A 57,671-nucleotide genomic window follows, 5' to 3' on the forward strand; every position below is an offset into this window, starting at 1 on the left:
ATCCTTTCGAAGAGTTCTTCAATAACTGTCAGCCAGTTTTGTTGTGCGAGTGTAAGCAGGCGTGTGAGTTCAGGGTACTGCTCATTGCCGGAGAATAGGTTTTGTTCACTTTCCCATATAATATAAGCGTCCAGTTTTTCCCTGGATGTGCCAGGTGTACAGTCACCAGGTGCTGTATTCCTGGGTCTCCAGAAGGGATAGACTGACAGGAAGAAACTGGAATAGCGTTGTATAAGCAGGTTGTTTGTCAACCTGGCAATTATCTTTCCATACCAATCGATCAGGTGTTGGAATACACCAGGCTGAATGGTAAAATCTTTTGATGCAAGCAGCTCTTTTAACAATGTAGCTGCCTGTTGGCAGAGCGGTTCAGTTAGTTCGGGGATAACGGGTTCACTATTGATACGGGATGCCAGGCTGATATCGTATATCGCCTTTTGCTCAAGAACAGCACTCATGATGGTGTATTTCGAATAAAGTAAATAAACCGGGTATTGCTACCCGGTTTGTAATAGTGTTATGCACAAGTCAGTGATGCCAGTGAGCCTGCACAAATAGGGGTTGTAGCAGTACAGGTGGTACACCATGTAGTACCGTTACTGCTTGCTGCTGCTGATTTCAATGAAGCATCTGATAAATCATTGCCACGGAAAGGAGGAATGCTGATGTTGTAAGTACTAGGGGTATCCTGTACTACATTGATCTTTACATCAGCTGGTACTTCAATGCCGTGTGCTTTTAAAACGCCGGATGGGTCAGCAATAAATTTCTTTCTGAAGTCTTCATCGATACCGCATTCGATGCGAATTGTGTCAAGTGCGGATAGTGGAGCGGTCTTGCTCCATTTGCTTGCTTTAAGTGCTGCTGTGCTCATGTTGAGGGCTTTTTGAAGTTGTGAATACTAATGCAAAACAAAACACCTTTTAATTCATTATTGTTTAAAAATAGTTACGGCACATTCGACAGAAGGTACTGCCATTCTAGCTTTCAGGCAGTATGTAGTGAAGGGGTATATGAAGAAAATAAAAGTTGTCTGCAGATGAAGTTTAATGTGGTAGCGGGTTCTGTTCATTTGCAGGTGCAATGATCTTGCTACATGTGCATGTAGTGGCCCACATCTCAATGTGTGACATTCTTTCATATAATTATTTTACGGGTTGTTGTTAATATCGTTAGGAAGCACATCCCTAGTTGATGTTTGATAATTGCTTTCATTAAAAAGTAGCTGAAGAATTATAAGAATGGAGTCTTGGCGGTTGACTCCCTATGATTGTAGAACATGAACTATTTATTTATTTTTGCGCCACAATGATACATCGAAAATTACGCCGGCATGTGCGCAGGGCCGGGCTGATCATTTACCACGAAACACTGATCGACCTTAAAGAACATATCTGGACATTCATAGGTGCATTTTTAGGGATAGGGGCTATTGGCCTGCTCAACAGTAAGATATTGCCTGCTTCAGACAACCTTTTTTTAATCGGCTCCTTCGGGGCTTCTGCGGTGTTGGTGTACGGCATCATCAACAGTCCGCTTGCACAGCCCCGTAACCTGATCGGCGGCCACGTTATCAGTGCCTTTGTGGGGGTTACTATTTATAAACTGGTACCCGGAGAAGTATGGCTTACTGCTGCACTTTCTGTTTCTCTTGCTATTGTGATGATGCAGATCACTAAAACGTTGCATCCTCCCGGGGGCGCTACTGCATTGATTGCGAATATAGGTACAGCCAAGGTGAAGGCATTGGGGTATATGTATGTATTAAGTCCGGTGCTGAGTGGGGTATTGATCCTCCTGCTTGTTGCTATTGTTTGCAACAATGCCACTTCACACAGGAGTTATCCGAAGAATAAGCATTGGTATAAGTTCTGGGAGCGAAACTATAAAGTACGGTATAAAAGGGTACCTCATTAAGAGGGGATCTCTTTTAAGGGACTACATCATCACTGTAGTCATACTAATCATTGACCCATCGATATATTGTACATCGATTATTTAACCGATATTTTTTACAGGGAAGGACATTTTAATAAATGAGTTGGAGTGCTATCTTTGCTACAAAGTATAGCAATATTTAATATGAATCGATTACTCATTGCATTGTTTTTCATTTGTTTAAATGGATATGGCCAGAAAAAATACGGGGATCCGGACTTTCCATTGAATATTGGCGACAGCATCCAGGTAAATTCTGCTGACACCAATGTCGCAAAAGTGTATCTGGAAGATCACAAATGGATGGTGCAGATCATGAAAGCAGGTGAAGTGGATATCACAACAGATAGTACAGTAGAGAAACTGGTGATAGATAAAGCACCGCTTGTGATCACGGCAAATAATGCAGCGAAATGTGCAGGGGCGCCCGATCCAGTGTTTACAGTGAGTTATAAAGGTTGGGTGTATGATGAATCACCGGATGTCTTCATCACTCGGCCTACAGTAAGTGTGGATATAAGCAATACCCTGATACCTTCAGGCGCCAATGCAGAGAATTATGCGATTACTTATGTAAATGGGGCCCTGACGGTATATCCGTTACCTGTAACGGCTATCAGTGCAGATAGGGGGACTGTGATCTGTGGCACGAAGGAGATGCCATTGAGCGCGACGGGGAAGTATACTTTTACCTGGATGCGGAATGATTCTATTGCCGGCACAGGGAGTGCATTAAAGGTATCTGCACCGGGAGATTATAAAGTAATGGCCATGGATGCGAATGGTTGTTCGACTACCTCGAATGTGATCTCTATGACGCAGGTATTACCACCAGTTGTTGATTTCTCCTACGGGAGTGGGTGTACAGGTACATCCGTTTATTTTACCAATAAGACAAAGGCCACCGGGCCGATAGATTATAGCTGGCATAGCGGAGATGGACAGAGCAGTGAGAATTTCAATGCAGGGTTCACCTATTCCAGGGTTGGTACCTATACCGTTGTATTAACGGCTACGCCACCCAGCTGCCCGTCTATGGGAGGTACCAGTATACATGATATAACGATTATAGCACCAATGGCAGCGAAGTCATTGCCGGCAGTGAAAGCAGAACCGGGAAAGCCATTACAGCTGAACGCAAGAAAGGTAGAGGGGGCAACGTATGAGTGGCTGCCTGACAATGGCCTGACAGATAATAAAGTGAGTGATCCGAAAGTAACACTGAAGGCACCGGAGACCTACCTGATTAAAATTACGCAGAAGAATGGTTGTAGTACGACAGATACTTTGAAGGTGAGTGTGTCCAATCCAAAGGCTTTTATGGTGCAGGAGGAGTTCTCTCCAAATGGAGACAAACAAAACGACCTGCTGCAGGTGTATGCGAAAACCATCAAGACGATTACTTCTTTTGATATATTAGACAGTATGGGCAACCTGGTGTACCAGAAGTCCAAAAGAGGAGAGGTAGCCTGGGACGGTACAAATCTCAAAGGAAAGAAAGTGCCCGAAGGTATCTATATCTGGATGGCAGTGGGGAATGATTATTATGGAAAGGTGGTGAGAGAACAGGGTACCGTAAAGTTAACCAGATAAACAGAATTTGATAATATTACCTTAATATACCTGCTCTCCTTCTTTTTATACTTTTGCTTTTTCTAAAACTCCTTTCCATAACTATGTGCCAACGTTATACCGTAGCAGACATTAAGGAGGGTAATGAAAAAGCCTTTGCGTCTGTTTACGAAGAGTATAAGGATAAGCTGTATTTCCTGCTGCTGGGCAGGACCCAATCAGCATACCTGGCACAGGAAGTTGTACAGAAGACCTTTGTGAAGGTCTGGACTCACCGTGATACCCTGAATCCTGTTATTAATATAGATGTACAAATTTTTCGTATCGCCCGGTCACTCATGATCGATGAATTGCGTAAACTGGCTGCTGAGAAGAAACGCATGGGCTTTGTAGCTGCTGATGAAGCAGAAGATAGTGTGAATAACCAATACCAGGTGCGGGAAACCCGTATCAAAATTGAACAGATCCTCAGCACCATACCGGAACAGGGACGGCTCGTATTCCGCCTCAGCAGGGAGGAAGGAATGACTTATAATGAAATAGCACAACAGCTGTCCATTTCCCCCAAAACGGTTGAATATCATATCTCCCGCATATTGAGTGTCCTGCGCAAAGCACTTGTCCTCCTGCTCCTTATGTTAACAAATTATTAAGCGCCAGGGTATTCCCAATTTACAAACGAATAGTAGTTAGAAACAGTTCAAATGAAGATCACCAGCGAACAGGTTGCACGTTTTATTACCAACAATTGTAGTCCGGAAGAAGCGGAAATGCTCGCTGCGTGGTTTACTGAACATCCGGAAGATCTGATCAGTACACCCGAGTGGGAAGAATTCGCTACACAGCAACGCATGGCTGAAGAAACAGATGCGGCTATGTGGCAATATATCTCACAACACACACAACGAAGGCCGAAGATCTATTACTTCCGCAGGATAGCTGCTGCAGCTGCTATCGCCGGGATAATAGGCGGAAGTATATTACTGTGGAAACCACAGCATACCACACATTTCCAGGCTAACCTAAAAGACACAACTACCGTTAGGTATACTGTGATCAGTAATGACAGGAAGCATGATCAGACTTATCAATTAGAAGATGGTACTACAGTCGTACTCTCTTCTGGTAGTAAACTGACACATGTTTTGCACTTTGATCGTCAGCAACGTTATATCCACCTGGAAGGGAAAGCCTTCTTTGATGTAGCGAAAGACAAAGACAGACCATTTACTGTGGAAGCCGGAGGATTGACCACGACTGCATTAGGGACTTCCTTCCGTATTACCACGCTCAAAGGCGAAGTGCATGTACAGCTGATCACTGGGAAAGTAGTGGTGAAAAAGGCCAGCACCACTTTTCAACCTGTATACCTGCATCCGGGACAACAACTCGTATTTAATACGCAGCAGGAGAAAGCGATCGTATCTGATAACAAGCTTCCTCATCTGAAAACTGCACCTGCAACAATTGCTGCGAATGAGACTAAAGGACAAGTGTTTCATCAGGAACCACTGAAAAATGTGTTCCTTACTCTACAAAGTTATTATCACACCAGTATCACCTTCGACGAGCAACAGTTGAAGAACATGAAATTCTCCGGGACATATGCCGATACTGACAGTGTAGAAGATTTGCTCTCTGTCATTACACTGGTGAATGGATTAAAATTAGAAAAAACAGCTACAGGGTACAACATCACCCGATAACAGGATCATACATAAATACAGAATAACATGACATTTAGAGGAAAAAGACCGTTTCCGCGACATGCGGTGCTGCTCTTATTTGCCGTATTGCTGCATTTAAAAGTTTTTGCCCAAACGGGCGATATCAAAGGGTTGATCAGGACGGAAAAGGGAGAACCCCTGCCCGGTGCTACTGTCATCCTGACCAGGAATGCTTCTTCATTTTCCAAGGTAACACGTACAGACTCTATTGGTCTGTTCCGTTTTTCAAAAGTACCTGCTGACACAGGATACGTGATCAAAGCCAGTTATATTGGTTATACTACCCATGTGAGTGAGCGCTATAGTGTGAAGGCAAATGACCAGTTGTCCGTAGCATTCAAAATGCAGGAGAACAATGGTCAGCTCAGCGACGTTGTGGTAATCGGGTATGGTAGCAGAAGCCGTAGTGAAATGGTGGGTGCTGTGACCACTGTGAAGAAAGAAGATTTCAACGTAGGTGTGTATAGCGACCCCGTGCAGCTGCTGCAGGGTAAGGTAGCCGGTTTGAATATTTCCAGGAGCGGTAATCCCAATGAAAATGCCGCTGTGATCCTGCGTGGGCCGTCTTCTTTCAGGTCTGGTACCGATGCCTATGAACCTTTTTATGTGATTGATGGGGTACCGGGTGCTTCTATTTATAGTGTGGCCCCCGGCGATATTGAAAGCATGGAGGTATTGAAAGATGCGGTATCTACTTCTATCTATGGTTCCCGTGCTGCAAATGGTGTGATCATCATTACCACCCGCAAGGTGCGCTCCGGACAATCACATCTTTCCTATAGTACCTATGGCGCGGTTGAAAGAATTTCTAACACCATTAAAATGGCGGATGCTAACCAGCTGCGTTCTTACCTGGCTGCGAATAATGTAACCATTGATGCCATCAATAACGATGGTGTCAGTAATACCAACTGGCAGAAGGAAGTAACCCGTACGGGGTTTTCCCACAATCACAATTTAGCTTACAGTGGCAGCAACCAGAACTCCTCCTATGGAGTGAGTGTGAACTACCTGAATAATGAAGGTATCATTAAAGGGTCTTCCATGAACCGATTTGTGATCCGTACCAATTTACAGCACCGTGCTTTTAACGATCGCCTGAAACTGGACATGAATGTGACCAACAGTATTACTAATGGTAAACAGATCCCCAGCCAGGTGCTGAGCAACATGCTCACTTATATGCCTACGGTGCCTGTGAAGAATGCTGATGGTAGCTATTATGAAGACAGAAGCCGCACGACAGGTACCGGTGGTTATTACAACCCGGTGGCATTGATCAATGATAATACTATCCAGAGCAAAGCCAATATCCTGTTGGTAAATGGTATTGCGACCGTGAATATCCTGAAAGGGCTGGACTTTACTACCTCTGTGTCGTATCAGCGTCAGCGCAATGATACGGATCTGTATTACAACAGTGCTTCTATGCTGGCACAGGATTATACAGGTTATGCACAGCGTACGAATGTATCCAATACCAAGAAAGTACTGGAATCATTTGCGACCTATGAAAGAAGATTCAATAAACACAATATTAAATTACTGGGTGGTTACAGCTGGCAGGAAGACCGTAATGGCGATGGGTACCAGGTGAGCGGTTATAACTTCGTATCTGACGACCTGAAGTGGAATAACCTGGGTCAGGGTAATGGTACAACCGTGAACTATGGGAATAACTATGTATCTACCTTAAGACTGATCTCTTTCTATGGCAGGGCTTTTTATGATTATGATGGCCGTTTCCTGTTCCAGGGATCACTGCGTCGTGATGGTTCTTCTGCATTTGGTCGTAACAATCGTTGGGGATATTTCCCGTCTGTATCTGTAGGCTGGAACCTCCAGAATGAGCGCTTCATGAAGAACGTGAACTTTGTCAACGTTCTGAAAGTACGTGCCGGTTATGGTGTGGTAGGTAACTCTACAGGTTTCAATGCCTATACTTCCCGCCTGATCTATGGCAGTGGTTCTTCTTACTTCTATTATAACGGGGCGTGGATCAATTCCCTGACACCTATTCAGAATGATAACCCTGATCTGAGGTGGGAGCGTACAGCGACTACGAACGTGGGGGTGGATTTCGTTTTGTTCAATAACAAACTGAGTGGTAGTGTGGATGTGTACGACAAGCGTACGACAGACCTGATCGGTGATTACACCGTATCTACTACACAGTATCCTTATAGCACGATGACGGCAAATGTAGGTGCTATGAGCAATAAAGGTATAGAACTGGCATTGAGCACGACACCTGTAAAAACAGGTAAATTCAGCTGGACATCGTCTGTCACCCTTGCACACAATGTGAATAAGATCACTTCTATTTCCAACGACCTGTTCAGTGCACCGCAGTTCTACACAGCTGCATTCAGTGCCCGTGGACAATCGGGTATCAGTGGTTACCAGATCATCAAAGAAGGCATGCCATTAGGTTCTTTTTATACCCTGAAGTATGCGGGTAAAAATGCAGATGGTAAATCGACTTTTGTCGCTGCCGATGGCACGATCTCTACGGATAGCACCGCATTTACCAATTTCCGGGTAACTGGTTCTGCACAGCCTAAACTGATCTATGGCTGGAATAATACCTTCCGTTATGGCCAGTTTGACCTCAACATCTTTGTACGCGGGGTATATGGCAACCAGATCCTGAATGCTACCCGCGCAGATATGAACGCGCCTATTTATGCCAATACCACCAATGTGCCTGTAAGCACTTTATCTGAATCTATTAAGGACGACAAGGATCACTTCATCTCCAGCCGGTATGTAGAAAGTGGTTCTTACCTGCGACTGGACAATGCAACACTGGGATATTCATTTGCTAACAAAAAGAATTATCAGCTGCGTGTGTATGCTTCTGGCAATAACCTGTTCATTATTACAAAGTATAAAGGAATAGATCCTGAGATCAATGTATCAGGGCAGACACCGGGTATTGACAACCGCAGTTATTATCCAAAGACACGCACATTCCTGTTGGGATTGAATGTTACATTTTAAAAATTGAGAGAAGAATGAAAGCATTATTATATATCGCTATTTCCGCTACAGTTATGATGGCGGCAGCAGGATGTACCAAGCTGGATGTGCCTGTTGAATCACAGCTGACCACCATTCCCAATACACAGGAAGGTTATGTGGCGGCAACGGGTTCTGTATACCAGAAGATGTCCAGCCAGAGTTTTGCAGTAGATTTCTGGAGAGTGATCGAGCTGTCTACTGATGAGGCCATGATTCCAAACAGGAATGGTAGTTATTATGACAATGGTTCGTATATTAAGTTGCACAAGCATACCTGGACCACGTCAGATCTTGATGCACCCTGGAATTGGGGATACAGTGGTATCTCTGAGTGTAACAGGGTGCTGAACCTGTTGTCAAAATCTGACTCCAGCGCACTGCGCACACAGTTTACAGCAGAGATCCGTACGATGCGTGCGTTGTTCTATTTCTATATGATGGACCTGTATGGCAATGTGCCTATCACCACTTATGGCAGCACTGCGAGCCCTACCCAGTCTACCCGTGCAGTTGTATTTAAATATATAGAAAGTGAACTGCTGGCGGCTGTACCGGGGTTAGGTGCGCCTGCTACAGTGACACTGCAATACTATGGGCGTCCTACATTGTGGATGGCGTATGCACTGTTACAGAAGTTGTACCTGAATGCGGAGTACTACACAGGCACTGCCAGGTATACGGATGCGATCACTTATGGAAATAAGCTGATGAGTGAGTCAGGATTGTCGCTGGAAAAGAACTATATGAGTTTGTTTAGTCCGACTAATACAGCGAACAATGAAACCATCTTTGTAGCGGTATTTGATGCGAATAAGGCAACCGGTAACTACTTTAGCCGTTATACCCTGCATGGCACCCTGCGTGCCAAATACGGGCTTAATTTTAGTCCTAGTAACGCGATGTGTACATCTCCTGAGTTCTTTGATCTGTTTAGTTTAACAGGCGATGCGAGGGATACGACCTGGTTATCTGGCCTGCAGTATGACTTTGCAGGGAATAAGATCATGAATGGCAGTTACCAGCTGAACCTGACCCGTGCCATTACATTGACAGATGCGGCAACGATGAATGTGGGCCCGGAGGTGAATGGTGTTTCCTGTGGTGCAAGATCGATTAAGTTCTATCCAGATCCGAATGCGGTGAACCGTTATCAGAACAATGATATCCCTGTATTGAGGTTGGCGGATGTATACCTGATGCAGGCAGAGGCATTGTTGCGGAGTGGAGGTAGTACCGCTACAGCTGTGGCATTATTTAATAAGGTGCGGGCAAGGGTCAATGCGCCAACGGTGACTACGCTTACATTGCAGGACATATTGGATGAAAGGGGGCGTGAGCTGGCATGGGAAGGATGGAGAAGGAATGACCTGATCCGTTTTGGTAAGTGGGAAGGTGCCTGGGGCTTTAAGACAGGAGGAGAATCCACTTCAAGAAGGTTGTTCCCGATCCCGGCGACAGAATTGGTGTTAAATGCCAATCTGGTACAGAACGACGGATATTAATTGAATAGCGGATGTATTGTTATTAAACCTACGTCCCGGGAATTTTATAAAACGATACCTGTTTCCATCGGGTACTCAAATAAAAGGCGCCTGTATCTTTCATTGCTGGATACAGGCGCCTTAAACAGGATACATGAAAAGAAGGACTTTTTTTAAACAGACAGCTTTCAGTGTATTAAGCACTTCCGTATTATCTTCTCTCAGCGCTTACGCAGACGTTTCTCCATCGGCAGACAATTATCCATTACAGTTCCTGGCTATTGGCGACTGGGGCCGGAATGGGGCCGATCATCAGTTACACGTAGCCCGCCAGATGGGCAAGTGGGCTACCGAACATCCCAATCAATTTATTATCTCCACAGGAGACAACTTTTATCCTGCCGGGGTAATCAGTGAGCACGATCCCTTGTTTCACTATTCCTTTGAAAACATTTATACAGATTTCTCTCTTCAATGGGACTGGTATCCGATCCTGGGTAATCATGATTACAAGTCAGATCCTGATGCCCAGGTGCGATACAGTACTATTAGCCGTCGCTGGAAGATGCCGGCCCGGTATTATTCAAAAGAATTCTCATTAGGCAAAGATGGGAAGGTATTGATACTATTTATAGATACTAACCCGATGTTGCCGGAGTTTTATGACAACCCGGAATATGGGCCTCATGTAAAAGGTCAGCACCCTGAGCAACAGCTTGAGTGGATTGACCAGACCCTTGCAGCAGCAGGCAAAGATGTTCGCTGGAAGATGGTGGTTGGTCATCATCCCATGTACACTGCGGGGCCACGTACAACGAATTATGACACGCTGGGCATCAGGAAAACATTGGAGGCAGTGCTGGAAAAGCACCAGGTAAATATTTATCTCTCTGGTCATGACCACTCGCTTCAGCACCTGAAGAGTAGTGGGGTGACACATCATTTTATTTCCGGTGCCGGCTCAGAGGTAACGCCGGTAAAGGAAGGGCTGCCTTATAGCCGCTTCCAGGCCGCTGATTATGGTTTTATGTATTTTTCAGTTGCAAAGGATAAACTGCAGGTACAGGTGATCAATCATGAAGGGAAGGTGATTTATGATACCGTGATAGTCCCCATTTCATGAACCTGTGATTTTAATGGGCAGGGGAATACAAAAAATATTGTTAAATAAGCGTTGTAGCTGGTTTCGCTAAAATGTCATGCAATCTTATTTGGAACGAATTTCGTTACTATAATTATAATACTATAATAATGAAAAACGCATTATACCTGAGTGTGCTCCTTTGTACGCTTTTCAGCTGTACCAGCCGCGCTCAGCAAAGTAAAAACAAATCAGATATGCATAACCCATACTACTCACGCACAGACACTACTCATCTGAACGTCAGCAATGCGGAATGGAAGAAGATCCTGCCGCCTGACCTTTATGCGGTAGCCAGAGAACAGGCAACAGAAAGGGCTTTTACCGGTAAATACTGGGATGCTGATACAAAGGGTACGTACTATTGTGCGGTATGCGGAAATAAGCTGTTCCGTTCCGACGCTAAGTTTGCCAGTAGCTGTGGCTGGCCCAGCTTCTTCGAAGCAGATCGTCCGAATAGCGTCATCTATAAAGAGGATAATTCATACGGTATGCAGCGTGTAGAAGTGGAATGTGCCCGTTGTAATTCACATTTAGGCCACATTTTCGACGATGGTCCTAAGCCAACCGGGAAGCGCTATTGTATGAATTCAGTTTCCCTGGACTTTGAGCCGGATAGTCACTGACAAATGGTCAGTTAAAATAGTCATCGCTCCTGCTTTGCGGCAGGAGCGATTTTTTTGCCCTGAGGGAAGTACTCTTGTATGAATTTAAGCCTCCCTGTTATTATTGTTATCACATATGATGGAGGACCCTTGTTATCACAAGTAATAATGATGGTTAGATTGCAGTTAATATAGGTGCAATATTTCTTTTGGCGTTTTTTAAAGTTAACCGTAGAAATTGTTCCTTGCCATTCATCCTTGTAGCTGCCAGCATGCAGTATGGTAGCCTGTTTCGTGGGGTGTTTGAAATATTGATGAATTGTTTTATATAAATGATGTGCTCTAACAAGGTGATTTTCTTAATAAAAAGAAAAACTGATGGGGTATCATTTTTATTTGAGAAAATGTAAATTGTCGACGAGTTCGTAAAGCCATCCCGATGACGTCCAGAGAAGAATTACAACCAGCCATAGACCTTCAACTCCGGATAGTACTGGAGAAATACAATTGTGTACGTGGAAGTATCCGGTTTCAGGCGCCGGCATTATTATCTATAAACGGGGTCCGAACTGATGGAAAGCCTGTTTTGATATGGCCGACAGATAAGAAGCTTGATTCATTAGTATCCAGATATGTATCTCAGGAGCCACAACTGGGGGATCTGATTGTGCAGGCAGACCTGGCTATGGACCAGTTTGTGTATAAGCAGGTGAGCAAGAGCCGTCTTCAGCTGGAAGCGCAACAGGTACAAAGGCAGCGGGAGCAGGAGGCTCGGAAACAGCAAGAGAAATGGAGAAGCTTACTGGAAAGTAAGACGGAACCATATGGTCAGCAATTGGCGGAGCAGGTGGCAATACGACTGCAGGAAAGGAGTTTTGGCTTTGGGCACCGGGATTATTGCGGAATGGGATTAGAGTACCGGAATGGCGCTTATTATTACGGCGGATTGTGGGACGGGATGATGGATGATAAGGTGGAGATTTTCGTTTCCAAAGAGGAATTTGTGGGTTGGCTGGCAGTGCAGTCAGATGCTTCAATGGCACGTTTGGATGAGATAGACGCATTTTATTGGGGGAACCAGACGGTAACGAGGCAACGATTACAGGAATTTATTCTTTAATTATACATCAAAAGAGCCTGTATCAATAAAAGATACAGGCTCTTTTGGTATTGAAGATTGTTTTCATTTCCACCAGGAAATGAGCGTTTTCCTGGGTGTTTTACTTGATTAAGGTAGGATCATCCAGGACAGGCTCTTTCACGTTATTTAATATGACAAGCGGTTTAGATGCTGCTTTATTAATTTTCACCTTCTCTAATTTTAATCCGTTTACATCGTCAAAAATGCAGGCTGTCCGGAATTCTTCTCCGGTATAGTTCAGTTTTACGTTTTTGAAGGTGATGTCACTTGCATGTCTTACATAGAAACCCCATGCCGGCAGTTCCCTGAACATAGAGAATTCAGGATAGTCGCTGATGGCTTCGGGAATACGGTGCAGGGAATCTACATTCATGTTTGCAACCGCCATTCTGGACTTCTCTGCGTAGGTAATGTCTATGTTTTCCAGGACTACCTCCTGAACAGGGTGACCTGGAATGCCATAGATACCAGCCGGGAAGGTATTGTGTTCAAACAGTTCACGGGGGCCTTCCATATTATAGCCTGCATCTGGCTTGGTGGCAGGTATTTCTGCTTTTACATTTGAGATGTGTACTTTGCTGAGGGTGCCGGGTTCGCGGCGCGCCTGGCGTTTTCCTAAGCGAAGGAAGATGGCATTGCCGGTATTTTTGGCGGTGATATTGCTGATATCAATGTTCTCCACAATACCGCCATCTACAGTTTCGATGGCGATAGCAGAGCGGAAGGTGTTGTATACATAGATATTTTTAACCGTAATGTTTTTGAAGCCGCCCCACGAAGCGGTGCCCATTTTGAATCCACTGGCGCTGGAACGTACTTTACAATTGGCGATGTAGATATTCTCACAAAGGCCGGCGGTATCGTGTGATTTGAGGCAGATGCCGTCATCAGCTACGTCAAAACTGCTATTCGTGAGTTTTACATTTTTACAATCTACCAGGTCAATACCGTCATTATTCAGGAAGGTATTACTGATTACTTTAATGCTATCGAATACCATGTCAGTGCAGCTGATGTAATCCTGGATCCAGCAGAGGCCATTCATGATGGTGACATTCTTTACGCTTACATTTTTGCAATTCCTGAAGGCAATCAGTATCGGCCGGTTGCTTTCTTCCGGGCGCATCTGGCCCCATTCATTATAATGCTGCCATTCTTTATCTTTTAAGGTTCCCTTTTTCAACATATCAAAGATGTCTTTCAGCAGGAGCTCTCCCTGGCCATCGATCGTTCCTTTTCCGGAGATGCCGATATTTTGCTGGTTGTCGGCCACGATGAGGGCAGAAGCTTTGCCCGGACCGTAGTCTTTGCGGCTGGTGGTAGCGAGGAGGAAGGCATTGGGTGCCAGGTGTAAAGTAACTCCTGATTTAAGTGTGATCACCCCTGTAACGAATTTTCCGGCGGGGATGACTACTGTGCCACCGCCAGCGGCAGCAGCTTTGTCTATGGCTTCCTGGATGGCGCCGGTGTTGTTGGTATGGCCATCACCTTTGGCGCCAAAGGTGGTAATAGGAAAGTTTTTTTGCTGCGCAGATAGTTGAAAGAAGTCTAAGCATAACAGTAGAATCAATGCCCTCATATCTTGTTGGTTTTATATGGTCAACAAGATAATACACTGGTTGCGAAAAAAACAGCTTTTGTCAAGGAGGGATGATGATTTTTTCGTGTGGGGCTGACTTTCTTCACCGGTTGTGGAAGCCATTTTTTATGGCCGGTGTATTAGTCTGGTCTGCAGGACGGGGAATGTGAGGCGTGAATGTAACGATACCGGGCTAAATGGCCAGTTGGAGTGGCTTCACAGCACTGCCGGCAAAAGACGTGAGTTGTAGCCGTACGGTGAAGCTGTCAGTTCTTTCCTGTATGTCTAAGCTGTATTCATTGGGATACAACAGGTCCAGCCTTCTTTTTACATTCTGTAGTCCTATCCCGCTATATTGGCCTGATTCCTTATCCGCCGTGCTATTGCTAACGGTAAATACCAGTTTGTCTTCTTCCAGCTCCAGGTAAATATTAATCCAGTGGTCTTCATTACCTGACACATGCTTGAATGCGTTTTCAATAAATGTCATGAGTATGAATGGCGCGATGGAAAGGTGTGATACAGGTTTGTCTGTGAAACTGACCTGGATATGTGTGCGCTTATTCTGTCTTAATTTCTCCAGTTCAATAAAGTTTGCCAGGAAGTTGATTTCCTTGTCGAGCGGAATGTGGTTGTCATTGCATTCGTACAGCTGATGTCTTAGTAATTCGGAGAATTTCGCCAGTGATGCACTTGCTACATCCGGGTTTTTATGGATCAGGAAGAAGATGGAGTTGATACTATTAAATAGAAAATGTGGATTAAACTGGTTGCGGAGGAATTGTAATTCTGTTTCGAGTTTTTCTTTTTCGAGTAACTGCTGTCGTTCCCTGGTTTTCATCCAGTGCCTGGCCAGTTTGATACTCATGGCCAGTGTTGTACTCGCAATGGTACTGGGCAAGGCTTTTCCTACAAATCCAAAGAAGCAGAGATCGCTGGGCGTAGGTATGAGGTAGTAGCCACCTACGATACATAATGTAGTTGCGATCAGGGTCAGGGAAAGGTAGCCGATATAGGCCTGGTATCTTCCTTTCTGGAGAAAGGTCGGGATCAGGTAGTACAGATTGAAATACACCGCCACTGCCTGGAATACGACATAAAAGGCGAACTCTACTGCGTAAGGGGTGAACAGGATGGTATTGGCCGCCCGGAGCGGATCGCCATAAGACACTACCCACCAGGCATAATGATACATTACCCAGAATGGCAGATGGTAGAGTCTGAAGCGAAATAACCAATGCTTTTCCATATTCCTAATTTACGAAATTACTGTGTGGTGGCAGGAGAATTATACGAAATGACGGGGATAAATGATCAAATGCATCTTACTATATATAAGTGGAACCTGGGCGTTTCATCAATTATTTACTACGGGTGGTCATACGCTTTTTTTGCAGGAAGGGATTTTAGATTCTTTTGCTGAAAACATGCATTATGAAACGCCTTTTTCTGATGTGCTATATCATTGCAATTTGCTCCTCTGCCATGGCGCAGGTAAGTGGCCGGCTACAGGATGTGCAGGGGGCGCCGGTTCCGTTTGCAAACGTTATTTTATTGAAAGCTGCTGACAGCAGTATTTTTAAAGGAGCTGTATCCGACGAACAGGGAGGGTTTGTGATCACTGGTGTGCCGGCAGCACAATATATACTCAGGGTAAATGCCATCGGGTACAAGGTGTTAAACGTCTCCATTGCAGGACCTGTCAACTTAGGTATACAGGTCCTGCCAACTAACCAGCAGCAATTGGGTGAGGTCGTGATACGTGGCAGCAAACCACTGTATCAGCAACAGGAACAGGGCATGGTGGTGAATGTGGAAAGCAGTATTCTTTCCAGGGGCAGTGTTGCGCTGGATGTATTGGAGCGTGCTCCTGGCATTATGATAGATCATCGGAATAACAGCATTGCTATGAATGGGAAAAGTAGTGTCATGGTCATGCTGAATGGAAAGCTGTTACGGATGCCTGTTACGCAAATTGTGGCTTTGCTGAGAGGGATGCGTGCGGACGATATAGAGAAGATTGAATTGCTGACTACACCTGGTGCGAAGTATGATGCAGAGGGGGATGGAGGGATCATCAATATCGTTTTAAAACAAAACAGCCAGGTAGGGTTTAATGGCAATGCGAGTGTAACGGGCGGGTATGGTTGGGGGGAGAAGGCAGGCGCTAGTGTACAGATGGGATATAATAACTGGTATGGCTCTTATAGTTATAATCATAACCGGAGCAATGCGAACTGGCATGCGTTGGGTACTGCGGAAGAACCCTTGCTGGGAGGATTGACCTATTCGGATGTAACGGGCGTTATGCAGCCTGTGGAGAATAGCCATACTGCCAGGGTTGGCTTTGATTCAAAACACATAGGTGGCAGTTTACTGTATGGATATAGTCATACGCACCTGCATAATATTAATAGCGGTATGTTCAATGTATTGCCAGATTCTGTGCTGTACAACCATGTAGATGTAAATGAATATATGAAATGGAAAAATACTATTGCAGATTTTTATGTAGAAGGCAAACACCTGAACCTGGGCCTGGATTACCTGCGGTATACGATGGATCGGCCCAGTAAAGCCGTCAATTCATTTGTAAATTTAAAGGGACAGGAGATTGGGAATAACGATACCTTGTTTGCACCTATACAGGAAGGCTATGCACATACATTGATACAGGTAGGTGTTGCCAGGCTGGATTATATACGACAGTTGAATCATCAGTTGAAACTGGAAGCAGGAGTGAAAGGGAGTTATAATCGTACAGAGAGTGCATCGGGTATTAAGAGCCTGGTAGATGGCAAGTATGTAACCGGGGCGAATGCAACGAATGAGGGTGTGATGAAAGAGGTTATTGCAGCGGCGTATGCTTCTTTGAAATGGCAGTTAGATTCTACTACAGCGTTCACAGTAGGCAGCAGGTATGAATATGCCGATACGCGGCTGATCACTGAACGGAAGATGGGAAAGTTGTTCCCGGTAATTTCCTTTAATAAACAATTGCCGGGTGGGCATGAGTTGTTCTTCTCTTATAACAAGCGCATTACCCGGCCTGCTTATACAGATCTGGCTTCCTATAAATCTTATACAGGGCCTAACTCTTATGAGTCAGGTAATCCATCCCTGTTACCTACTATTACGAATATTTTCAAGGTAGGATATAATTATAAAGGTTATTCGTTTTCGTTGTTGGCAAGCAGGGATGATCATCCCATTGTGCGCTGGCAGATGACAGAAACACCGGATAAGACAGTTTTGATATTGTCTTCGCAGAATATGCTGTGGCAGAACAACCTGGTTTTCCAGGCGAATATTCCTGTGAAAGTGAATGAGTGGTGGAATATGAATTACTCGTTGTTGGCGGCGTATCGTCGGTTTAAGCTGGATTATACCCGTACACCAGGAGAAAGGGGATATTTCACCTGGAACGTAAATTTCAGTGAACAGTTTACTTTTGGCAAAGCCTGGACGGGTGAGTTATCCGGCTTTTACTGGGGGCCTTCTTATGATGGTTCCAAGAAGGTGGGGACTTTTGGAGAAGTGAATATAGGTGTGAAAAAAGAGTTAGGCAAAGGTACTTTGCAGTTTGCTGTAGAGGATGTATTTGCCAGCATGCATATTCCTTTTTCCTTTGGCGAGGTAGCAGAAGAGGCGCATGATTTGAAGAATAAAGTGGTGTATAGTGCGGAGTCTTCGTATTTCCCTGTGATGAAGCTTACGTATTCCAGGGCATTTGGCGGTGCGCGGCAAAACCATAAGGAGGGTGGTGCGAAGGAGGAGCGCGACCGGGCCAATTAGAATAAATTATTATTTTTGTCATATTATGACAACCTATACGACATACCGCATTTTCGAGTCTCGTGAAGAGGCGGCTGCTATGCAGGCCTTGTTATCAAGGAACCGTATTCCTAACTCCATGGAAGAAGGCAAACCACTCTTTGACACGCCTATTGTGGGGGCATTGAATACACAACAGTACTTCGTGAAGATTCCACAGGAAAAGTTCCTGATCGCTAATGAAGTGCTGGAATCAGCGGTAGATCTCAATGAACTGGAGGTAGAAGACGACTATTATCTGTTGTCTTTTACGGATGAGGAGCTGTTGGACCTGGTGAAGAAGAAAGATGAGTGGGGAGAGTTTGACTATGCGCTGGCCAGGAAGTTGTTAGCCGAAAGAGGTATTCCTTTGACTACATCCGATTTGCAGTTGATGCAGGTAGAAAGGGAGCAGGATTTAAAAACACCGGAAAAAGCAGGGGGGGCATATATCTGGGGTGGATATATTGCAGCGGTAGTGAATACAATTCTGGGTGTGGCCGTTGGGCTCATCCTGATGACGGCTTATAGAAAAATGCCGGATGGAACGACAGTAGCGAAGTTTGATGAAAGTACACGCCGACATGGGAAATGGATTTTTGTGTTGAGTATTGCTGTTGCATTGGGACACTGTGCATTTCTGTTTTACAAGGATATTCCTTTCAGTCCGGCAAAGGTTATTTTCTGGGCCTTTGGGCGCAGGTTTTTCTAGTGCCTTACGACTATCACAGGTATCGCTGATTCGCATCATCAGTCGGTGATAAACAATGTTTTATCTTGGTGATATATTCTTCTAATGCTATAGGGTAGGAAAATAGGTATGCGTAAAAAAGACCTCCTTAAAGATGGTAAATTGGAAGAGTGATGAAAATGCGCCCCGGACTGATTACCCGGGGCTTTTTAGTTTTACGCCCCGTTGAAAAGTGGATGCTTTCATACATATTTTACATGTCAACTTCCAGTAGCAGTATGATGGCATCATTTGACAGGGCCTCCATTTCCACATCAGCGACTTCCCATAATCCCAGTCCATCGCCATTGTGGAGTAACCGGTACTGCACTTCAAAAGCGCCTTCAATATTGAATACAAAGATGCCTTTGTTTTTATCTTTTAAGGAATAAGTAGCTTCTGCCCTACCATTGAATTTACCTATAGAGAGGTGGTAGGTATCGTGATTGATAATTGTATGCAACAGGTCTTTATGGCTGAGATCGAAGGTGGCAGACGTTGGCTGGCCTGTGGGTGTTTTGATCCATAGTTGCAGGAATTTTACCAGGTCGTTCTCATAAGGATTACGTACTTCAAATGCAGTGTTGGGTGCAAGGTGTAATACCTGTACCTGACCGGCTTCCAGCCAACCGTGATGTCCATCATCTGTAGTGAATGTGATGGCGCCCACTATTGGCAACAGGATAATATCAGCGGGTGATTCTACTTGCATCCGGAAGCCTTTGCCACCTGCCAGTACATCTTCATTTAGTACATATAGTGCACCAAAGGGTTGTTTATGTTCATTAAAATACCTGCCGAAGTTGAATGTGTTGTAGGTACGAAACCATGGCATTTCGTTATACCCGCGTTCATCAGACAGGTACATCTTTCCTTTTGATTGTGGTATCATGCTTTAATAGAATAAATACTAAGGAATGGTTGCAGGGTGAGGATTTCGGTCAATGTTTCACCATTCTCCGGTTCATTGTTGGTCGTGACGAGCAGTTGATGACCGATGGTATCGTGCCAGATGAGTGGCTCGGAAATGAAGTTTACCGCGACCTGGTGTTTGTTCTTGTCGGTGATATCTGAATTAACAATTTCGAATTTGAAATTTTTAAAGGGGAGAAAGGTTTTACCGATATTATTAGTGATGTCGGGTATTCTCCCATTCAGTTGTTTGAGATAGCCAATGATAGCGGGGGTGACAAGAAAGTGGAGCCTGTCGGCATTTGGAACATGGGCCATGAGCTCAGCGAAGGTGTTGTATTTCTTCTCTGGATTGAATGTTTGTGCCTGCAGGAGGTATTCGTACCATGAGCCTTCAAATAGGAGCTGGTCCCAGGGTTTGGTGGCGGAGGCGTCAATGAGTTTGCGATATATGAGGCGGATGATCTTCATTGTTACTATAAATGAAAGGGGGTGTCTCCAAAAGTTGTAAGAAGAGGCTTACGACGTTGCTATTGGAGACAACCACTATAATAAAATTATGCGGCTACATAGATGGTATGTGTCAGTGTATAGCCAGCAGATACACTACCGGTAACGGTCGCGAGTTCATCGGCCAGGGAGTCGCTGAACACCATGTCAGAAGAGTTGGAGGTGTCTTGTGTGCCGTGTGCCTTGTAGTCGGAAGCAGTGGTATATACAGTATTGCATATATCAGTAGGGAAAGCGATCTGAGTAATGAGCAGAGATGTACCGCTGCTGTTGTACACGTGTACATGTATGTGTGGTGCTCTGCCTGAGTACCAGCCCGGGAAGATGCTGGTGAAGGTCACCAGGCCATTGGAGTCAGTGGTTTGTCTGCCTCTCAGGAAGTGGGAGGAAGTGTAGTCAACACTGGAATATCCGCCGCCGGGATTCACAACATATTCAGAGTAGTAGCCTACTGCGGTGCAATGCCAGATGTCTACCAGTGCGCCGGAGAGTGCTTTACAACTGTTTTTGGTATTGTTGATGGTGATCTTTATGGTGAGTGGTACACCGGACTGTCCATCAACAATATCACTCCTTACGTAGGAAGAGGGGGTTTTGGTAGGATATGGTCCTGCGGTTTCTGTATCAGTTACGGTACAGGAGGAAGTGGTGCTTCCGGTACCGGTGCTGGTGCTATCGGTAGTGGTGCTGGTTGTACTGGTAGTTGTATCAGTGTCTTTACCACACGAAGAAACTGCGAGTGGGGCAACGGCTGCTAAACCTAAAGCAGCGAGGGTGTTTTTCAAGAAGATTTTTCTTTCCATGGCACGATGTTTAATTAAGTAACGGTATTGTTCGCTTGTGTAAAAGTATCTTACAATCTTTATTGGAAGCGGGTTTTGTCGGTAAAGGATGGAATTGTTGCGGTAAATTGAAGGGGCTTTTTTACACTAAAAAAAAGTAATTGAATAGGATTAAACCTTCGGTAGCTGGAGAGGTCTAAGTACTTTTTTTAAAAAGATCGCCTACCTGATTTGAAGGATGTTTTTTGAGGGCTGATGGGTGTTCAATGAGATCTGATCGTAAGAAGTTATTGACAAGTTTTTGTGAGTTTGTAACCTGTTTTAACCACCTGGCTATGGGGTGATTGATTGGGTGGGCATGAGAAGAAGCCACGAAAAGTACAACAGATAATATGTTTTGTCAATTGACAGCAGGTAGTAAGTGAATTAGCTTTGTTGCATTGAAAGTATCTTTCATCATACAGTGGAGCTTTGTTACAATTGGTCATTTCTATTTAGGAATGGCCTTCTGTGTTTGGACAAAAATGCTTAATATAGCATACTGTTTGAAAGTCTCCCCTGTTCCTGCGAGAGAATGTGCACTCACTTTTTTTAAATACGTAATTTATGGAACACCAATTGCATTACGATACAGTTTCCAATGCTATTGCCGCTTTGAAGAAAAGAGGTTTTACCGTTGATTTTAACCTGGAGGACAATTATATCGTGGCACACGAGGGAAAGGTACATGTAAATGATTTCAGTATCGTGGATGTATACAGGTATGAGGGGAATTCGGACCCGTCGGACGAGGCGGCGGTATATGCGATAGAATGTACGAATGGTTTGAAAGGAATACTGGTATCGGGGTATGGTCCATCGGCAGATTCATTGACCACTGACATGCTGGAAAAACTGAAGATTAGGTAAATTATAAACAATTTTTATATGAAAGCTAATATTGGAATCAGCGAAAAGAACACGCAAGCTGTTGCCCTTATTTTGAATCAATTACTGGCAGATGAACAGGTGTTATTTGCAAAGACCCGCAACTACCACTGGAATATTGAGAGCCCAAGTTTTATGGAGTTGCATAAGTTATATGAGCGACTGTATACAGAATTAGCAGAAACGATCGATGAGATCGCGGAGCGTGTACGTAAGATTGGACATTATGCGGAAGGTCGTCTGGCGGATTATCTGAAACTGGCTAATCTGCAGGAAGGCGATTATACAAATGATCAGACTACCCAGATTAAGAATTTGCTTGATGACCATGAGACGATTATTCGTGGGGTGCGTGCAAGTATTGAGAAGGTAGAGGATGAGTATAAGGATACCGGGTCAGCAGATTTCCTGACGGGTGTGTTGAAAGAACATGAGGAGTGGGCCTGGTTCCTGCGTTCTTACCTGAAATAATTGAATCGGTTCCTGGTGTAGTGCGCCGGGAACTTATCTTTTGAAAAAACGCTTTTGCCGCTGGTAAAAGCGTTTTTTGTACCCCCATATTGTGGAAAAAAGCCTCCCCTAACTTATGATATTTTATCTTTATATGTTATGTTGGTACATAAATTGTGTTAATATTCTATTCAGTTTGCCTTGGTTTGAAAATTGATTAATTTTGATTTTTACACATATGTACTATGATTGATGTACAGCAGATAAAGGAGCGGATAGCCGCAGAACAATATCGCGATACGAACAGCTGTTTCGAATTGCGTATGATGTTGATGGACGCTGCCTCGACACTCACCACAAAGCATATAGCTAATCTTCGCCAGGGCAGGGACCCTCACGTTTCACTTGTATTATTGCGGGCTTTCAGGAGCGTAAGACAGCATTATTTTGACCTGGAAAAAGCCAAAGAGGGAGATCAGGAATGTTATAACAACACGAGAGATGCCGTGGTAATGGAGTTAGCTAATTTATGCCAGCAGTTAAAAGGAAACATTATCCCTTTACTTGTAGAGAATCCTTCCGAATTAAAAATTGCTCAATAAATTGATGCCGCGATCACTTGCGGCAATTTCTTTTTTAAATTGGATATATGAAAATAGGATGGGCAGGACTGGGTAACATGGGGAAACCTATGGTGAAGAACCTGGTAAAGGCAGGCTTTGACGTGCAGGTATATAACCGCACGGTATCAAAAGCAACAGAATTTGCAAAGGAGACAGGTGTGAAGGTGGCGGCTACGCCTGCGGATCTTGTAAAGGATGTAGACTGCGTGATCACGATGGTAGCTGATGACGCGGCATTGCAGGAGATCTGGGAGCAGTTGCTGGCGGCACCGTTGCCGGCGGGGTTACTGGCGATTGACATGAGCACTGTATCGCCGGATACGACGAAGGCGATGGCGGCGCGTGTGAAGGAGAAAGGGGTTGCTTACCTGGATGCGCCTGTATCTGGTAGTGTGAAGCCTGCGGAAGACAGGCAGCTCATCATATTGGTGGGTGGTAAGGAAGCGGATTTTGAAAGGGCTAAACCGGTGTTTGACAATCTGGGGAAGTCGGCTACGCTGTTGGGGGATAATGGTGCAGGTAATTATGCTAAACTCGCTATCAATGCATTCCTGGGGATTACTGTGCAGGGGTTGGCAGAGGCTGTTATCTTTGCGAAGAAGCATGGTATCGGGCCGGATAAGTTATTGCCATTGATTAATGAAGGCAGTGTGGGAAGTGGGATAACGAAGATCAAGACGCCGGGAATTGTGAATGATAATTATGCACCGGCGTTTGCGCTGAAGTTGCTGGCAAAAGATATCAGGTTGGCGAGGGAGCAGGGAATGAATACGCCGGCGGGTGTGACGCTGAGTGAGGCGCTGAATGGTGCGGTGAAGGAGGGATTGGGAGAAGAGGATATGATGGCGATTTTAAAGTATTTGTCGTAGCGGTGAATGCGGAAGATATTGTGAAGGGCTTGTATCGATTGATACAGGCTCTTTTTTTTGGGTAGTGAGACAGGTGGACATGGGAGATTTGACCGGGTATTCGACGGTAGAGGTGCCTACCCGCTTTTTGGGCGAGACAGGTTGATCGGGGTGTTTTGAGGGTATTCGACGGGTGAGGTGCCTACCTGCTTTTTGGTGAGACAGGTTGATAAGGTATTTTGACGGTTTCAGCGTTTGGTACAGGGGGCTTGAGAGTGTGGGATTGGGGATAGCTATTCAGGACTATGATGGAGGATGGCTGTGCGCTTTCTGCCGAGTTGTGTTCCCTTTTGCTTTTTCCTACATGTAAATGGGGCAGGGTGAACAATATCACTTTTAGCGATGTTAACTTTGACTAAATTACACCGCAACATGAAAACCTTTCGCAATTTAGCGTTCATCGCATTATTGGCTGTGGCCTGTAAATCCGCCCAGCCTGGATACGGTAGCAATGAGCCGTTGGACAAAGTTTATAACCGGTCTATTAACCAGGCGATGATTGCAGACACGACCAAAACGATTGACACGCTGCAGGCGATCGTAGCCGGCAACCCTGTATTACAATGGAAGACAATTAATGGGCAGCAGTATGTGCTGATGGGTACATTTATGAAGTATCCGGGTAGTTTCCCTCCGGGAGATTCGATTAATAACAGCTGGGGAGAAATGTGGCTTTTCATTCCCAACCAGATGAAGTACAGGTTGGGTAGTCAGTTTACCGCAACATCAGACACGTTGCTACGTGTGAGCCAGATGCTGGGACTGCCACCTGTGAATGGCAATAAGTATATCGCACAGGTATGGGTGCCGGCCAGTAAGCTGTATCGTCCTGCCGGGAGCCCGGATGTAACGACGACCCATGCCAGTCCGGTATTGTCAGCTGGCGTATCGGAGGAATATAAGGCGTGGTTTAACGGGTATATCATTTCATCCTATTTCCAGCCATTGCCGGCAGGGGCTTCTCATTATCCATGGACGAGGATGGGGTATACCTATGATTGGAATCCGCGGGTGAACAGAGTAGGTGTAAGTGAGTTTGTGTTACCGAAAGGTTGTGGTATCTGGGTGGAAAAGATGACGACGGCAGGTGGATTCTTTAAATAGACATTAAAAATTATGCGGCCCGTTTTTATAGAAAAAGCTTTTGCATTTTTTGCAAAGGCTTTTTTGTTACAGTCTATTTTCATTAATAGTCATCATTCAAAAGCTGTTTTTCGCAGAAAGCGGATTAATTTCGTGATTTAATCACGAGCTATGCAAACTACGGAATCCTCGTCGCGCGGGAAATCCCTTCTTATTTTTATTTTAGGTGCATTGACAGCATTAGGTCCTTTTTCTATTGACATGTATTTACCGGGTTTTGATTCTATAGCAAAAGACCTGGGGGTAAGTACAGCAGAAGTTGGTCTTTCATTGTCCAGTTATTTTATCGGAATTTCAGCGGGGCAGTTATTGTATGGCCCGCTCCTGGATCGTTTTGGACGCAAGAAGCCGTTGTATATAGGGTTGTGTTTGTATATTCTCACGTCTGGAGGGTGTGCGATGGTGGATAGTTTACAGGGGTTAGTGATCCTGCGTTTCTTCCAGGCTATCGGAAGTTGTGCGGCAGCGGTAGCGGCTATTGCTATGGTGAGGGATTTATTCCCCGTACAGGAAAATGCGCGTGTATTTGCATTGCTGATGTTGGTAGTGGGGGCCTCTCCTATGATTGCGCCTACAGTGGGTGGTTATGTGACGTTGGCATTGGGATGGCATTCGGTGTTCATCATATTGGGTGGATTAGGTATGTTGATCTTGCTGGCGAGTATATTTTTATTGCCGGAGAGTTATGAGCCGGATGTGCATATGTCATTGAAGCCGGGGCCAATCATCAGCAACTTTATGGCGGTTATAAAAGAACCACAGTTTTACACGTATACGTTGGCAGGTTCATTTGCATTTGCCGGGTTGTTCGCTTATGTGTCGGGCTCGCCGATGGTGTTTATGGAGATCTTTCATCTGGATAAGACGGTGTATGGATGGATCTTTGCGGGGTTATCAATTGGATTGATCGGGTCTAGCCAGGTAAATAGCTGGGTACTGCGCCGTTACAGGAGTGACCAGGTGGTGCAGGTGGCGGTGGTCGTACAGGCATTGACGGGGATACTGTTTGTAGTGGGAGAATACCAGGGTTGGTACCAGTTGCCGCAGGTGATCGTGTTGTTGTTTGTGTTTTTGAGTTGTGTAGGGTTTGCGAATCCTAATACTTCTGCGTTGTCCATTGCCCCTTTTAAGAAGCATGCGGGAAGTGCCGCGGCGTTGATGGGGGCTACGCAGATGGGTATAGGTGCCCTGGCGTCGGTGGGTGTGAGTTTGTTTGATAGTCATACGGCATTGCCGATGGCTATGATAATGGCGGGTGCAGCGATCATGTCGGTGTTATTGCTGGCGATTGGGCGCAGGCAGATAAAGCATCCGATTGTGATGCAGGAGGGCGACGATGCCATCGTGGTGCATTAAATTATTTCGCTTTTACGGTGATACGTCCTGTTTTCAGGTTGTCGCCGGTTACTTCTAATTTAATTTTTCCTGCATGGCCGGTGTTCCGCAGTATAATCAACCCTTTGCCTCTGAAAGTGGTAAGGGTGGGCTGCTGAAAACTGGCCATGCGATTTGGGGCCCCGCTACCAGCCCCTGCCAGTGTGGCCGGGCCTGAGATCCTGCATTTCAGGGGGAGGTCAGCATAAGGTACTACATTCCCTTCTTTATCCTGTACTTCGACATTGATATATGATAGTGATTCTGCGTCGGCATTGATGGTATTCGTATCGGCACGTAAAACGATGATGGCTGGTTCGGATGTAGATACCAGGTATTTTACCCCGATAGGTTTCTTATTTCTATCCAGGGCGTTTGCTACGATTGTACCGGGTTTGACAGGCACTTCAAAAGTGGCGGTCAGGTCCGGGGTTGTTTCTTTGGTGGCCAGTACTTCCCCGTTTTGTTCCAGTTTTACATACTTAGCCCGGGTGAAAACTCTTACCTGCATAGGTTTTCTTACATGATTAGGATAGGACCAGCGAGGGAGTTCGTCCGGCCATCCCCAGAAACTTGTCTTCTCGTTGGCGGTATCGGGTGTATGTACGAGTATTTCGATGGGGCTTCTTCTCCATACCACATCTCTGTAATAGGATTGTGGCTTTTTCTCGCCGGTGATGTCGAGATCTCCACACCATGCATTGAACCATGGCCAGGTAAGGCGGGCACTGTCCTGATTGGCATAAATAGAATGCCCGATGCCAGCTTCACCCAGGTAATCCATGCCTGCCCATACAAAATCGCCGATCACGAAATTGAGTCCTTCCACATGATTCCAGGCATTTTGAAAATCTCTTGCGGTGGTGGCAGTCCCCATCATGATCCTGTTCTTCACTCTTTTTTTATCCAGGTAGTAATTGGTCCAGCCGTAGTTATAGCCTGCTACGTCGAGTAGGGCAAGCGGAGCATCTGCATCTTCCCATTTAAGCGTTCCGGGACCAAAGTCGTTGAAGGCAGCGGTGATGAGGCGGGTGGAGTCGAGAGATCTGATGGTACCGATGAGCTCTTTGGTAATGAGGATGCCTCTGAATTCTGCTCTTTCATGGATTTCATTGCCGATGCTCCACATAATAACGGAGGGGTGATTTCGATCACGGCGAACGATGGCTTCCAGGTCTTGCGTGTGATGGTCGCGGAAGAAACGGGAGTAGTCGGCGGGTGTTTTTTCGTCGTCCCAGGTATCGAAGGCTTCGTCGATGACCAGCATACCAAGGCTGTCGCAGGCTTCCAGGAATCGTGGAGAAGGGGGATTATGGCTGGTACGGATGGCATTGAAGCCATTGGCTTTCAGGAGGGCGATTTTCCTTTCTTCGGCGCGATCGAAGGCGGCGGCGCCGAGGAGGCCATTGTCGTGGTGGATGTTGGCCCCTTTGAGGAGGGTGCGGACACCGTTGATGAGAAGGCCGGTATTAGGGTCAATTTTGACCTCTCTGATGCCGGTGGGTATAATTACCTTATCGAGAATAATATTGTCTTTTTGAAGGGTTATTTCTGTTTTATAGCGGTATGGGAGGTCGGGAGACCAGAGTTGTGGGTTGGTGATGGTCAATGTATGGGTATTGGATTCGGCTATGGGGGTATTGGTGGCGTCGAGGAGGCGGAGGTGGAGTTGGGTGCCGGCGGGGATTGTGGTATTGACGGTGATGGTAGCGGAGGCAGCGGATGTATCAGCTTTTGTAAGGGCTGTTTGGGTAGTGATGGCGATGTTATCGGCATCCAGGTGTAGGGCGGGCAGGTTGACCAGGTATACATGCCTGTAGATACCGGAGCCGGTGTACCAGCGGGAGGTCAGGCCTTCGTTTTTCACTTTGACGGTGATGGTATTGATGTGTCCTGCGGGTGACAGGTAGGGTGTAAGGTCGTAGGTGAAAGGAGTATAGCCATAGGGGTGATTGCCCAGGTGGTGGCCATTGATCCAGACGTCGCTGTTCATGTAGACGCCGTCGAAGCGGATATGGAGGAGGTGGTCATTGAGTTCGGGGAGGGTAAAGGATTTTTGGTACCAGGCGGTGCCGCCTATGGTATAGGCGCCTTGTTCTTTTAGGGGGCTGTATTTGTAGAAGGGGCCGATGATGGTGCTGTCGTTTTGGAGAGGGAGGTCTTCGATGCTCCAGTCGTGGGGGAGCTGAACGGTGCGGGCGGTGTTGGTGAGGGAGTCTTTTTGGAAGCGCCAGTTGTCATCGAATCTGATTTCTCTTTGAGAGAGGCGGATGTGTTCTGGTTTGGGTGTTTTGGGTGCTTTTTGTGCAAAAGAGGTAAGGGCTGTCAGCAGACAGAAGGCTGGGAATAGTTTACGGAGGTATAGTTTGACAATCATATTTTCACAGGATTGGGGTAAAAATATAAATTTTTGGGGAAAAGGGTGGGGATTCGAAGGAGCGTCGAGGGAAGGATATAGAACGGTCGAAGAAGCGTCGAACTAGCGTCGAAGAAGCGTCGAAGAAAGGATATAGAACAGTCGAAGAACAGTCGAAGAACGGTCGAAGAAAGGTTGAAGAAAGGTCGAAGAAAGGGTATAGAACGGTCGAAGTAATTGGCCGGGAGAAAGAGGGTTTGGGAACTATTTTTTGAGTTTTTTTAAAAAATATTTGGAATGAATTGAACAATTCCTATCTTTGCATCCCCAACGACGAAGAATGGTAATGAAGAAAGGGATAAAATGGGCGCACGGGGCGTAGCGTAGTCCGGTTATCGCGCCTGCTTTGGGAGCAGGAGGTCGCAAGTTCGAATCTTGCCGCCCCGACAAAGAACCGGGAAAAGGAGATCAGGAAACTGATCTCCTTTTTGTTTTTACCCTTATTAAGGCTTGTGATTTGTTATCCTTTGTATATTTGAACTATGCGTATCACAAAATTAGAACTGGGAAATTTCAAGAGATTTACTGATTTGACGATTGAGGGTATTCCTGAAACGTCTAAGCTTGTTTTGTTGATTGGGTCGAATGGATCGGGGAAATCTTCAGTTTTTGATGCGTTTGATACCATTAGCAAGCGTTTAAATATTTTCGATCTTAATTATAGTATAGAGCCTGAGTTTAGCGACTACTTTGCAAAAGAGGAGGGAAACATTAGGCTGTTGATTACGTTTTCTGACGGCAGGCAAATTGGAAACGATAGTTCATTTAAGCTTTTGAGTACTAACGAACGACTTTATAAAAAGTTTATTGGAAGAAGTAGCATCCGTATTGTACCTAGAATAAACAGTACTGGAAGAATAGTTGATATAAGTTCAAATAGTGATGGCCCGCTTTCTTTCATTGATGTAGATGAACGATTTAACAGTGATGTTACATCATATATACAAATGATTGATAACGCACTTCGTGAGCCGGTATTCAGTGGACGATCTGCCGATACATTGAAAATTTTTCAGGATTTTATTCGCCCTTTAAATACTTCTTTGTTGAATATTTTCTGTGGTGATGAGACAACTACTATTCAGATTGCAGAGTACCAAAATGCAAATGCTCAGCAAAATCCCAGGTTAATATTTAAAAAAGGTAATTCTAAAATTAACTATGACTTGCTAAGTCATGGAGAAAAACAGGTGGTAATCCTTCTTTTAAATTTCATCGTTAGGAAGGAACAGTATAAAGATGCGATCATTTATATAGATGAAATGGATTGCCACTTGAATACTGCATTGCAATCCAACTTAATGGCAGAGATAGTCAATACCTGGATTCCTGATAATGCACAATTATGGACTGCTTCCCATGCATTGGGATTCATCGATTTTGCTAAAAACGCTGACAATGCAAGTATTATCGATCTTGATCTATTAAATTTTGATTTACCTCAGGTAATAGCACCGGAACCAAAAGAGAACCTGGAAGTTTATGATATCGCAATACCTAAGGAAACGCTTCAAAACATCCTAAAGGGATATAAACTGGTAGTAGTCGAAAACCAAAATGATAAGCATTATAATCTTGCATTAAATGAGAAAGGCTACTTTTTCTTGCCGGCAATGAATAGCAGGGAAGTGTTCCTGACAATTAAAGCGGATCAAACTAAGCTTGGATTAAGAGATAGAGATTATTTTATGGAGGACGAAATTAATGCAATCCAGAAAAAATTTCCTCATCTAAGAATACTTCACTACTATGCATTTGAGAATTACATATATCATCCTGATAATATTGCCGAATTAAACCCGGTTGGATTTGATAAGCAGTTGTATAAAGCAGACATTACAAAGCAGAAGAATGAAAAGTTGAATAGAATCCTTTTAAGCATCGCTACTTCAAGGCAAACTTATGTTGAGTTTAAAGATGCGATAAAAAATACAGAGAAATTGGATCCTATATTAGAAGCATTGGAGAGTGATGATTTTGAAACCTTTTATCCATATTTTAGTATGAAAACTTACTACAGTAAAACATCGCTTCAAGTAGTACTTAATGATTATACCATCAGCGACCTTGTAAAAACAAATTGGTTTAAGCAGAAGATTGAAGAGTTGTTGAAGTAGTTTAGTTTTATATATTTCAAACTGAACTGCCCGAATTTTTCGAATAGTTCCCTGAGGTTTTTCCACATTTCCGGATACCATACATCCAACCATTCTATACATCCTTCAGGATTGACAGCAATACTATTATCCACCAAATTTACAAACTGGTCTGGAATCCATGCAAATAATACGCGATCAGCATGAGATGTCCTGTGCAAATAACCCCAGGTATCTACTGGCGGACAGTTGTCATCGTCCAGGAAGCCAAATGTTTCTACTGCTGCTGCGCCATCACATAAAGTATTGTCTATGCGGAATGCCAGGATACATCCTTTGTAAATATCCGGCATCTGTGGGGAGTAGTGTTGCTTGATGTTATGTTGTGTGTCAAAAAGCTATTCGATCAAATTGAGGTTATCGATAGGATCTTTTCCCCATTGAGTGATATAAGCATTATAAGCAGGATCAGTGGGACATGACCAGTAAGAATAAGTGAATAGAGGTGCGTCCCCATCCCCTAGCCTACATGTCGGGTTAATACTTCTTAAAATATCCGCGAAATGCTTCCCTGTTTGGATCAGTTGTTGCTCACAGTATTGTTGGGTAAGTGCAAGATTTATTTTAAAGATATTTTGGTCAATCATCCTGTTTAAATTACATCATATTCGATAATTTCATTGTGGAGTAATGCAATTTAAAACTAAAGCAGGAGTATGACTGATTATAAAAAAACAGTGGCACTGGCAGCCCTTCACCATATCAGTAAGGGAATGGTTGCCGGCCTTGGCGCAGGTGCTACGATCGGCCATTTGGCGAGAGCTCTTGTGGAAGATCAGGAGTTGGTAAAGACACTTACCATCGTGTCCTCGTCGCAGGATACCGTTCGATTATTAGGTGAATTGGGTATACCGGTCGCTGATCCGGGAACACTTGAGAGTATTGATGTCTATTTTGATAGCTGTGATCAGCTGGATCATCAGCTGAATGCCCTGAAAAGTGGTGGCGGGATTCATGTTACTGAGAAGATTCTTGCTTCTATGGCGGATGAATTTATATTATTGGCCGATGCTGGAAAATTAGTGCCGGAGTTGGATGCTACTTTCCCTCTTGTTATTGAAGTGATACCTGCTGCTATGGGGAGTGTTATCCATTCTTTAAGGAAACGGTTCAACGATGCGGTGATTGAAACAAGGAAAAATGGAGAAATCCTTAAGTTGTCAGAAAGAAATAACCTGTTGATAGATGTATACTTTCCCGTACTTCCACCGTTGGATACGCTCAATCTTCTTAAGATGTGGCCAGGTGTGGTAGATCATTCTTTATTCTACCGCATGGCATCTAAAGGTCTCATTGCCGGACCGGATGGCGTTGTTACCATGGTGGCTGGCAGGTAGGCAGTTTTAATGTATGCGGTAGTTATTTCCGGAATGGCCTTCCTGGGCTTTCAGCTGACCACAATCAGTATAAAGGATATAAGTGGGGAGGATACTACATAAGAATGCAGCATTGGTAAGGGTTTTAGGTGAACTGGCGTATTTTTTTCTAAGAAAGTGTAACAATTTTAGAAAAGGTTCTTATTTTTGCAACCCCAACTGTGAAAATGGTTTGCGGAAACGGGGCGTAGCGTAGTCCGGTTATCGCGCCTGCTTTGGGAGCAGGAGGTCGCAAGTTCGAATCTTGCCGCCCCGACGAAACTGGACAAGGCAGCAGAAATGCTGCCTTGTCCAGTTTTTATAATCGTCTGTAATGCACTTCACGTGCGGGATTAGCGCGAATACCTCGTTTACTTTTTCAGTTAGAAATGTGCCTTTTTTGTGATAATAGCGTATTCCTTCTGGGAACAACAGTTTTTGTAATTTTTCCTTCACTGCGATTTCACCGGAATCCCATACCAGCGGGATTTTTAGCGAAATATTCATCACCCACTCAAAGGTTTCTTTTAAGTTAGAACTGTCGATATTGCTATTGGTTAGGTTGTCTAATATCTGTTTTTTCTCGTTAGCCAGTTTAGTTCTTAGCCTATCGTAGGTTTCAGCAGGCACCCGTTTGTCAACATAATAGTCTTCTTCCAGTGCCTCAATTTTGGCATCAACCATAGCCAGGTTACTTTGCAGGGCGTCTTTTATTTTAAAAGATTCTTCATAATGCCGATCAAAAGCATGATTCATGTGATAAAGCAGTGGCGCAACTAAATGGGGCTTGATACTATAATCAGCCAAATATTTAAGGAAGTCTTTATTGACGCCTGCGGTGCTTTTGTTACAGTTGCATCCCTTCGTGCGACATTTGTAGTAGTGATAATGACCCTCCTCACCTGTTGCTTTAATTTTTTTGGTTACTGTATAACCAGTGTAGCCTACTCCACAATTACCACACTTTATAAAAAGTTTTAATGGATAGGCATTGTTTTCCTTCCTGTGAGATACACCATATTTTCCCCCTGCTGCTGCCCGGATATTGTGAATACGTAAAAATAGTTCCTGGGAAATCAATTTTTCATGATCGCCCATCACCAATCTACCTTTTAGGGTTTTGTGGGCGATAATGCCGCAATAGAATGGATTGGATGAGATCATGCTTAATTTCTGCTTATAGATCTTTACCCCTAACGCCTGTAGCCGTGAAAGAATTTCTTCATTTTTCATTCCTTGCGCTTTCCACTCAAATGCCTTACGTAACTTTTTGCCAACATCGTTAACGGCAATCTTTCGGAGCTTATCTTCTTTTACAATAGAATACCCCATCGGTGGCTGTAGACATCAAATACCACTTTCCAGTTTTTCTTTAGTATCAGCAATAGCCCTTTGTCTTCGTAATTGATTGTCATATTCACTAAACAGAAATTACATGTTTTGCTGAAACACGCCGCCCGGATTGCTCGTGTCAATTGGTTGAGTGACCGCGATAATGGTAACAACGTATTTTTCCCGTAATTCTTTAGATAAACGCATAGCTCCATCACCGGTACGGCTAAACCTATCCAGCAGGTACACCAGAATATGGGTCACTTTTTCTTTGTTCTTTTTAATAAATTCTAACATAAGGGCACAGATAATGTGCCTTTTAGCGTAATTTATGGCCCTCTACTTGGCTTCTACAAGTAGTTGTTGACTGTTTCTTTTGGGGTTGACATAAGCGTCCTCTTTAAGAGTTTTGGAGTTTATATAGACTGATACTTTGTTGTAACCGATTAGCTATTTTTTCTGCTAGACTGATTGGCGATACTACGCGTACCCTTTCGCCGAACGATAAAATGGTTTGCTCTAGCTCATAATTCTCAATTAAATGCAGCCGGACTTCTAATACCCCATCCTCGATCCACTTTGATCGTTGGCTGCCATGCAGGGCTTTTGTGAGCACATAATGACTTGCTGATCCGTAGAAATGTAGAAGGATCTCCGCGGCAGGATCTGCCGGTTTCGTCACTCCGATAATGTCGTGAAAATAAGCATTCCAGTCTATGGGTGGAGGGAAATAGCCTTTCTTTGAAATTGCAGATATTTCTCGTATACGGTCCAATGCCAAAGTCCAATCAGGCTTTTGCTTTTCCTCGTTAAGTCCAAAGAGAAACCACCGACTGTTGTATTGCCGTAAGAAATAAGGATGGACTATCAATTTATAAGGTTGAGCGCTTTTAAAATCTTGATAGGTAATTGACAATACTGTTCTGTACTTAATCGCGTGGAAGAGTGGTGAAAGATATTCAATGCCTTTTAAATACGGATTGTGGTCGAAACTAAGAATTGTTTCATTAATGCTTGTTTCGGGAATACTATATTTAATTTTTTTAAGCACGGCCTCAAGCCAATTAAATTGTGGCATGCCTTCAAAGTGCGACAAGATTTGTAGTGCCGATTGAAGTTCGGTAAAATCGGATTCAGTTATGGGCATTTTTTCAATGGAGAAGTTGGGATCGTTATATCTATAGTACACACGTTTTCCATCTCTTACTCTTTCCAATTCAATATTGCCGCCTTTCGCACTTTCCATATAGTTTATATCCAAGAAAATTTGTCGACGGCTGACTTCTGGTGCGCCAGGGTCATGCTCTTTTAATGCTTTGTTGCATTCAAAAATTAGGTCCTCAATATAGTACCGCCTAACAGTGTTGCGAAAACATTTATCCAAAGTTCGATATCTTAGGGATGGGTTTTTGAATTCACTCATTTTTAAATATTTAATACATTGAAATTAGAGTAGTTAATTTTTCGTGGTTACACTCGTTCCTGTGAAGAAAGACTGCACAACAAACATTTAACTTGCATCCTGAAAAAACAAAAACTATGAATTTGGCAGAAAAATTACATGAAATTGAGGAAAAATTCACTATATGGGTAGGAATTTATAGCCGAAAAGAATTGATTCCTACTCCTGCCAGAATCGTAGCTGAGGCGATTTGCAAGGCCATCATACTCTCTAGACGCCCCCATAATGGGGTCACTATCATTGACGGGGATGATCCAGCCATTCCTAGTGCCGCGCGAAGGAACAAAAGCGTCGGTGAAAGACTGGAGCTTGATGATCTTATAAAAGCGGTTTATGATATTGGTGGGTTCCGCAACGCAAAGCGTATATATACGTACTTACAATCAGTTAAAGGTCTAAGCAATAATGGGTCTCATTCGGCCGGCAGTCAGGTTGAAGAACTTACTCATGAGGACCTGTACGTTATTCACACTAGTTTGTTGGAGGTTTTAAAATGGCTTTACGTCGTATTGTTAAATCGCCAGCTTCCCGATGTTGTACAGGATGCTCTGAAAAACAGAGGTTTGGTTTACGTTGAAGGTTCCGATCTTGTCGCATGGAATACATTTATGTCCGCTTGTCATGACTTCCACCAACGTAGACAATATATCCTTGTTAGCCCACCCAATTTAACAAACGACCCTACTGTAGCAGCCTCTATCGCCCGTTTGCCATGGCGTCTAACGATCGACTTTGATAGAGACACGGATACAGTTGAATCTGGTTTACTGGCAAGTTTTAACCGGCAAAAGGGCACCGCCTATAAGAGATCCTTTACCATCGACGATAAACCGGAGTTCGAGATAAAATTTGACCACTATTGGTTTCATGCCAATGGCCTAGGAAGTATTGGGCCGAGTAGCGACTTTAAAGTCTGGAGAAAACGCTACAATCATTACCTACAGGATAAACTGTATACCGCTTTTGTCAAAGGTTCTTCTATGTTACCCAGAACCGTTGTGCTAATGAACATAGATCCCGATTATGCAGACGCTGTTATTGCTGCCATTGAATACGTAGAGGAAAGCAACGTAGATTTTGTACTCTGTAATGACGGCACTAAGGATTTCGAAGCTGTTCTTAAAAAATTCGAAAATGTTTCAGAAGTAAATATTTCAATAGGGCAATTATCGAGAGGAGTTGAGATTGATCCGACCTTCTCGTCTGATTCATCGACTGAAAAGACGATAAAAATTCCGTATAAAAATTCTATCCAGGTTCTGTCAACTGCCCAGATTAAGCCTGAAGATTATGAACAACTTTATTCATTGGGCATAGAAATCATCTACAAGGGTATCGAAAATGATATTGACTCTGATATTCCATTGGATGGATTTTACAAGGGCGCAACTGTTAACTGGCTGGACTTGGCATCGAATAGGGACGTAGTGAGGTACGGGTACAAGAGCATTCGAGATGGGCTATTGGCAGACTTGGAGAAGAATAAACCCAAAGAAATTGAGTTTATTCATGAACCAGGCGCTGGAGGAACGACTCTTTCGCGAAGACTTGCCTTTGATCTCTGTTCCAAGTACCCTACCGTTTGCCTGCGTAAGTACGAACCCAAAAAGACGCTTCACGGTCTTCGTGTCATTTACGACACCTATATAAACAGTAGTGTCCCTATCCTTATCATCATAGAGCATCATGAAGTTAAAGATGCTCATTCTCTTTATCGCGACCTGAATAATGTAAGCAAGAATGCAGTGCTTTTTATCGTTAAGCGGGGAAAAGTATCGACTGCTCCTGATAAACGTTTTGTGCTAAGGGCATCTTTGTTAATGCCTGAAATAGCAAATTTTGAAGATGTCTTCGCTTCTCATGCTCCGGCGAGAAGAGGCAAGATTGTCAATATCAAAAACGAATACAAAAATGACCAGAAATTTATCTCTCCATTCCTTTATGGACTGGTGGCATATGAACATGCATTTATTGGCATCGATGATTATATTGAAAAATGCATAACAGACTTGAATATTCAAAAGCGCCAGTTAGTTGGATTTGTGTGTCTAATATATCATTTTACTCAACAGGCCGTTCCCGGTGAATTCTTTTCAAATTTATTCGGTGTGCCAAGTGACAAATGCGACCTCGTGGCACTTCTTGGAGAGGACTCACCAGTATTTGATATTCTCCAGGAGAATTTCGACGGTAGAGATGGGAAAAACACCTGGCGTCCCCGCTATGCAATTATAGGGGAGGAAGCTATGAAGATTGTATTAACCGGGGCGCCAAAGAATAAGGCTGCTTGGAAGGCATACCTTGGAACCTGGCTAATAGAGTTAATACGGTATTTCAACGGAGCAATGCCGGTGATACACGATGACGCAAAGTCAATCTTCGATTCATTGTTTATCACAAGGGAGGATTATGATGGCACTCTTGGCCGCGACCAATTTACTGATGCGATACAGGAGTTACTGCCTGAAGTGGGAGAAGCCGTTTTTTCCGAATTGACAAGTGCATACCCCAACGAAGCTCACTATCATGGGCACTTTGCCCGCTATTTGTATAAGCCTGAAATTGGACTGCAGAAATTCGATAGGGCGATCCAGGAGGCTAGTTTGTCTTTAGAGATTCAAGAGAACGATCCATCACTCGTACACACTATGGGGATGTGCTACAAGGAGAAGGCAGATGAAAAAATGAATGGCGTCAATTTAGAAATGGATGACTTGAATGATCTGGAACATACTGTAAAGGAGCTGGTCGAATTAGCATGTGAGGCATTTGATCGCTCAATTGCTCTTGATGGGTATAATGTCTATGGCCACGTTACTCAATCGCAATTATTGTTAAGGGCACTTGAGTTTGGTTTTAAGATTACGGTATCCAAAAATAGGGAGGTATTTCTTACTGATCCATCAAATGAATGGTATGTATCTATTCTGGAGAAGATTGGGACACTGCTGGAGGAAGCCGTTTACATTATCGATCAGTCGAAAGGCTTGGAACTTAAGGCCAGGCTGCAGCGTTCTGCTCAATATATAGAGCGTTGTGAAGCAGATTATCTGGCAAAGATTGGAAATGCTGGGATTGTTAAATCCAAATACGATGTATTGATCAAGCAGCCTCCCGCAGGGCACCAAAATATGATCCCTCGGTATAAGACATTGTTTATTCGCAGTCTATTGGCGTCAAAAAGTGAGTCAATTTCTGGTTACAGTCAGGCTTGGGACAAGCTGACTCAGCTGGAATTGGAGACGTGTGTCGAATACCTTCGCCAAAATATAGTTCATGAACCTTTCAATAGCAATCACTTCAGAATGTGGCTTCAAGCTGCAAGGCATCTAAAATATCCGCCCAGCCTTGAGGAAGCTATCACTATTGTTGGTACTTGGTGTCAGATAGAAAAACAGACACGAAACCTTGAGCTGGAAGGTCTTTACTATTTATATGTGTTGAATGCCGTAAAGGCGATCGACGAAGGTGCTGAGTTTGATCGGTCTAGCGTCAGTAAAGTGAAGGAGATACGTGATCGTTTGCGTTTTTATTCAAAAAACGAAAAATTTTCATTTGAATGGTATGGAAATGGTAATGGCCTTCATAAATTGAAAAATCATCGGACTCTTGGAACATTCGACACTGCAGTGTTTTTCATCCAGAACGCTGGCAACTTAGTGGAGGTTTTTGGCAGGATTAAGGAAGCGTCTGATTGGCAGCGGGGAAAAATTGAACTGGATTGCGGTCTGGAAGCTTTTTTCGTTCCTGGTATAGGAGCATTTAGCGAAAGGAATGTTAATGATCGTGTCAAGTTCTTTATCGGTTTCCGTTATGATCAAATCAATGCATGGGATGTAAGACCCGTTGATTATGATAGAGAGGTTCGAGTAGCGGATAATTTGGAAGGTGAAGTTGAAGCAAGTGATGAAGAAGTATTCACCAGGTTTATTCCGGTAGCTCCCAAAAAGGAAGAGCCAATTGTCACGTCTTTGAAACAAGATTTGCCTGGCCTGAAGGTGCTTGGGAAGATTGAACTTGGAGGTCTGCCTGCAAAAGCACAGAATGAAAAGAAAAAAAACTCAATTCAACCAAAAGAGGGGGAATTTTATATTGGGAATATCGATCGTGTAAAGCAACCTATTGGAGTAATCAAATCAGAGGGCTTTGGTCAGTATATAAAATTTCACGTCAGTGCTTTAAGAAATCTCCCTTTTCATAAATTAAAGAGAACAGATCCTGTTCAGTTCAGGATTCGATTTGAGAATGGTGCTCCAAAAATTGACAAAGATGGTCAAAGCTACCTCGCATTAGAGGTGAAGCCCATATAGGATATCGTGCGGAAAACCTTAACATATAAATCTATGTCAAAAGCCTAATATATATCCGCAGTGCCATGTTTTCACTATTTCAATGGACCATGGTATAACCCATTTGTATTTATTAAATTTTTAAGTTGATGAATTTGAATGAGGTTATCTAAAGAGCAGGGCGACAATTGTCCAGCGCCCCGACTAAAATTTACAAGAGCCTTCAAGTTATTGGATTTGAAGGCTCTTTTGTGTTCGAAGCATTCTTGTTACAATGTTTTTTCTTAAATACGTTAGTTGAATCCATTGTCTGAAATCGTTCTAAGTTGTTTGTCAACTAGTGCTAAATATTTCATGCCTGATTGATCAAAAATATCTTCAGCTTTTTCAATTTGCAATGCAGAATAAACTGCGTTTGCAAATCCAGGAAGCCCTCCAATAACGGCGCCTACGGTTTCCGCTGCGGAAAGCCCAATAGCTGCACCCGTTATGCCGCAAATAGTTCCGAAGAGAATTCCTCCTAGTTTACTTTCATTCATCTTTGCAGATAATTCAGTTTTTCTTGTCTTTAACTCTTTTATAGCTTCATGAAAAAAATCAGAGTCTTCCTCCATGGCGGGGTTAAGAACAATTAGCTCAACTCTATTTTTGAAAGCCTTAAGTAAATCTAAATGCGTATCCTTAAATCTTCTTAATTTATCAATGTCAATTTGTTCGGGAAAGGGAATTAATTCGTTTAAAATTAGCTCTCGTTTCTTACTTACCTTTTTAAGAGTTTTAATATTTTGTTTCGAAGCGTGTAAAGCCTTAAATCCTTTTTTAATCTTGTCTGTAGTAGGCTGGTATTTCATCTTCCCTCCTAAAACTGAAGCAAGGAATGTCATTAGTTCGTTGGCTGTTTTCTTTTCAACTATGAACCATTCATCGTCTTTTCTAGCAGCAAGGCCCATTTGTTCTAATTGATAAAAGATTTCGCCATCGAACTTGTCGACATGAACTCTCACGCCATTTAATCCAATTCTATCTCGATTAGTTTTTCCAGACCCTTCGTTTCTAAAAATAGCTCTTCGTTTTTGTAAATTAAAATTGTCACCGTTCAAGTACTCAATAAATGGTTGCGATACCTGCCAGGGATATTCTAAGACTTCTATAGGGTTTATAGGCTCTACAAGTTCGCTACGAACCATTGCTTTCATAAACGGGTCATAGTTGTTTGGCTCATAAAAATATCTCTGAGGCACAATGGATCCTATTCTATCATAGTACAATAGCACTCTTGCTGTCCATGAAGTTTGGGGAATATTGATATATGGGTAATAAAGTAGATTTTCCATAAGTCTTAAAAGCCAGCTTTCGTACATCGTTACCAGCTGTAGGCTGAACTGCAGTTTGGTTTAAAATTTAATAAATTATCAATACAATATAAATTAGTTCTATCATCTATCAATACCTTTTTTGCATTTCGGATTTATGACATAAATTTAATAAATAACTCGCTGAATATTAATTAAATCACCCAAATACTGGTTCGGCAATTGTCCAGTCGCCCCGACTAGAAAAGGAGAACCCGCTCTCAGAGCGGGTTCTCCTTTTCTATTTTAATCTATATTGTTTGTAAGTAACTCATTATCAAATAGTCCAGGTAGTGGTTTAAACTATTATCAAGTCAAACTTCCACTGTTTTATCGTCTCACCGGGTTCGATAAAATACAATCCAAAAAAGTAACTTATCTCAAAAAATACAAACGCTTCCAGATTTCTTGGAAGCGTTTGTTTAGCAACTTAATGTCTTTTGGGCAACTCTGTCAGATCAAATAATTACTGAAATATCTTTGGCGCGATTTGTTTATGCACATTCTCATTCGAATTCACCTTTATCCACTTTCTCACCAATACCAAGGCACCACATCCGGCCGCCGGCTGGGTTATCTCTGTCCGCTTGTACCATATAATTTACCAATTGTTGAAAATTGACATCTGAAGTATTCCTGTATACATCATCATCAGCAAATTCTTATAGGTAGGATTATCCTTAATGCAGTCTTTCAGAAAGAATCAATTGCGAGATGATAGTCTGCTAACAGACTTTCTACGAATTTCCGCGAAGAATATTTCAAATTCATCCATTTGGGGAGCCGGGAACATAAAAGAGATTGCAGCGGGATGGGTATGATGCAAAGGGACTGTGGCAGATGCGAGGATATTAATTATGATTTTAGTACCTTCAAGTTCTAATTGATATTGTATGATAAAATCTTTTGCTCTTTTAGCATTGTTCTCATATTTTCAGTTAGGTATAGTAGGAACTTATATCCAGAAGAATGGAGAAAGTGGGGCTGATGGCGATAGTCAAGATTGGACGTTGACATTAACCGAGTCTGGAAAATTTAAATATCATTTTCATAGTTTCTCTGGTCTGACTAATTACAACTATCATGCAGAAGGTCTGTGGAATTTGAGGAACGATACATTAGCCTTGGCAGCATCAAAGGATGCGTTCTTTGTGAAATTTGTTGTGAAAAATGATAAGTTGATTACTATCCAAAGTATTGTTTTTCGAAATAAAAATTTACATAATGTGGATACACTGAGACGGATAAATCAATAAAAGGCCTTTAGTGTTCTCTTCCTGCAGGATCTTTTTTACTAATAACCAATAAATGTCTTACTCTTTAGCAGATAATAGTAGGGAAAGCATCACCGGGCTGTCTTTGAGGCCCGGTAGTACTATATAATGGCTCCTTGTGAGGGGGATTAATGATACGGTTGGAGTCAATGGAACTGTTTCTTACCTGGTAAGTCGTATTATACAAGCTCTTGGGTAAAAAAGATCTTACTTTGAAAATTTTGTAATACATTTTTTAGTCTAATTTTTTAAATAGCCTTCTTTTGGTTCTTTTGAAAGCAGTACCATCCCATTTAGCATCAAAGTCAATGTTGTTTAACGGTTGGGGCAAAGAAGGTATATGGAGATAATTTTTTGTTCAGTGACTCATAATTTTTTCACAATTGTATCTAAGTTATGACCTCTCCACACCCGCTTCTTCCAACATCATTTCCAGGAACCCCTCCGCATCGTACCCGGTAAATGTATCTATCATATCAAGTGTCTGCAAGGTATCTGGCTCATTCAGCGCCTGAATAAGCGTATCCGTCCAGTGCTTGTCGACATGTTCGCCTGCATCACGTAGCAGGAAAATAGCCAGTATGGTCTGCAATGCTAATAGCGGTTCCTGCTGGTAAGCAGCTACAAAATGTCCTCTCATTTCTTCATCAGCATCATCTATCTCGTACAATCTACCAAGGCAAAATAAGGCATACGCTCTTCGGCTAACAGGATGGGAGACATTTTGCCATTCCTGCTGAAACAAGTGTACTGTGTCTGGCATACCCTGGCCTGCATGTAGCAGTATATGCTGGGACTGGCGGGCTGTTACAGGATCAGCGTCCAGGGACCATTGCCGGAGTTGCGGTACCAGAAACGAGAAGTTAGCTACGAGTTCGGCATAGCCATCTGTACGAAGTGCGGGTTGAGAAAAGATCTTGTATATAAGTGTCAGCAAACGTTTGGTATGGGGTGTCACAGCTAACATACGTGCCAGTAATATCGCCGTGGCATATGCGGCATCAAAGTAACCTCCATGTGCGCCTACGCTCCACCAAAGGCGTGCAGCACATTTTTCGGCAATGTGGTCATCGCCTGTAATTAAACCATTGATGTTAGCAGGTAGCTCTTCCCCGGTACCAAAGGCTGTTTCCATTTGGTGCCAGGCAAATTTGTTAAGTTCTCCCTGCAGGTAACCCGGTATAGGCAACGATTGTATGGTTAAGGTGGTAGTGACCCTGTCGTACTCCTTGCGAAAGTTTTTAAGTATGGCATCTACATAATGATCGATTGTTGGGTATGCCGGTTGTGAGGTCCAGTCCGGCAAAAAGTAGGGCCATCTTTGTTTGCTGGTAACAAATGTTTCCTTATCCAGGGGGATTATCCATAACAGTTGCCCTGTATGGCTATATATATTCCATACCCCTGTGCCATCACCGTTTGACTTGTATGCTGCCATTACCGTACCATCACCATAAAAGTAACGTACACTTACCGGTACTTCATCCTGTGCAGCGATCATTTCATATATCCGTATATCGTTATAGTACCTGCGATTGATCCGGGTGGGTATATGTTGTTGGCTCACGGTATATAATAACTGGCCGCGTTCATCGTAGAGCGCTTCCTTATAGCATAAGTTATTATAACTATAATGCCGGCTACGATTTATGACGGGAGAATCTATATAGTGATCGTTATAGACTTTTTCGGGCACAACGGCTGCAGTGAATACTTCTTCTGGTATTCCTCCAGTATCATGGTAGATCATTTTTAACAGTAAATGTCCTTCCAGGTCCCATTCTGCATATTCACCTGTGTAGCGGTTGTTGGAGGGGTCAGTCTGGTATTTTACCCAATAGGGAAGATTATTTTTTCCTTCAATAAAACGGGCATTGGCAGGTACGGTAGCCGGACGCTCTGGTAGGGATGTTTCTTTGTCTTTGTCACTTAAGGGATTACTCATTTGACGGGTCTGTATTACCCGATAAAAATAGGAATTAAAAGGTTAGCAAGCCGCGGCAGTTTGAAAAAAATACCAAAAGGAGATTGGGAGACTGATCTCCCTTTGGTATTTAACAACCATATTTATTTTTTAACTTGAATTTTCTCATGTAACCACCTTGGCGTGTTACCTAACATTTTGTGTTATAAAGGATAGTAAGAAATCCTACATAAGGGAAGGAGAATGTTTGTTTTTGAGACATTCTGAACAAATTTCCCATTAGTATTACATCTTCGATAAACTAGTTCGAAAGGTGTCTGCACACCGACAATTTACAAAATGGTATCATTGCATACCCACTCAGTTTTGAGATCGAAATGCACCGGGTGATAAATTTGTTTTTCCTTTAAAAATTTTTGTGAAATGAGAGGGGTGTTCGAATCCAAGCTCATAGGCAATCTCACTTATAGGTTTAGTGGTACTCAATAGCTGGTTTTTCGCACGTTCTACTAATTGAAGATGAATATGTTCCTGTGTATTTTTCCCAGTGAATTTTTTCAATACATCTGTCAGGTAGGTTGGTGAGATATTTAGCTGGTCGGCAAAATAACGAACTCCAGGCAAGCCTTCTCTTGACGGTAGATCGGATTGGAAATATTCAACCAATGACCTTTCAAAACGTTGGACCAGATCTGAATGTAATTTACTTCTGGTGATAAACTGACGCTGGTAGAAGCGGTCGAAATATTCAAGCAACAGCTGAATCGTACTTACTAAAACCTTTTGAGTATGCCTATCAATAGGCTGTGAATATTCCTTTTGAATTTTCTGTAAACAGTCCTGAATAGTTTCTTTTTCGTCTTCTGATATATGTAGTGCTTCATTAACATCATATCGAAAGAAGGAATACTCATGAATTTTATTCCCCAACTCTGTGCCATGTAGCAAATCCGGGTGGAAATATAAAGCCCAGCCTTCTTTTATATGTGTGTTAGATGTCCAGACCTGTCCTGGTGACATAAATATCAGGCTACCTTCGGTAAAATCATAATAACTTCTACCATATAGCAAATGGCCTTCTACTTTTTTACAGGCTATATTGTAAAATCCCAAACATATTTTTTGACCGCTAGCATCTTTATGATCGCCTACTTTGGCAAGATCAATCACTGTGATTAAAGGATGTTTAGGCTTTTCATAACCTAATGCCTGGTGCAAATCACTGATTGAAGATATAGTCCTGATGCTTTCCATATAAATAGTATTTCCGGGCTGAATATTATGTGTAGTCTTATTGAGGTGCTTAGTTCTGGGCTGCTTCCGATACTTTTTCCCAGTTCTTCCACGTTTCGAGACGTTGCATATAGGTGCTTTCTATCATCTGCAGTACAAATTTACCTAAAAGTAGGCGGAGTGGTGGATTAGCATCATCAATAACTTTTAAAATTGCTTCTGCCGTAGCGCCTGGATTTCCGATCATATTAGCACTGTCCTGACTGCGTTGGCCCATAGCCTCCCTTAAAGCATGATATGCTTCTATTGGCCTGCTATGAACGGCTGAATTCGTTCCCCAATCGGTAGCGTAGCCTCCTGGCTCGATTAGCGTTACTTTAATACCAAATGCCTGCACTTCTGCATTCAAGGATTCGCAAATCCCTTCGATAGCCCATTTTGATGCATGATAAATACCTAACATTGGAAAAGCCAGCAGACCGCCTATGCTGGAAACCTGTAGGATATGACCTGATTGCTGTTGCCTCATAACTGGCAGGACGGCCTGAATCATCCAAAGCGAACCAAAAACGTTTGTTTCAATCTGACTACGTGCATCATTTTCATTGATCTCTTCTATACAGCCGAAATGTCCGTAACCTGCATTGGAGATAAGCACATCAATGCCATTAAAATGTTGCATTGCCTTTTTTACAGCCGCTAAACAGGCATTTCGGTCTGTGACGTCCAAAGACAATGTCAATACGGCCTCGCCATATTTCTCGTTTAAATCCTGAATGTCACTTAGATTCCTGGCGGTTGCAATTACTTTGTCTCCCCTGTTAAGGGCCGCTTCAGCCCAAATTCTGCCAAACCCTTTTGAAGTTCCTGTAATGAAGATCCTTTTTGCCATATTTTTCAATTTTTATACAGGGACGAAGTTCTTTTGCAGGAGGCAGAACGGTTTATATCTATTTAGGATTTACTTATATTTTTCCAAGATTACCTGGCTTCATGCTATATATTTAACGAGGGTGTGTTAACCTGGGTTTTGCCCGAAATAATACAATGGTATTTTATTTAATATAAATCTGTAAATTGTATCTGTAATCCCAAAATAATTTATTTACATATGGCCGATAATAATCAGTCAGAAAGAAAAGACCCCCCAAAAACAGATAGTAAAATTACAGGCGCATTAGTCGCATTATTAGTTGTTGTTATAGGTTTAGTAAGCTTTGCTATAACGGATTCAGGTAAGCATTGGTATTACCAGTTTTTTACCCGGGCATCGGTTAACATTACATTTGATAAAGCAACAACGGTAACTATTATTCGTGATGGTGTAGATTCCCAAACAGGAAACATGGGTGTTATCATCTTTTCGGATTTAAGGAAAATCAAACATTCCTTTGTAGCGATTCGTGGGACAGATACGTTAAAATTTGCTATTCTTATACCAGATACAGCTCAACTTGTTACGATGCCATTAACATTTGATAAAAAAAATGAAGCACCTTCTGACAATACGAGCCATCATAGTCCTTCATTAAAAACAGCAACGAACTCTCCCAAGACAGTGAAACCGGCTTCTCCTGCGCCTGTTTTACCGGTTAAGTCGATTGATACACCAAAGGTCATTCCAGGTGTCAGTATTCCATCACCAATTGTGTCTACAAAACTTACCCCGGATCAGATACTTGATCTCTTAACGATATCAGTAACTGTCGATCCTCCGCTGCATGTTAAGAAAAAATTTAAACAATACACTTATAGAATAACCGCTTCCGATGAGCTATTGAATCAAATTTTGGTAGTGTATTACAAAAGAAATGATTCTTCTTTTATTGAAATGAGAAAGGGTTATTTTCAAGAATCAGATAGCCGAAATGATCAATTCAGCTTTAGTGGCTCCCAATATGATCAGCAATTTACAGTGTATTTGAAAATAAAAACTGTAGATAATCAGGAGTCCTCTGTTAAATTGAAGAGAGTGAAATTTGAATAGATTGTTAAGTTAAATGAATATTGTATAACGACAGATTGCGTGGATTTTATGAGTAAGTTGGTGCTTATTTGTAATTGGGGAAAATATGCGACCGACGGTGATGCCGTGATGGTAATTCCCGCTAGTGATGGAACGATATGAACAATCCAATAATTCTCAGTAGTTCTAACTATATAATCCAGACTGAGAACACAGCTTTGGGCATCTAAATAGTATGGCTATTATTATCATGTACCAGCTCATCGCTTCAAAACCTGAAGGCCTGAAAGGTATGTGATTATTTACAGTACCTGACCTGTACAATTTAATGGCTATGGGCTCCTACTTTATCTCTTTTTTTGCCAGTAACTCATCAGGCGTCAGCAGGTTACTGTTGGCTTCTGCCCAGTCTTCAGGTTTGAACCGTTTCTTTTTTACTGTTGGCTCAGTGCTTTTCTCTTTTTCTTCAGATGTAGTTGCAGTCGTCTTATCTTCAGCAGTACTTGTCGTGGTTGTTTCTATAAGGCTGGTTTCGTCTACAAACTTTTCTTTGTCTGCATAGCAGATTTTTTTTACAATAGGGATTAATTTATATACTTCTTCGCTGGTCAGGGCTCTTCTGCCGATAACGATCGTCCAGCCGGCATCAGTAAGACGGTGAGTTACAGATATTCCGGTACTACCTGGTATAAATAGCAACAGCCAGTCGTGTGTATTAGCAATGTTTGCATAGAGTTTTCTACCTGTCACTTTTCCACTTGTTGGCAAGGCTTTTTGGGAGTATGCTTCATACCTTGCCTGCTGGTGGGATTTTTTCAGGGCTTCATCTATATCTGCATATTTCCCTATTAGCGTTTTCGCATCGTATTTAGCTTCTACATATGAACGTACATAATCTTTTTCGTTAACCGGCTCGAGATAACGTATATCGATATCCTGCGTATTCGTATTACCGATTTTTTCCTCTCCTGGCAACTTCTTATCATCACCACCGGTATTTATTTCTGATACACCCTCCTTAGATATAGCAAAGGCAATAGCGTTTAACTCTCCGATCAGGCCTTTGGCATCCCCCAGGTTTTGAAGGGATGAAGAAGCAAGTTTTGTCAATGCTTGTTTTCCCGCTGGCTTTAACAGGTGCCATTTATCGTCTATTTCTTTTAATAGCGGTTCAATCAATCCGAAGAGGTATTCCAAACCACCGGAAATAGGGCCTACAGCCAGTGCTGTAATGAGTTGACTGTCTTCCGCACTGATGTTAGGTAACAATGCTTGCAGCTCTTCTCGTTTTCTTTTTATTTCTTCAGGTAAGCGTCTTACAGTTTCTTTTTTGACATATTCCGGGGGAATACTACGATTATCTTTTTCCAATTGTTTCTGCGCCTTGCTCATTTCCTTTTTCCTCGATGAATCGATGACGTGCGAAGGTATCTGGGTCTCCGGTGCTGCCCACTTTTCTTTTTCCTCCTTATTCTGGCGCTTTGCTTCTTTTCTAAGTAGTGTTAATTGCGATTCTTTTTCCTTCTCGTCCGTTGCCTCTGCTTTATGATCGTCATCAGTTCCTTCACCTGTTGTAATGGCAATACCTGTATCTACAGTATTTACCTGTGCTTTAGGCTTGTCATATGTTTCTTCTCTTATTGCAATGGCAATACTTCTTGCTACACCATTTACCTGTGATGGCTCAAAATCGAGGTAATATTTCAACTCACCGACTGTGATCGCACCTATTCCGCCGAGTAGTTTTTCTTCGATCAGGGCTTTGTTATAGGTTGTTGTCGTTGTCGGATCGTCTGTCTTTCCAGTCGTTTTGGTACCTCCTTCTTCTTTTTCTTTTGCAGATAATATTTTTTTGGCCTTCGCCTCGATAGCACTATAGGTAACTGGTTCATCATTTCCGTCATAAGTTAATATAATTTCTGCTATTACTTCATCCTGCACTTTTTCCGGATATCCTTTAAGAACACGTCCACCTTTGAGGCGGGCAGTCAGGTCTTTTACCTTCACCGTTTCCACTTCGCTTTTATTTTTAATCTTTATATCACGCTGAACGACACCTGTCGTGAACTGGTAGGGCGCGACGGCTGGCATGGAAATTCCACGGGAACCACTTTGGGGTGAAGCGCTGATGTTGATGTGGGATTGCTTTTGAAGCAGGGTCTTTTGCATAGAGAAATAGGGTATTGGTGTCAGACCAAACAAGGTTATCTGTATCAATTTACAATTTTAACCTGATTTGATCAAATTCAAATACATGGGTAAGCGATCTGAAAAATCGGAAGAGCATTGGAGAGGAGCTCATGGTTACATGGACCTTCAGCGGATTATTTACATTGTTCAATAATCTTCTGTGCAATTTCATGTGGGGCTAGAATGTAATCAGGGTGATCGTTCGCGATAAGCGCACTGGGCATAATGGGATGTTCTGCTGTATATGGATCCTGAACAATGATCAAGCCGTCCGCCTTCTCCACAGACACGGCACCAGCAATACCATCAAAGCCACCCGCACCAGATAATATGACACCTATGCTTTGCTCACCGGCCGCATCTGCCATGGAGGAAAAGAAGATGTCAATTGCCTTATTCAGCTTCTGTTCCTCTTTAGTACGATTACGTACTACTAACTGATCGTTGACTAACCGCATAAATTTTCCTTCTGCGATGACGTATATTTTACCACGCTCTATTGTCACATTATATTGCACCTTTACTACAGGGAGCGTGGTGTAAGACTTTAAGATATTATTCAACTTACTGGGATAAGTACTGGAGAGATGATGTACGACAATAATTGCAGCATTTATGGTGGTAGGAATTTCCCTGAGTATATGGCCCAGTGGCTCAATACTTCCAGCAGATGATCCAAAAGCGACCACTTTAAATTTAAATTCCATATTTAAGCCGGTTTCATACAGTGATGCAAATTTGTGTCCAAAGTTCATCTGTATCAGGAGAGGTATGTTGATCTATACCGGATAAGGGCAAAGCTACCAGGATTGATATTACAGCAACGTTAAAAAGACCACTCCTTTTGTAACTTATAGGGTAGTCTGTAATTCAAAATTAAAAGTAGTTCCCTTGCCAGGCGCGCTGGCTACTGTAATCGCCGCCTGGTGCAATTCCAGTATTTTCTTGACGATGGCCAGTCCAATGCCCATACCCTTTGAGCTACCGGTACGGGGTTGTGCTTGTTTATACCGTTCAAAAATATGATTCAGGTCTTCGGATGAAATACCTACACCTGTATCTGATATGGATATTTTTACACCTGCCCTGGTTTCGCTTAAATGAAGCGTAATGGTGCCGCCGGCGGGCGTGAATTTAAACGCATTGTCCAGCAGGTTTTGTAATACCCGCTCCGTGAGGGAAAGATCTGCAAAGACCAGTGGTAAATTATCTGTAGCATAGAAACCGAGTTGAATGTGCTTTTCTGCTGCCTGCAACTGGTATGCCATCATGATATCTGCTGCCAGTTCGGCTAACTGAAACGATTCTTTGTCTGGAGTGATCAGGTTGGCTTCCAGTTTTGCATATTGGAAAAGTTGTTCTACCAGCCCGGATAACTTACGATTACTGTCATATACAATGGTCAGGTACCTTTCGGTGTCTGCGGCTGTCAGCACATTCTTTTTCATCATCAGCGTTTCTACATATCCCTGCATAATTGACAGCGGCGTACGCAGATCGTGGGATACATTCGCAATCAATTCCTGCCTGAATTTGTCTGTCGCAGAGATTTTTTCGATGTTATCCACAATTTCGTCGGCCATTTCATTAAACGTAGAGGTCAGCATTCCCAGGTTACCTTTTCCATATCCCTCAATACGCGCTGCGTAATCACCTTCTTTAAACCGCTTTACAACTCCTGCAATACGACAGATACTATCTGTTATCAGGAAGAAAGTAACTACACCTACAATAAAAGCTACAATGAGTGCTGCAAAGAACATGTAACTGGCGAGTCGCAGGTACAGGTTATTGTCCAGCGACTGCAGGATCGCTTTTTGTTTTTCACTTGCCAGTACAGCATACACATACCCGACTAACTTTCCTTTTTCATATACAGGTGCTGCTGAGAATATGCTGGGTTCACCTGGTTGTTTGGGGTTGTCTCCCATCGGGCGATTCATGCTTGAAGCGCCCAGCCATTGGTGTACCTTGTGAATATTGACCTGGCGTATCTGCACTGTTTTGTCGGGTACTACATAATCTTTAATATTACCTGCTGTATCCAGCAAGTACACTTCTACCAGTGGGTTGGCTACCATGGTGCTGTGAATGATGTCGTGCGTGACACTCGTATCCGGCTGGCCATTTTTGAAGGGTTGTGTAAAGGAAGCCAGGTGCTGTGCGATGTCACCAAATAATTCCTGGTGCGCAGCGGTGTAATAACTTCTTGAAAATTTGGAGGCGATCACTACGAATATGACCCCCAGCATGATTAATAGTGCTGTAAACACTATTATTATCTTCCAGAACAGGCGATTGCCTTTGATGGTTCTTACTGACATTTATAATTCTTCGTTAAACCTGTAGCCTACGCCCCAGGTGGTTAGAATAAACTGAGGGTTCGATACATCGGCTTCTATCTTTGCCCGCAGGCGGTTGATATGACTGTTTACTGTATGCTCATACCCTTCAAAATCATAGCCCCAAACGAGGTTTAGCAGCCGTTTCCTACTATAGCTTTTGCCGGGATTAGATGCCAGCAAAGTAATCAGTTCGAATTCCTTCGGGGATAGATCTATCCGGTTATTATGAAGGGTCACCTTCCGTTTATCCAGATCGATTTCGAGTCCGCTACAGGTGATGACCGGGTGGATGGTAGCAGGGGAGGCTTCGGTGACCGCATCTTCACTTCTGCGGAAGATGACTTTTACCCGGGCTATAAATTCCCGGATGCTGAAGGGTTTCGTCAGGTAATCATCTGCACCGGTTTCGAGTCCCATCACCTTATCAATCTCTTCACTTCTGGCGGTAAGCATCAGGATAGGCGTTTGCCGGTCGGTTTGGCGCAGCTTCCGGCACACTTCCATGCCATTCAGGCCAGGTAATGTGATGTCGAGTATGATCAGGTTAAAATGGCCCTCCTTTGCAGATGCCAGTCCTTTCAAGCCATCGCTTTCTGTGGCCACTCTGCATCCCAGGTCATATAGATGGATGCGCAGTAACTCTACGATGTTGTGATCATCTTCGATAATCAATACAGTTTTGTTATCCATAATCAACGATTATGACAAAGTTGCTAAATAAAACACAGGAATGATCGCTGTGATACTTTTGTTATAATTCTGCAATACCTGTGGGATATGGTTTCATTTGCTTTGTGGTACTAAAATACACCCAAATGAAATATAACCTGTTGAAAAAGAGTTATTTATTTGCTTCTATCCTCACGCTGGCAGCCTGTAAGAAAGATGATGATATGCCAGTGGCCCAGTCGACTACTATTACTATTGAGAATGTGCTGGACAGCAAACCGCTGGTTGAAACGGGCACTTTCCAGGGTACCGGAACGCCACCGGTTATTTTACCGGGTCAGTCGACCAGTTTTACATTTTCTGCTGCCAGGAACCAGCGGCTCACCTTTGCTACCATGTATGGCTGGAGTAATGACCTGTTTTTTGCACCGGATAACCCTGGCATCCGGTTGTATAGTGACGATGGTACGCCCATCACCGGTGATGTATCTGACCAGATAAAGTTATGGGATAATGGCACGCGGCAGAATCAGTTGCCCGGTTCGGCAGTGACGCATCCTGGTGTGGCTGAAGTGACGCCTAAAGCCATAAAAGAAGTAAGTGGTACCGATGATTATGGAAACTCATACCTGGCCGCTTCCAAATTGATGAAAGTGTCGCTGACATATAACGGCAATTCTATGTTCACGGTGACCATCAATAATATATCTGGGGGGACTGCTAACGAGACGCCTTTCAGTCCCGGTGTATGGACGATCTCTTATGTAGCGGGTGGTAACCAGTTGTTGCCGGATGCAATATACGAGGCGGGCAAAGTGTCGGCTAATGGTCTTACCAATATAGCAGAAATGGGAGATAACAGTGTTTTGAATACTTACCTGATGAGCAAAACAGGGATTTTTACACCGCTGTCACCTGTATTGGTGGTTGTATATAATGGTCAGCAAAATCCATTCTTTAAGACGGGAGAAAACGATCGTGGAGAGGGATTGAAAGATCTGGCACAGAAAGGTAGTGCCGATGCACTGGCGGCGGCGTTAAAGATGAAATCCGGTGTTAAATCGGTGTATGTGCTGAAGGATCCTGCCAACACTATTCTATTGCCCAGGATCAATGGTGCTGCGGGTGGAAGTGTATCGCAACAATTATCTGTGGTACAGGGTGACAGGATTGCTATTGCCACGATGTACGGTTTTTCTAATGACTGGTTCTTTGCTACTTCCGGTAATGACTGGGATGCTACCGTGAAAGGTGACCTGTCTGCCACGATCGGATTGTACGATGATGGAACGGCCGTGAACCAGTTTCCGGGGGCTGGCATTACACAGTTTAACCTGGCGGGTACGCCTTTAACAGAATCAAAGGCGATCGCTGCTGTACCTAATCCCAATGGGTTCACGACTTTGCCAGCTATCAGCAGTATAATTAAAGTGACGCTTCAATAACAATTTAAATAAACGACTATGAAATCAGTTCTTAAGATTTTTATTGCCACCCTTATGCTGGGGCATATTTCACTGGCGACTATGGCGCAGGATAAAAAACAGGAAGATCCTAAAGTCAAAACGGAGAAGAAAATGAAGATGAAAATGAAAGACCATGTATGTACACAGGCTTGTCATGATAGCGGAAAGCATGTGTATGCGCATGGGGAGAAGGGGCATGTGTGTACCAGTGCCTGTAAGCAATAGTATTTCATTTTGCAGCAAGGGCGGGAATATGCATTCTCGCCCTTGTTGTTTATAGAAGGATTGTTGAAGGTAAGTGTGACATCAACAAATCAACAGTAATCTTTTCAACCCTGATTTTTCAGCTGGCGCGCGGTGCAGGCAGGGAGGTACCTTGCCCGCTGGGTGATCAACAGCCAGTCTCCATAGGTTGCCAACACCTAAATTTATTATAGCTGCGTCAGGTTTAGCCTGATAATGCAGATCAAAAAAATGCTCCTGTAAGAATGATTCGAAGCCGGCTTCTTCTCCCTGGTAAAGTTTTCTCAGTTCAGCGCGTATTTCAGGAATAAGTATTTTCTGTTCTCCCTGTGCATTTGGTAATATTTCACTGGGATCACCATAGTAGGTGCATAAAAAAGTATCGACAGCTACAGGAGAACGATCTACGTGAAAGGAATAGACATCGGTTGGGAAAAAAGGATAACTATCGTCCCGGTCATAGTGGTGGATCACGTTAAGGACTGGCGATGCGCCATATGCGGTCAGTGCCTGTAGATCATGTAAGAGAGTTTCACGGGCCAGCTGTCCCTGCTCACTCAAATGAAGTGCCTGCAGTTCCTCTTCTTCTATTACCGTTATATTTCCGCTGAGTGATACTTTATGCACGATTTCACCAAAATCTCCCCGGAGAGTCCGCATCCAACCAATCGCATTCATTTCTCCACTAAATGGCGTAGCGACCAGGTCATGGAAATTCGTGACATGGTAAATTTGCTGCTCCGCATGATATAAGTTAGTCATCATCGTTAATATGAGATAAATCGACCACGAAGATAGTGTATCCTGCGGGGTCATTGCACAACACACTGCTATCAACTGGCCAGCAGCCCTGAATTGTTGGTTGGACCTGGCGGTAATTTACTATAAAGTCTTCATCCATATTGTGTCATTTCCGCGGCCCTACCAATGTAATGACGTGGCGTCGTGCCCTGCGGCTGTTTCCTGCAGGCGTATCAATATGCCTTTCCAGGTATTGCAGGATCATTTCTACACTATGTTTCCCTTCAGGTTGTTTATACCACTTTGAGAAAGGTTTGTCCGGGCACGTAAGCGCATATTAAAGAAATGGTATTATTATTGCCATTGGTTTTACAGTCCGCGCGTTCCCGTGGAACTTTTCAATAAGAATCATGTTAACTATCCTAATGAAATTGCTACTATAGGTGCAGTGGCATAGCAAAATGCTATGATCTGGACTATTCATTCACATTGCAAACTACTATATTAAAAATGCCGGAAAGGCAACAAGGAAGGAAACTATGGCGCACAGTGGGAAAGTGATCCTGGGGATTTTATTACTGTTCAATAGCCTGCTGGTGAAGGCTCAAACATCGATGAATACAGTGAAAACTGAACAGAAGACTGTTTATCTTTTCAGTGGTTTAGGAGCAGACTCTACTATCTTTATGAACCTGGATCTTCCTGGGTACAAAAAAATCTACATTAACTGGATTCCCGCGTTGCCAAATGAATCAATTGCACACTACGCTACCAGGATAAAGAGTCAGATAACAGTTGAAAATCCGGATATAATCGGACTGTCTTTTGGCGGCATCGTTGCTGTGGAAGTATCTAAGCTGATAAAAGTGGACAAGATGGTGTTGATCTCTTCTGTCAAGACCAAGTCTGAGTTGAACAGGGTACAGTTTTTTTTCATGAAAATGGGTTTTAATCATATTATACCCGGCGCATTAATTCAACGTACTAATTTCCTTACCTACCGGTATTTTGGTGCCTGGTCTCCGAACGATAAAATGACATTGACGCATTTATTGGCGCAGACAGATGTGTCTTTTTTCCGTTGGGCACTGAGGAGCATTGCTTATTGGGATAATAAGATACCACCAGAGAGAACTATTCAGATAAATGGTACGGCGGATAGGGTGATTACCAGCAGGTTTGTGCATCCTGATTATCTTATAAAAGGGGGCGGTCATCTTATGGTGTTTAATAAGGCGGACACTATTAGTAAGATTATTACGGGTTATCTGGGCGAGTGAGATGCTTCCTGTTAATATTTCATAGATTAAACGATGCCCTGACACTTCCTGGATTGTCTGATTATGTGCTGGATTTTGTTACATTTGACACAATTAATCATCCATTCAATGACATGGCAAATTGGTCTTTTGAAATAGATGTAGCTGACAATTTCATTGTTGGATTGACAGAGACGCTGATAGATAAAGGGTTTAGAATCTGGTATTTCCAGCACTATGAACAGCCGCTTTATTTATTTAGTTCTGCTTATTTAGCGGGTGTTCCTGAGGAGCAGGTGTATGCACAGGCCTGCCAGTTGGCGCGGTTTATAGATGGCATCTCTTATTTGCTGTTTGAAAATAAGGACAAGGTGAATAAGATTACCCTGACTACAGTGATTGATGTAGATACGTTTATTGTGAAGAATGTACCCCGGACACCTATTTTGCCTGTCAATATTGATTTTTCTGGTTATAAGCCCGGCGTTATAGAAGATGAAGACCCGGTAGCTCACCTGCTTAAGTTAGTTCCTGTAGATGTATTCATAAGGGAGTTGTTGTTAATTTTGAGCCAGGGAATGGATCTCAAAAGCGTAAGACAGGCATATGAGCTTGTTACTGCATTACTGATTGAGAAAGGGAGTTTGTTAGATTTTGAGCGGGTGGGGCCTGATGCTTCGATGTCGTTGAAGGAGGCACAGGATCTGGTGAGTAATTTGATTTTTGGGGTATTGGAGAGGTATTATAGGATTTATTTGAGACATTGTGTTGTAAAGGATAGAGAAGGTGGAGCTAGTGATTGGTATGATAGTTTATATGATTGATAAGATGTACTGTATTGAATACTTAGTTCTGCTGTGGTAGTTTTCATGAATATATTGAATTGAATTGGCGGGGGTACGTTTGTATTTATTATCTAAAAATAGTCTATGAAAAAGAAGTTTGATGCCTTGTAGGTAACAAAACTTATAAAATGAAAAATTACGAACGCCTGAAGGATACAATGGATAGGCGTACCTATAGCATTGTTCGTAAGGAGTTGTATGCGGTGTGTAGCAGGTGCTCCTGGCATGCGGGTTTTTGGAGTGCTTGTTTGGATAATCCGTTTGTAGAGATGAGTTATGAAGAAGATGAAGAAGGAGGGCGGTTTAGAAATTATCCTAATTGGAAGATGGTTTCGAAGAATCGGAAGCAGTGGATGGGGAAAAAATTTATCCCATATGAACGGCATGTGAAGGATGGGAGGGTGGTTATTTACTTCAGGTGGTAAAGGAATTAGCAAAAGGAGAGCGGTAGCCGCTCTCCTTTTGCGTTTCTTTCTTAGAGATACTTTAAAATTCACACAACCGGTTGCGTAACTACTCTCTCCGTAATTAAAGTTATTTTACGAGGAAGTAAAAACAACCAAATCATGCTCCTGGGAAAAGTTATTGCAGCCATTCTGGTCACCACTACCTGTCATTGCTCATTTGCACAAACAAGAACTATAGAGATTAAAAAGGGAGAGTATTGGTATGGTGGTGCTGTCACTGAAGGGCAGCAAATGCCGCTGAAAGAGGGGTATTCATTTAACCTGTATGCCAATACCGGCGGTAACCAGGCTGCTCCCCTGCTATTGT

General features: G+C 43.2%; 48 protein-coding genes and 2 tRNA genes (2 of these 50 running past the window's edge). 30 read left to right on the forward strand and 20 right to left on the reverse strand.

The genetic code is table 11. The features are described from left to right. On the reverse strand, positions 1-458 hold the start of the coding sequence (lanM, locus tag ABDW33_RS10420; RefSeq protein ID WP_343689999.1) for a type 2 lanthipeptide synthetase LanM. The gene continues 2,365 nt to the left of window position 1, outside the view; the window shows 458 of its 2,823 coding nt (coding positions 1-458); it begins with the start codon at positions 456-458; its stop codon lies beyond the left edge, outside the window. Positions 459-517: 59 nt separating this feature from the next. Next, positions 518-874, reverse strand: a complete 357-nt coding sequence (locus ABDW33_RS10425; protein WP_343690000.1) for an NHLP leader peptide family RiPP precursor — start codon at positions 872-874, stop codon at positions 518-520. A gap of 434 nt (positions 875-1,308) precedes the next feature. Between ABDW33_RS10425 and ABDW33_RS10430 the strand changes: the two genes are divergently transcribed. The 9 genes from ABDW33_RS10430 to ABDW33_RS10470 all read left to right on the forward strand — a co-directional run bounded on the left by ABDW33_RS10430 (position 1,309) and on the right by ABDW33_RS10470 (position 12,608). Then, positions 1,309-1,917: an HPP family protein gene (locus ABDW33_RS10430; protein WP_343690001.1), complete on the forward strand. Its 609-nt coding sequence runs from the start codon at positions 1,309-1,311 to the stop codon at positions 1,915-1,917. A gap of 165 nt (positions 1,918-2,082) precedes the next feature. Then, positions 2,083-3,531, forward strand: a complete 1,449-nt coding sequence (locus tag ABDW33_RS10435) for an MBG domain-containing protein (RefSeq protein WP_343690002.1) — start codon at positions 2,083-2,085, stop codon at positions 3,529-3,531. Between the two features lie 83 nt (positions 3,532-3,614). After that, on the forward strand, positions 3,615-4,163 hold the full coding sequence (locus ABDW33_RS10440) for a sigma-70 family RNA polymerase sigma factor (RefSeq protein WP_343690003.1): 549 nt from the start codon (positions 3,615-3,617) through the stop codon (positions 4,161-4,163). A gap of 51 nt (positions 4,164-4,214) precedes the next feature. Further along, the gene (locus ABDW33_RS10445; RefSeq protein ID WP_343690004.1) at positions 4,215-5,216 is read left to right on the forward strand and encodes a FecR domain-containing protein; all 1,002 of its coding nucleotides are present in this window, start codon (positions 4,215-4,217) and stop codon (positions 5,214-5,216) included. Positions 5,217-5,243: 27 nt separating this feature from the next. Further along, positions 5,244-8,240: a SusC/RagA family TonB-linked outer membrane protein gene (locus tag ABDW33_RS10450; protein WP_343690005.1), complete on the forward strand. Its 2,997-nt coding sequence runs from the start codon at positions 5,244-5,246 to the stop codon at positions 8,238-8,240. Positions 8,241-8,254: 14 nt separating this feature from the next. Next, positions 8,255-9,763, forward strand: a complete 1,509-nt coding sequence (locus ABDW33_RS10455; RefSeq protein WP_343690006.1) for a RagB/SusD family nutrient uptake outer membrane protein — start codon at positions 8,255-8,257, stop codon at positions 9,761-9,763. 133 nt (positions 9,764-9,896) lie between these two features. Next, entirely contained in the window at positions 9,897-10,865 is a 969-nt protein-coding gene (locus ABDW33_RS10460) for a tartrate-resistant acid phosphatase type 5 family protein (RefSeq protein ID WP_343690007.1), read from the forward strand. Between the two features lie 215 nt (positions 10,866-11,080). Then, positions 11,081-11,509, forward strand: a complete 429-nt coding sequence (msrB, locus tag ABDW33_RS10465) for a peptide-methionine (R)-S-oxide reductase MsrB (protein ID WP_343690075.1) — start codon at positions 11,081-11,083, stop codon at positions 11,507-11,509. A 418-nt stretch (positions 11,510-11,927) separates the two neighbouring features. Next, the gene (locus ABDW33_RS10470) at positions 11,928-12,608 is read left to right on the forward strand and encodes a hypothetical protein (protein WP_343690008.1); all 681 of its coding nucleotides are present in this window, start codon (positions 11,928-11,930) and stop codon (positions 12,606-12,608) included. 100 nt (positions 12,609-12,708) lie between these two features. Here ABDW33_RS10470 and ABDW33_RS10475 read toward each other — a convergent pair whose 3' ends face one another. Together ABDW33_RS10475 and ABDW33_RS10480 are read right to left on the reverse strand one after the other, a co-directional pair. Further along, positions 12,709-14,208, reverse strand: a complete 1,500-nt coding sequence (locus ABDW33_RS10475) for a glycoside hydrolase family 28 protein (RefSeq protein ID WP_343690009.1) — start codon at positions 14,206-14,208, stop codon at positions 12,709-12,711. A 193-nt stretch (positions 14,209-14,401) separates the two neighbouring features. Beyond that, positions 14,402-15,457 (reverse strand): histidine kinase, encoded by a 1,056-nt coding sequence (locus tag ABDW33_RS10480; protein ID WP_343690010.1) that lies wholly within the window; start codon positions 15,455-15,457, stop codon positions 14,402-14,404. A 185-nt stretch (positions 15,458-15,642) separates the two neighbouring features. On the opposite strand from ABDW33_RS10480, the gene ABDW33_RS10485 reads away from it, so the two are divergent. After that, positions 15,643-18,003: an outer membrane beta-barrel protein gene (locus ABDW33_RS10485; RefSeq protein WP_343690011.1), complete on the forward strand. Its 2,361-nt coding sequence runs from the start codon at positions 15,643-15,645 to the stop codon at positions 18,001-18,003. A 25-nt stretch (positions 18,004-18,028) separates the two neighbouring features. Next, positions 18,029-18,733, forward strand: a complete 705-nt coding sequence (locus ABDW33_RS10490; RefSeq protein ID WP_343690012.1) for a hypothetical protein — start codon at positions 18,029-18,031, stop codon at positions 18,731-18,733. Between the two features lie 232 nt (positions 18,734-18,965). On the opposite strand, the gene ABDW33_RS10495 is transcribed toward ABDW33_RS10490, so the two are convergent. The 3 genes from ABDW33_RS10495 to ABDW33_RS10505 all read right to left on the reverse strand — a co-directional run bounded on the left by ABDW33_RS10495 (position 18,966) and on the right by ABDW33_RS10505 (position 20,976). Further along, a complete protein-coding gene (locus ABDW33_RS10495; RefSeq protein WP_343690013.1) occupies positions 18,966-19,643 on the reverse strand; it encodes a pirin family protein in 678 nt (225 codons plus the stop codon). Further along, on the reverse strand, positions 19,640-20,134 hold the full coding sequence (locus ABDW33_RS10500) for a hypothetical protein (protein ID WP_343690014.1): 495 nt from the start codon (positions 20,132-20,134) through the stop codon (positions 19,640-19,642). Before ABDW33_RS10500 ends, ABDW33_RS10495 begins: the two co-directional genes overlap by 4 nt. 86 nt (positions 20,135-20,220) lie before the next feature. Continuing rightward, on the reverse strand, positions 20,221-20,976 hold the full coding sequence (locus tag ABDW33_RS10505; RefSeq protein WP_343690015.1) for an intradiol ring-cleavage dioxygenase: 756 nt from the start codon (positions 20,974-20,976) through the stop codon (positions 20,221-20,223). Positions 20,977-21,561: 585 nt separating this feature from the next. On the opposite strand from ABDW33_RS10505, the gene ABDW33_RS10510 reads away from it, so the two are divergent. From ABDW33_RS10510 to ABDW33_RS10535, 6 genes are all read left to right on the forward strand, one after another. After that, positions 21,562-21,864: a hypothetical protein gene (locus tag ABDW33_RS10510; RefSeq protein WP_343690016.1), complete on the forward strand. Its 303-nt coding sequence runs from the start codon at positions 21,562-21,564 to the stop codon at positions 21,862-21,864. Between the two features lie 18 nt (positions 21,865-21,882). Continuing rightward, positions 21,883-22,353 carry a DNA starvation/stationary phase protection protein gene (locus ABDW33_RS10515; protein WP_343690017.1) on the forward strand — a complete coding sequence of 157 codons (471 nt, stop codon included), beginning with the start codon at positions 21,883-21,885 and terminating at the stop codon, positions 22,351-22,353. Positions 22,354-22,577: 224 nt separating this feature from the next. Next, a complete protein-coding gene (locus tag ABDW33_RS10520; protein WP_343690018.1) occupies positions 22,578-22,934 on the forward strand; it encodes a hypothetical protein in 357 nt (118 codons plus the stop codon). A 47-nt stretch (positions 22,935-22,981) separates the two neighbouring features. Next, positions 22,982-23,824, forward strand: coding sequence for an NAD(P)-dependent oxidoreductase (locus tag ABDW33_RS10525; protein ID WP_343690019.1), 843 nt, complete (start codon positions 22,982-22,984; stop codon positions 23,822-23,824). A 411-nt stretch (positions 23,825-24,235) separates the two neighbouring features. Next, positions 24,236-24,967 carry a hypothetical protein gene (locus tag ABDW33_RS10530; RefSeq protein ID WP_343690020.1) on the forward strand — a complete coding sequence of 244 codons (732 nt, stop codon included), beginning with the start codon at positions 24,236-24,238 and terminating at the stop codon, positions 24,965-24,967. 150 nt (positions 24,968-25,117) lie between these two features. Beyond that, the gene (locus ABDW33_RS10535; RefSeq protein ID WP_343690021.1) at positions 25,118-26,362 is read left to right on the forward strand and encodes a multidrug effflux MFS transporter; all 1,245 of its coding nucleotides are present in this window, start codon (positions 25,118-25,120) and stop codon (positions 26,360-26,362) included. Position 26,363: 1 nt separating this feature from the next. Here ABDW33_RS10535 and ABDW33_RS10540 read toward each other — a convergent pair whose 3' ends face one another. Further along, the gene (locus ABDW33_RS10540) at positions 26,364-28,757 is read right to left on the reverse strand and encodes a glycoside hydrolase family 2 TIM barrel-domain containing protein (protein WP_343690022.1); all 2,394 of its coding nucleotides are present in this window, start codon (positions 28,755-28,757) and stop codon (positions 26,364-26,366) included. A gap of 351 nt (positions 28,758-29,108) precedes the next feature. Here ABDW33_RS10540 and ABDW33_RS10545 point away from each other — a divergent pair. Together ABDW33_RS10545 and ABDW33_RS10550 are read left to right on the forward strand one after the other, a co-directional pair. Next, positions 29,109-29,183: transfer RNA gene (locus ABDW33_RS10545), tRNA-Pro, on the forward strand. 95 nt (positions 29,184-29,278) lie between these two features. Further along, entirely contained in the window at positions 29,279-30,913 is a 1,635-nt protein-coding gene (locus tag ABDW33_RS10550; RefSeq protein WP_343690023.1) for an AAA family ATPase, read from the forward strand. On the opposite strand, the gene ABDW33_RS10555 is transcribed toward ABDW33_RS10550, so the two are convergent. After that, positions 30,847-31,245: a hypothetical protein gene (locus tag ABDW33_RS10555; RefSeq protein WP_343690024.1), complete on the reverse strand. Its 399-nt coding sequence runs from the start codon at positions 31,243-31,245 to the stop codon at positions 30,847-30,849. The genes ABDW33_RS10550 and ABDW33_RS10555 overlap by 67 nt on opposite strands. 363 nt (positions 31,246-31,608) lie before the next feature. On the opposite strand from ABDW33_RS10555, the gene rpiA reads away from it, so the two are divergent. Both rpiA and ABDW33_RS10565 read left to right on the forward strand, forming a co-directional pair. Next, positions 31,609-32,289: a ribose 5-phosphate isomerase A gene (gene rpiA / locus ABDW33_RS10560; protein WP_343690025.1), complete on the forward strand. Its 681-nt coding sequence runs from the start codon at positions 31,609-31,611 to the stop codon at positions 32,287-32,289. 220 nt (positions 32,290-32,509) lie between these two features. Then, positions 32,510-32,584: transfer RNA gene (locus ABDW33_RS10565), tRNA-Pro, on the forward strand. 1,154 nt (positions 32,585-33,738) lie between these two features. On the opposite strand, the gene ABDW33_RS10570 is transcribed toward ABDW33_RS10565, so the two are convergent. Together ABDW33_RS10570 and ABDW33_RS10575 are read right to left on the reverse strand one after the other, a co-directional pair. Next, the gene (locus tag ABDW33_RS10570) at positions 33,739-33,936 is read right to left on the reverse strand and encodes a recombinase family protein (RefSeq protein WP_343690026.1); all 198 of its coding nucleotides are present in this window, start codon (positions 33,934-33,936) and stop codon (positions 33,739-33,741) included. 103 nt (positions 33,937-34,039) lie between these two features. Next, entirely contained in the window at positions 34,040-35,062 is a 1,023-nt protein-coding gene (locus tag ABDW33_RS10575; RefSeq protein ID WP_343690027.1) for a WYL domain-containing protein, read from the reverse strand. Positions 35,063-35,178: 116 nt separating this feature from the next. On the opposite strand from ABDW33_RS10575, the gene ABDW33_RS10580 reads away from it, so the two are divergent. Further along, positions 35,179-39,411, forward strand: coding sequence for a hypothetical protein (locus ABDW33_RS10580; RefSeq protein ID WP_343690028.1), 4,233 nt, complete (start codon positions 35,179-35,181; stop codon positions 39,409-39,411). A 272-nt stretch (positions 39,412-39,683) separates the two neighbouring features. Here the strand turns inward: ABDW33_RS10580 and ABDW33_RS10585 are convergent, their stop codons facing one another. Further along, entirely contained in the window at positions 39,684-40,724 is a 1,041-nt protein-coding gene (locus tag ABDW33_RS10585; protein ID WP_343690029.1) for a hypothetical protein, read from the reverse strand. Between the two features lie 911 nt (positions 40,725-41,635). Between ABDW33_RS10585 and ABDW33_RS10590 the strand changes: the two genes are divergently transcribed. Next, positions 41,636-41,998: a hypothetical protein gene (locus ABDW33_RS10590; RefSeq protein ID WP_343690030.1), complete on the forward strand. Its 363-nt coding sequence runs from the start codon at positions 41,636-41,638 to the stop codon at positions 41,996-41,998. Positions 41,999-42,410: 412 nt separating this feature from the next. Here ABDW33_RS10590 and ABDW33_RS10595 read toward each other — a convergent pair whose 3' ends face one another. The 3 genes from ABDW33_RS10595 to ABDW33_RS10605 form a co-directional block, all read right to left on the reverse strand. Continuing rightward, on the reverse strand, positions 42,411-43,961 hold the full coding sequence (locus ABDW33_RS10595) for a hypothetical protein (RefSeq protein ID WP_343690031.1): 1,551 nt from the start codon (positions 43,959-43,961) through the stop codon (positions 42,411-42,413). Between the two features lie 339 nt (positions 43,962-44,300). Continuing rightward, positions 44,301-45,194 carry a helix-turn-helix domain-containing protein gene (locus ABDW33_RS10600; protein WP_343690032.1) on the reverse strand — a complete coding sequence of 298 codons (894 nt, stop codon included), beginning with the start codon at positions 45,192-45,194 and terminating at the stop codon, positions 44,301-44,303. A 49-nt stretch (positions 45,195-45,243) separates the two neighbouring features. Next, positions 45,244-46,065, reverse strand: a complete 822-nt coding sequence (locus tag ABDW33_RS10605) for an oxidoreductase (protein ID WP_343690033.1) — start codon at positions 46,063-46,065, stop codon at positions 45,244-45,246. Positions 46,066-46,284: 219 nt separating this feature from the next. Between ABDW33_RS10605 and ABDW33_RS10610 the strand changes: the two genes are divergently transcribed. Then, complete coding sequence (locus ABDW33_RS10610; protein WP_343690034.1) at positions 46,285-47,160, forward strand: hypothetical protein; 876 nt, start codon at positions 46,285-46,287, stop codon at positions 47,158-47,160. Between the two features lie 321 nt (positions 47,161-47,481). Here ABDW33_RS10610 and ABDW33_RS10615 read toward each other — a convergent pair whose 3' ends face one another. The 4 genes from ABDW33_RS10615 to ABDW33_RS10630 form a co-directional block, all read right to left on the reverse strand. Further along, positions 47,482-49,356, reverse strand: coding sequence for a hypothetical protein (locus ABDW33_RS10615; protein ID WP_343690035.1), 1,875 nt, complete (start codon positions 49,354-49,356; stop codon positions 47,482-47,484). A gap of 107 nt (positions 49,357-49,463) precedes the next feature. After that, positions 49,464-50,036: a chemotaxis protein CheB gene (locus tag ABDW33_RS10620; RefSeq protein WP_343690036.1), complete on the reverse strand. Its 573-nt coding sequence runs from the start codon at positions 50,034-50,036 to the stop codon at positions 49,464-49,466. A gap of 144 nt (positions 50,037-50,180) precedes the next feature. Beyond that, positions 50,181-51,653: a HAMP domain-containing sensor histidine kinase gene (locus ABDW33_RS10625; protein WP_343690037.1), complete on the reverse strand. Its 1,473-nt coding sequence runs from the start codon at positions 51,651-51,653 to the stop codon at positions 50,181-50,183. Beyond that, positions 51,654-52,364 carry a response regulator transcription factor gene (locus tag ABDW33_RS10630; protein ID WP_343690038.1) on the reverse strand — a complete coding sequence of 237 codons (711 nt, stop codon included), beginning with the start codon at positions 52,362-52,364 and terminating at the stop codon, positions 51,654-51,656. 125 nt (positions 52,365-52,489) lie between these two features. On the opposite strand from ABDW33_RS10630, the gene ABDW33_RS10635 reads away from it, so the two are divergent. Together ABDW33_RS10635 and ABDW33_RS10640 are read left to right on the forward strand one after the other, a co-directional pair. Next, positions 52,490-53,788: a spondin domain-containing protein gene (locus ABDW33_RS10635; RefSeq protein WP_343690039.1), complete on the forward strand. Its 1,299-nt coding sequence runs from the start codon at positions 52,490-52,492 to the stop codon at positions 53,786-53,788. 18 nt (positions 53,789-53,806) lie between these two features. After that, positions 53,807-54,034: a hypothetical protein gene (locus tag ABDW33_RS10640; protein ID WP_343690040.1), complete on the forward strand. Its 228-nt coding sequence runs from the start codon at positions 53,807-53,809 to the stop codon at positions 54,032-54,034. Between the two features lie 81 nt (positions 54,035-54,115). On the opposite strand, the gene ABDW33_RS10645 is transcribed toward ABDW33_RS10640, so the two are convergent. Then, complete coding sequence (locus ABDW33_RS10645) at positions 54,116-54,817, reverse strand: hypothetical protein (protein WP_343690041.1); 702 nt, start codon at positions 54,815-54,817, stop codon at positions 54,116-54,118. A 515-nt stretch (positions 54,818-55,332) separates the two neighbouring features. Here ABDW33_RS10645 and ABDW33_RS10650 point away from each other — a divergent pair. From ABDW33_RS10650 to ABDW33_RS10665, 4 genes are all read left to right on the forward strand, one after another. Beyond that, the gene (locus ABDW33_RS10650) at positions 55,333-56,073 is read left to right on the forward strand and encodes an alpha/beta hydrolase (protein WP_343690042.1); all 741 of its coding nucleotides are present in this window, start codon (positions 55,333-55,335) and stop codon (positions 56,071-56,073) included. A 113-nt stretch (positions 56,074-56,186) separates the two neighbouring features. Continuing rightward, positions 56,187-56,876: a hypothetical protein gene (locus ABDW33_RS10655; protein WP_343690043.1), complete on the forward strand. Its 690-nt coding sequence runs from the start codon at positions 56,187-56,189 to the stop codon at positions 56,874-56,876. 149 nt (positions 56,877-57,025) lie between these two features. After that, the gene (locus ABDW33_RS10660) at positions 57,026-57,322 is read left to right on the forward strand and encodes a hypothetical protein (protein ID WP_343690044.1); all 297 of its coding nucleotides are present in this window, start codon (positions 57,026-57,028) and stop codon (positions 57,320-57,322) included. 141 nt (positions 57,323-57,463) lie between these two features. Next, a protein-coding gene (locus ABDW33_RS10665) for a glycoside hydrolase family 31 protein (protein WP_343690045.1) crosses the window boundary here: on the forward strand, positions 57,464-57,671 show its 5' end (the start). 1,364 nt of this gene lie beyond the right edge of the window; the window shows 208 of its 1,572 coding nt (coding positions 1-208); its start codon is at positions 57,464-57,466; its stop codon lies off the right edge, out of view.

It is taken from the genome of Chitinophaga sp., assembly GCF_039596155.1.
GTDB lineage: Bacteria > Bacteroidota > Bacteroidia > Chitinophagales > Chitinophagaceae > Chitinophaga.

Bases quoted from the DNA above. Each gene is read 5' to 3' on its own strand.
- ABDW33_RS10645 (WP_343690041.1), bottom strand. From the start codon at position 54,817: ATGATGACTAACTTATATCATGCGGAGCAGCAAATTTACCATGTCACG.
- ABDW33_RS10570 (WP_343690026.1), bottom strand. From the start codon at position 33,936: ATGTTAGAATTTATTAAAAAGAACAAAGAAAAAGTGACCCATATTCTG.
- ABDW33_RS10460 (WP_343690007.1), top strand. From the start codon at position 9,897: ATGAAAAGAAGGACTTTTTTTAAACAGACAGCTTTCAGTGTATTAAGC.
- ABDW33_RS10575 (WP_343690027.1), bottom strand. From the start codon at position 35,062: ATGAGTGAATTCAAAAACCCATCCCTAAGATATCGAACTTTGGATAAA.
- ABDW33_RS10630 (WP_343690038.1), bottom strand. From the start codon at position 52,364: ATGGATAACAAAACTGTATTGATTATCGAAGATGATCACAACATCGTA.
- ABDW33_RS10430 (WP_343690001.1), top strand. From the start codon at position 1,309: ATGATACATCGAAAATTACGCCGGCATGTGCGCAGGGCCGGGCTGATC.
- ABDW33_RS10470 (WP_343690008.1), top strand. From the start codon at position 11,928: ATGACGTCCAGAGAAGAATTACAACCAGCCATAGACCTTCAACTCCGG.
- ABDW33_RS10485 (WP_343690011.1), top strand. From the start codon at position 15,643: ATGAAACGCCTTTTTCTGATGTGCTATATCATTGCAATTTGCTCCTCT.
- ABDW33_RS10655 (WP_343690043.1), top strand. From the start codon at position 56,187: ATGGCAAATTGGTCTTTTGAAATAGATGTAGCTGACAATTTCATTGTT.
- ABDW33_RS10625 (WP_343690037.1), bottom strand. From the start codon at position 51,653: ATGTCAGTAAGAACCATCAAAGGCAATCGCCTGTTCTGGAAGATAATA.
- ABDW33_RS10495 (WP_343690013.1), bottom strand. From the start codon at position 19,643: ATGATACCACAATCAAAAGGAAAGATGTACCTGTCTGATGAACGCGGG.
- ABDW33_RS10480 (WP_343690010.1), bottom strand. From the start codon at position 15,457: ATGGAAAAGCATTGGTTATTTCGCTTCAGACTCTACCATCTGCCATTC.
- ABDW33_RS10510 (WP_343690016.1), top strand. From the start codon at position 21,562: ATGGAACACCAATTGCATTACGATACAGTTTCCAATGCTATTGCCGCT.
- ABDW33_RS10640 (WP_343690040.1), top strand. From the start codon at position 53,807: ATGAAATCAGTTCTTAAGATTTTTATTGCCACCCTTATGCTGGGGCAT.
- ABDW33_RS10490 (WP_343690012.1), top strand. From the start codon at position 18,029: ATGACAACCTATACGACATACCGCATTTTCGAGTCTCGTGAAGAGGCG.
- ABDW33_RS10515 (WP_343690017.1), top strand. From the start codon at position 21,883: ATGAAAGCTAATATTGGAATCAGCGAAAAGAACACGCAAGCTGTTGCC.
- ABDW33_RS10540 (WP_343690022.1), bottom strand. From the start codon at position 28,757: ATGATTGTCAAACTATACCTCCGTAAACTATTCCCAGCCTTCTGTCTG.
- ABDW33_RS10580 (WP_343690028.1), top strand. From the start codon at position 35,179: ATGAATTTGGCAGAAAAATTACATGAAATTGAGGAAAAATTCACTATA.
- ABDW33_RS10610 (WP_343690034.1), top strand. From the start codon at position 46,285: ATGGCCGATAATAATCAGTCAGAAAGAAAAGACCCCCCAAAAACAGAT.
- ABDW33_RS10530 (WP_343690020.1), top strand. From the start codon at position 24,236: ATGAAAACCTTTCGCAATTTAGCGTTCATCGCATTATTGGCTGTGGCC.
- ABDW33_RS10475 (WP_343690009.1), bottom strand. From the start codon at position 14,208: ATGAGGGCATTGATTCTACTGTTATGCTTAGACTTCTTTCAACTATCT.
- rpiA (WP_343690025.1), top strand. From the start codon at position 31,609: ATGACTGATTATAAAAAAACAGTGGCACTGGCAGCCCTTCACCATATC.
- ABDW33_RS10425 (WP_343690000.1), bottom strand. From the start codon at position 874: ATGAGCACAGCAGCACTTAAAGCAAGCAAATGGAGCAAGACCGCTCCA.
- msrB (WP_343690075.1), top strand. From the start codon at position 11,081: ATGCATAACCCATACTACTCACGCACAGACACTACTCATCTGAACGTC.
- ABDW33_RS10620 (WP_343690036.1), bottom strand. From the start codon at position 50,036: ATGGAATTTAAATTTAAAGTGGTCGCTTTTGGATCATCTGCTGGAAGT.
- ABDW33_RS10445 (WP_343690004.1), top strand. From the start codon at position 4,215: ATGAAGATCACCAGCGAACAGGTTGCACGTTTTATTACCAACAATTGT.
- ABDW33_RS10455 (WP_343690006.1), top strand. From the start codon at position 8,255: ATGAAAGCATTATTATATATCGCTATTTCCGCTACAGTTATGATGGCG.
- ABDW33_RS10650 (WP_343690042.1), top strand. From the start codon at position 55,333: ATGGCGCACAGTGGGAAAGTGATCCTGGGGATTTTATTACTGTTCAAT.
- ABDW33_RS10600 (WP_343690032.1), bottom strand. From the start codon at position 45,194: ATGGAAAGCATCAGGACTATATCTTCAATCAGTGATTTGCACCAGGCA.
- ABDW33_RS10590 (WP_343690030.1), top strand. From the start codon at position 41,636: ATGATAAAATCTTTTGCTCTTTTAGCATTGTTCTCATATTTTCAGTTA.
- ABDW33_RS10555 (WP_343690024.1), bottom strand. From the start codon at position 31,245: ATGCCGGATATTTACAAAGGATGTATCCTGGCATTCCGCATAGACAAT.
- ABDW33_RS10500 (WP_343690014.1), bottom strand. From the start codon at position 20,134: ATGAAGATCATCCGCCTCATATATCGCAAACTCATTGACGCCTCCGCC.
- ABDW33_RS10450 (WP_343690005.1), top strand. From the start codon at position 5,244: ATGACATTTAGAGGAAAAAGACCGTTTCCGCGACATGCGGTGCTGCTC.
- ABDW33_RS10635 (WP_343690039.1), top strand. From the start codon at position 52,490: ATGAAATATAACCTGTTGAAAAAGAGTTATTTATTTGCTTCTATCCTC.
- ABDW33_RS10520 (WP_343690018.1), top strand. From the start codon at position 22,578: ATGATTGATGTACAGCAGATAAAGGAGCGGATAGCCGCAGAACAATAT.
- ABDW33_RS10525 (WP_343690019.1), top strand. From the start codon at position 22,982: ATGAAAATAGGATGGGCAGGACTGGGTAACATGGGGAAACCTATGGTG.
- ABDW33_RS10550 (WP_343690023.1), top strand. From the start codon at position 29,279: ATGCGTATCACAAAATTAGAACTGGGAAATTTCAAGAGATTTACTGAT.
- ABDW33_RS10435 (WP_343690002.1), top strand. From the start codon at position 2,083: ATGAATCGATTACTCATTGCATTGTTTTTCATTTGTTTAAATGGATAT.
- ABDW33_RS10440 (WP_343690003.1), top strand. From the start codon at position 3,615: ATGTGCCAACGTTATACCGTAGCAGACATTAAGGAGGGTAATGAAAAA.
- ABDW33_RS10605 (WP_343690033.1), bottom strand. From the start codon at position 46,065: ATGGCAAAAAGGATCTTCATTACAGGAACTTCAAAAGGGTTTGGCAGA.
- ABDW33_RS10595 (WP_343690031.1), bottom strand. From the start codon at position 43,961: ATGAGTAATCCCTTAAGTGACAAAGACAAAGAAACATCCCTACCAGAG.
- ABDW33_RS10505 (WP_343690015.1), bottom strand. From the start codon at position 20,976: ATGGAAAGAAAAATCTTCTTGAAAAACACCCTCGCTGCTTTAGGTTTA.
- ABDW33_RS10535 (WP_343690021.1), top strand. From the start codon at position 25,118: ATGCAAACTACGGAATCCTCGTCGCGCGGGAAATCCCTTCTTATTTTT.
- ABDW33_RS10585 (WP_343690029.1), bottom strand. From the start codon at position 40,724: ATGGAAAATCTACTTTATTACCCATATATCAATATTCCCCAAACTTCA.
- ABDW33_RS10660 (WP_343690044.1), top strand. From the start codon at position 57,026: ATGAAAAATTACGAACGCCTGAAGGATACAATGGATAGGCGTACCTAT.